Genomic DNA, 57,671 nt, shown 5'->3' with positions numbered 1-57,671 from the left:
GCTGCCGTCCACCGCATACATTGCCACGGGAATATCCGTGCCGCCCGGGGTGAGCATGAAGACAATCATGATCCGGAAGCCGAAGTAGAATCCGAAGACCTGCAGCAGGCGGCGCCCGAGCCCGGCCTTCTTGGAACGGTTCTTCACCAGGAAGACCATCCACAGCAGCAGCCCCATCATGGCGATGCCGATCAACCCCATGAGCAACACCCCGGCGATGGCCGCGGAGTTGATCAGGGAGGCTGAGACCTGCTCCCGATCAGAGGCACTCAGGCTCTCCCGCACAGCCGCCTGCAGCGCCGCGGTGTCCATCATCCCCATCACGATGTTGAGGATCTGGTGGATAACCTCCAGTCCGAGCGCCAGGAACCACATCTGAACAAATAATCGGATGGTCTCCGGCAACCCGGAGAACACCCCGTTCTTCTTCGCCGGCTTTCCCGGGTGGGTGGCCGGCCCGGGGGCATGCTGGATCGACGCCCCCTCGGGAGGCTGGGTTTGTGGGTTCTCGGGTAAAGGCGTTGGGGAAGTCACTGCAGGTCTACTGGTCCTCGAATTTGAAAGAGCGTCGGGTGATTGCTGCGGGGTATTTAAGCGCGGAGCTTCTTGGCTGCCTCAATGGCGAAGTAGGTGAGAATCTGATTCGCACCGGCGCGCTTGATACCGACCAGTGATTCCATCATCACCGCATCCAGATCCACCCAGCCGTTGCGGCCGGCGGCCTGGAGCATCGCGTATTCACCGGAGACCTGGTAAGCCGCAACCGGTACCGGGGACACCTTGGCGATCTCGGCAAGCACATCCAGGTAAGGCATCGCCGGCTTGACCATGACGAAGTCTGCGCCCTCCTCGATATCGAGCTGGACCTCCAACAGGGATTCCCGCAGGTTCGCCGGATCCTGCTGGTACGTGCGGCGGTCGCCTTCCAGGGAGGAACCCACCGCTTCGCGGAAGGGTCCGAAGAACGCGGAGGCGTACTTGGCGGAGTAGGCCATGATCGACACATCCTGGAAGCCCTCGGCATCCAAGGCATCACGGATGGCCAGCACTTGGCCGTCCATCATGCCGGAGGGGCTGATCAGGTGGGCGCCAGCACGAGCCTGGGCCACCGCCATCTGCTGGTACAGCGGCAGGGTGGCGTCATTGTCCACGATGGAATTACCGTGGCGGTCAGTGGAGACAACACCGCAGTGGCCGTGGTCAGTGAACTCATCGAGGCAGGTGTCCGCCATGATCAGCAGATCATCACCGAACTCGGTTCGCAGGGCACCGAGGGCCTTGTTGAGCACGCCCTCCGGGTTCCAGGATTCAGAGCCGGTGGCATCCTTGTTTTCGTCGAGCGGGACTCCGAAGACATCGATGCAGCGAATTCCGGCATCGAGTGCCTCATGCGCGATACGCAGCAGGGAATCGGTGGTGTGCTGGTAGACCCCCGGCATGGAGGTGATCTCGCGGGCTTCGGTGATGCCCTCGGCGATAAAGACCGGCAGGATCAGATCGGCCGGACGCAGTGAGGTTTCCGCGACTAATTCGCGCATCGCGGGATTACTACGCAGTCGACGGGGTCGACGTTCCGGGGCGGGGACAGGGATGAGGGGGTTCTCGTTGGACACGGAGCTTTAAGGTCCTTCCGGGGGAGTCTCGGCCACCACCACTGGGCGGCACCGAAACTGAGGTTGTCGAGTTTCCCTCATCTTATGCCAGTCACCGGATCTGCTGACCTGAGGCCGACCTCGGCGGGCTTTCCGGCCCCGTCAATGGGACTGGTCTGCGGGGCTGACCTTGTGGTCAGCCCCGCAGAGCAGTTGCTTCCTAGCTGCTCTTCTTGCGGGCGCGGCGCTTCTTGCGCGGCGGCGGCAGTTGCCCGGAGGCACGGAGCCCGGCGACGTGATTAGCCAGGGCCTCCACCAGATTCGGGACCTCGGCGATCTCCGGTACGACATCAACCCGCAGGCCCAGTTCTTCGGCGGTGGCGGCGGTCATCGGGCCGATGCAGGCGATGATGGTGCGCTGATGCGGCTTACCTGCGATGCCCACCAGGTTCTTCACGGTGGAGGAAGAGGTGAAGCAGACCGCGTCGAAACCACCGGACTTGATCATGTCGCGGATCTCGGCGCTCGGCGGAGCAGCCCGGACGGTGCGGTAGGCGACGACGTCGTCGACCTCCCAGCCCAGCTCCTGCAGACCATCGACCAGCACCTCGGTGGCGATATCGGCGCGCGGCAGCAGCACCCGGCCCACCGGGTCCAGATCTTCCACGTATTCCGGGAAGGCCGCAACCAGGCCAGCAGCATTCTGCTGGGTGCGTTCCGGCAGCAGTTCCGGGGTCAGACCCAGTGCCAGGATCGCGTCGGCGGTCTTTTGCCCCACCGCAGCCAGCCTGACACCGGCGAAGGCGCGGGCATCGAGACCGATCTCGCTGATCTTCTCCCAGACCGCGCTCACTGCGTTGACGCTGGTGAAGGCGACCCACTGGTAGCGCCCCTCAACAATGCCCTTGATGGCGCGTTCCATCTGGGCCGGATTGCGCGGCGGCTCCACCGAAATGGTGGGCACCTCCTGCGGAATGGCGCCATGGCCAGAGAGCCGGGTGCTCATCGGGCCAGCTTGCTCCTTGGCACGCGGTACCAGCACTCGCCAGCCGTAGAGCGAGCGGTTTTCCCACCAGGAGTACTTCGAACGATCATCGACCCCCTTGCCCAGGGTGACCACAAGCTTGCCCTCCAATTCGGCATCCAGCTTGCCGAGGGCGCCCAACGGGGTGTCATAGGTGCGCTGCAGACGAGTGGTCCCATGGACGGTGACCGACGTGGGGGTATCCGCTGGCATGCCCTGGCCCAACAGGCCTTCGGCGATACGCGGCAGATCCGCTGCGGCAGTCTGCAGCACCAGTGGCTGCGGTGCGGTGGCCAGGCGTTCCCAGTCCACCTCAGCATCGGTGACTTCAGTCTCGGTGTAGGTGGAGCCCAGAGCAATACCGGCAAAGGAAGGCACGGTGGCCGGCAGGGACATCCCTGGAACGACCTGGAACTCCAGGCCGGCAGCCGCCACCGCGGCGATCTCCGCGAGCGAGGAATCCTTGCTCAGCGGGTTACCGGTGACCAGTCGGACGATATCCTCACCCGACGCGACCATCGGCCGCAGGGTCTCGACGATCACCTGCGGATCTGGATCGCCGACATCCACAATCTGGGCAGCGGTCGGAGCCTGCGGGCGCACCGGCTTGCGCCGGGCACCATTGGCCTTCGCTTCCGCGCAGAGTGCCTCATAGGTTTCCTCCGCGGCCTTGAGAATCTCTTCCGGAACCGGAAGGGATGAGGCCACTATCTCGCGGACGCCACTGAGAACATCAGGATCTGTCAGCACTCTGGCGGTGTTCGAAAGCACCTCACGGGCGCGCACTGTCAACAGTTCGGGGTTGCCCGGGCCGGCGCCGACGAACACAATCTTCCCCGCCTGGGAGGTCGGGGCCGTGGAAGCCTGTTGGGCCATGCTCATGTGATTCTTTTCTAGGGTCAGGCGGCTGCCACCCAAAGTCGAAGGAAGCGCGTGCCGAAGTCGATGGATTTCAAGTTCAGCGCACGAAGTAACGCCCCAAACATCCATGCGGAGTATCTACTGCGGGAATCTGCCGAAGCCAGACCCATCGCGGAAGGGGCGTTAACTATGTGGTATTTACAGAGTAATTGAGGAAGCCCGGATAAGAAAAACGCCTTATATAAGAAAGGCCTCTCCTGACCCCAGTTCCGGAGTCTGATTCCGGACCACGGAGGCTCCGCTTCAGCTCAAGCCACAACGGGGCCGAGCTGGTCGGCGTACTCGCGGGCGGAGTCGGTCGAGATGACGATTCGGTCCAGCGTGGCGGATTTAAGCTCCAGGACGATGCCGGGGCCACGACCGTGGCACGCAACGAAGCTGGAGGCACGGGAACCGTCCTCCGCAGCGATGGTGCCGGTGAAAGTCAGCCCGCGGAGCCTGGTTGCGGAAACCCGGCGGCCTTCGCCGGCGGCGATGCACGCGTCGTCGACAAGCGTGACGGTGCGGATCGCCCGACGCGGCACGGTCAGATGCGAACGACGCGCGACGATCTTCTCCCACCAGTCGAGTTCGACGGTGACGCGTTGTTCCGTGATCTTGAGTACCGCCATGCGTCAGATCCTACTCTGCGCCGATGATTTCGGAGGCTCCTGCAGCAATGAGCTCCGCCGCGATCTCCTCCGCCAGGGACACCGCCTGATCGCGGGGGCCAGTGCGGGTGGCCGTCAACCTGGTGGATCCGTCGAGGGCGAAAACGCCGGCATGGAGGGTGATCTCCACCCCGTCGATGACCGAGTGCGCGGCGACCGGGGCGGTACAGCCGGCCTCAAGTCGGTTGAGCACCACCCGCTCAGCAACTGCGGCGATCTGGGTATCGGCATCGCGCAGAATGTTGATGGCGGCGAGGGCCGCGGTGTCCTCGACGCGACACTCGATCGCCAGGGCGCCCTGCGCCGGGGCCGGCATGATCACCGAAGGCTCGAAGAGTTCGGTGGCACGCTCCCCCATCCCGACGCGGCTGAGACCGGCGTAGGCCAGGACCACTGCGTCGAGCTCGCCGGCAGCGACCTTGCCCATGCGGGTATCGATATTGCCGCGCAGCGGACGGATGTCCAGGTCCGGGCGGTGAGACTTGAGCTGGGAGATGCGGCGCGGGGCGGAGGTACCCACGCGTGCGCCCGCCGGCAGGCTGCCCAGTGTCAGGCCATCTCGGGCGATCAGCGCCTCACGGGAGTCCGCGCGCACCGGCACCACCAGATGGAAGCGCGCATCGGCGGCAGTGGGCAGATCTTTGAAGGAATGCACCGCGATATCGCAGATGCCCTGCTCCATCGCATCGCGCAGGGCCTGGGTAAACACGCCCACGCCGATGCGCTCGACCGGGGCCATATTCACATCACCTGCGGTGGTGATGATCTCCAGCTCCGCGTCGAAACCAGCGGCGATCAGGGCATCACGCATATGGCCGGCCTGGGTGGTGGCGAGCTTACTCCCACGGGTACCGATTTTGAAGGTCATAGCTTCTCCTGAAAATTATGAGGGTTAGTGAGGTTCCGGCTCGTGCACACCGACGGCGACAATATCGCCCTCGGGTAGTTCATTGAGGTCAACGGCGGCGGAGCGGTTCGGCTCGGCTTGCTTGAGCCCGAAGAGTTCCTGGAGCGCAGACTCATAGGAGACCACGCCAGACTCAGCGGCGAGTTCCTTGACCCGCACGGTCGGCTGATGCAAAAGCTTATCGACGACCCTTCGGACGGTGCGGCTGACCTCCTCAAAGTCGGACTTCTCCATGGAGCGGGTCCGGGCCTGCAGCCGTTCCAGCTCTGCGGAGACCACCTCGGCGGCGTGCTTACGCAGCGCGGAGACCGCCGGTGCGACATCGCGCACCCGCTGGGCGGAGGTGTACGCGTCGAGTTCCTCGTGGACGATGCTCAGGGCATCGCTCTGGCCGTCCTCGCTGCCGCTCTCGCGGATTCTTTCCTCGCGCGACTGGTGCAGCCGCTCGATGTTGACCAGATGTACGCCTGCCACGCCAGCGGTATCGTCATTGATATCACGTGGCATGGACAGATCGATCAGCGTCAGGTCAGGGCGGCGCTGTGCCGGGAGGTCCGCGGCGGAGATGGTGAAGTTTCCGGCACCGGTGGCCGACACCGCGATGTCCACGCGGTCGAGGACCTCATGGCGCCCCTCAAAGTCAACCACCTCAGCCGCCACCCCGGCCTCCCGGGCATGCCCGGCCAACCGTTCAGCACGCGAGCGCGTGCGGTTGGCAATGATGAGCTTCTCGACGCCCAATCGACCCAGATGGGTCGCCGCGAGCGAGGCCATGGCCCCGGCACCGAGCACCAGGGCGCTGCGCCCGGCCAGGGCATTCTCACTCTCGGTGATGTGCAGGTTGTGCAGCGCTTCATCGAGGGCGAAGGAAACCATGGAAGCACCGGCATCATCGATGTCGGTCTCGGAGTGGACCCGTTTTCCGGTGTGCAGCGCGGACTGCGCCAGCTGATGCAGCGCAGGTCCCACCGTGCCCTGGCCGCTGGCCTCCTGGTAGGAGGTGCGTACCTGGCCGATGATCTGTTGCTCTCCGATCACCATGGAATCCAGGCCGGAGGCCACCACCATCATGTGTTCGGCGGCGGCATCGGCGTAGCGCACGTAGAGGTAACCACGCAGCGTCTCGATGTCCACCCCGCTGATGTCGTGGAGCACATCGACGACGTCCTTCACTCCGGTATGGAAGCTGTTGGTCACCGTATAGACCTCGAGCCGGTTGCAGGTGGAGATGATCATGGCCTCAGAAAGCGAATTCCGGGACAGGAGATCGGCGGTGGTGCCGGAACGCACCTGCTCATCCATGCTCAGCTGCTCCAGAAGAGCCACCGGTGCCGATCGGTGTGACATTCCGACCACAAGCACACTCACGCTAAAGTTCACCGCTTTCAACCGCGATTGACAGGAATCCGCCCAGCGTTGATCATCCCGGGACAGCATCAACCGAAAGAATACCCCCAACAGGTGGGGATGTAACTAGTCCAAGGTAACCGTCCGGAGGTTGTTAGGACAACAAAGCCTGCGCTAACTCATCATTGTCGACCTCCCAGCAGGCAAATTCCTCCTCGTCAATCACCACCACCGGAACCCGGTCCCCAAACTCCAGATTCAGCTCGGAATCCTGATCAACATTCCGGATCACCAGCACAGCTCCCGCGGCAGTAACCACCGGTTCAATCTGCGCCGCCACGCGTTCACAGGAACCGCACTCGGTCCGCACCATCAGTTCCACCGTATGAACAGCCACCACAAACAACCACCTTCCAGATCTCACCCCCACTGCGCGGACACCCTCGGGCATCAGACCCGCAGGGGGCATACCATAGACACGATACCCAGTCGGCGAGACGACTCCGTCCGACCGGTGCCCCACATTGTCCGATAGGAAGGGCCTGAGCGCGTCGTGAGCTCCGCCAAGGAACCGAACTCCCTGCCCGACTCCCCGGCTGAGTTTCTCGCGAGTTGGAGTGCCACCCGCGGCAACCTGCGCCGGTTTCTGGAGGACACCGCGCTCCCGCCAGTCGATGCACAATCCCAACGCGAGGCCGGTGCCGCCGCCGCTGCTGCCGCGGTCTCCGAAACCTTCGGCATCGAGCTTGATGCCTTCTCCTCCGGGGTGGACTCCGTCTCCGGCTCCATTGAGGCCGCCGGTGGTTTCCGCATCAATCCCCCTGACCCGGATATTCCCCAGGATGTCGGGGTGGCTGCCTTCTTCGATGTCGACAACACCCTCATTCAGGGTTCCTCACTGATCGTCTTCGCCATGGGGCTGGCCCGGAGACGCTACTTCCGGCTCTCTGAGGTGCTTCCCATCGCGTGGAAGCAGTTGAAATTCCGGATCACCGGCTCTGAGAATGCCGTGGATGTCGCCGAGGGCCGCCAGCAGGCACTGGCCTTCATCGAAGGCCGCCGGGTGGATGAACTCGTGGCACTCTGTGAGGAGATCGTTGACTCCCACATGCAGGACAAAGCCTGGCCAGGCACCCGCGACCTGGCAGATATGCACCTCAACGCCGGACATCAGGTCTGGCTGGTCTCCGCCACCCCAGTCCAGCTGGCCCAGATCCTGGCCAGGCGTTTCGGCTTCACCGGCGCCCTGGGCACCGTCGCCGAGGTCAAGGACGGAAAATTCACCGGCCGACTGGTCGGCGATATTCTGCACGGCCCCGGCAAGATGCACGCTGTCGCTGCCTTGGCCGCCATTGAGCGTCTCGACCTGGGGCAGTGCACCGCCTACTCAGATTCGGTCAATGACGTCCCCATGCTCTCCATGGTGGGCACTGCGGTAGCCATCAACCCGGACAAGAAGCTCCGGAAGGTCGCCGAGGAGAGGGGCTGGGAACTCCGCGACTACCGAAGCATCCGCAAGGCAGTCCGGAAATGGGGCGTACCGACGTTAGCCACCGCCGCCTTCAGCTACAGCAGTTGGCGGATTTTCCGGAAGCGCTGAGTGCGGATGTGCCGGTTCTTCGGCCCGATACCCCGGGATGAAGGGCAGGTCTCGAGAATCACGCCAATCCCTCCCCCACCCACAGGCACCATCTGGCTGGGCCTCGAGACCTCAACGTCAAACCCCCGATAGAGCCACGGAAAAACCCCGCCAAGCAGCCCCAGAAACACCGAACGCCGCGGCTGCACCGCCCCGAATAAATCAGGATGGTGCAACCGCGGCATCAGCTTGAGAAGCTTTGAAGCTTCGGCGGCTTACTTGCCGAGCTTACGACGCTGGACGCGGGTACGTCGCAGCATCTTGCGGTGCTTCTTCTTGGACATGCGCTTGCGACGCTTCTTGATCACTGAACCCATGGGGTTTCCTCGTTTCATCGTAGATCTGTACGTACAAACCTGTCGATCGCCAAGCAGCTGGCGCTAGGGCCAGTGGCCGGAGTGCACTTCCGTCACCCGCCGCGCCGCTGCTCCCTTGGAAAGGAGCCTCGGACTGTGGCGCACTGGGCGTGCATCGACACGAATGGCTACCATCTTAGCTTTCTGCTATTCCACATCCAAACAACCCCCCGCGCAACTACCGTCACGGGAAGCCGCAACTGGCCACAGGAACCCACCAAATGTCACAGTGTGCCCCGCCACCGCTGGGCCCTGGAAGCCCCGGAGTTGACAGAACCTGCAGTGCCAACCATCCACCTCAGAGATTGAGGACGATGTTGAAACTGCAGGTTCTGACAGGGGAAACCAGAGACCGGGGTTTAGCCAGCCTCAAAGAAGGAAGCGTCGAGATAATCATTGACGGACTTCTCGTGGACCCGAAAGGATCTACCGACGCGGACTGCCGGCAGTTCGCCGGAGTGGACGAGTCGGTAAACCGTCATCTTGGAAACCCGCATGATGTCCGCCACCTCAGCGACGGTCAGGAAGGTTCCCTTGTCTTCATGTGCCATAAAATATCTCACCCTTCAGCAAAGTGGCGCGCTGCAGGCTTCCCCTCCTGCAGATCGGACACGCACGTGCTTGGACTAGCTTAGCGTGAACTATGTGACTGATGCGACCGATGTGTCCGAATTTATGTGTTCGAAACCTCGGACACCGGCTACTTTCGCCCGTTTAGGCGCATTCGGACTCCCCCATGAAGGGGAGCCTGAACAGGTCGGGAAGGTCCAGCCAAATGGTCAGTGTGCTCAGTTGTGCTCAGTTGTGCTCAGTTATCGGTTGCGGGGGCACCCAGCTCAGCGGAACGCACCGCACAGGCCTCCGCTGCCCGGAAGAAGGCACCGCGGATGCCGGACTCCTCCAACTCACGCAGTGCCGCCACAGTGGTTCCTGCCGGGGATGAGACCTTTGCCCGCAGCGTGGTCGGGTCGTCGCCGGATTCTTTGAGCATGGTGGAAGCCCCGTGAATCGCGGAGACCGCCAATTCCTGGGCGGCATCGCGGGTGAGACCGAGGCTGACCCCGGCGTCGATCAGCGACTCAGCGACGAGGTAGATATAAGCCGGTGAGGAACCGGACATCGCGGTGACGGCATCCATATCGGATTCCGCAACCACCCGGACATCACCGACCGCCCGGAGCAGATCTGCGACGACCGAGACTTGCTCCTCAATGGTGAAACGTCCCGGAGCGATAGCGCACATCCCTTGACGGACGAGCATCGGGGTGTTCGGCATGACGCGGACGACGGGGGTACCGGCGGACACCGCATCCTCCATTGCCGGCAGCGAGACACCGGCGGCCATGGACACCACGATGGTGTCACCGTCATTGTCATCGAGTGCCGGGGAAATTTCGGTGAGCATGTCGAGGATCCCCTTGGGCTTGACGCAGAGGAAGACCACATCTGCGTCACCAACAGCCTGAGCATTGTCCTGCAGGGACTGAATGCCGTAGCGCTCTTCGAGCTGCCTGCCGCGTTCCTCACTCCGGTTGGTCACCTTGATGTTCGTCGGTGCCATGCCACTGGCAATGAAGCCGGAGATGAGGGCTTCCCCGATGTTGCCGCCTCCGATTACTGCAATTGAAGTCATGCTTCCACCCTGCCACGAAAAGCCGGGCGGTGTCGCCCCGGGGTTTAAGTCAGGTACATGATCAGCGCGGGCCCAAAGGTCATGAGCAGCCCGACAGCACCCGCCAAAGTCATGCTGAATCCATCGTTGGAGGTACGCAGTAGCCGGGTGCCCAGGATCATCACTGCAGTGACCACCAGGGCAGCGATGCCGACGAAGAGTCGGTTGAAATTGCCCCACAGGTAGTCAAAACCGAGGAAGACCAGCACGCCGAAGATGATGCCGACCACCGCAAGGCCGATGACGGTCCCCACGGAGACGCCCTCACTCTCCTCTTCCCGTTCCACCACCTGCTTCTCGACGTCCGCCTCGGCCGGGTCCGCAACCACGGGGATCTCACCGGTGGCCTCGGCCGTCCGGGTGAGACCGGTGGCCAACCCAGTGGGAACAACCGCAGCGGCGGCTTGAGCCGCAGCAGTGGTTCCGGTATTAACCGGGCCAACCGCGACCTCACGACGCTCCGGCTCCGCACTCGGGATGGCACCGATCACCTGGGTGTCATCGTGGCTGGGCGGAACCCTGGTGCTGCCCGCTGCGCTATCCGGTGCCGCCGTAGAAGTTTCGGTCGCGGCGCTGGGAGCAGCGGTTGCGGCAGCCTTGGCCGCAGCGAATTTATCTGCGGAACTGAGTTCCGGAGCTTCCGCCGCGCTCTTCTTTTCACCGGTCTTCTGTGTCCCGGTCTTGGGCGCCGCAGGCTTAGTTGCAGTGGTCTTCGCAGCCGCCGTTTTATCGGCCGGGCGCTGCTCGACCACTGGGGCGGCGACCTCCGGGACCGCGACCTCCGGGGTGGGGGTTTCAATCTTGGCGGCGATGTCCTCCTGGGCAACCGCTGAGTTATCCAGCGGAACATTGGAGTGACGCGCTTCGACCGGCTTAGCGTTGACCTTCGGGATGGAGCCGGTGAGTTCAGCGACAGAGACTCCACCGTCCTCCAGGCTGCGGCGACGGCGACGCGGGCGCGACTGTTCGCTGGAGGAGCTGTTCTTCCCTGACCGGGCCAGCAGCTCTGCCACTGTCAGTTGCTTTTCGTCAGCCATCTCGGCATCCTTCCTATTCCAGACCCTTGTCGATCCGACGCAGGATCACGCCTTCACGCAATGCCCACGGGCAGATCTCAAGCTTCTCCAACCCCAGGGCACGCATGCTGGCTTCCGCCACCAGTGCGCCCGCGACAATCTGGTGGGATCGATCAGAGCTGATCCCCTCCAGTTCGGCGCGGTCCGCCGCGGTCATTCTCGAGATAAACGCTATCAGCTGACGCAGACCGGGGGCGGTCAACGTCCGTTTCACATGGGGACCAGCCGATGAGGGGGCTGAGCCGGTCAGTCGGGCCAGGGTTCTAAAAGTCTTGGAGGTACCCACCGCGAGACGGGCCTCACCGAGGTTTCGGATCTGCCGGGAGGCGTCCACCAGCTCTGCGTCAATGTAGTCGCGGAGGAGATTGGTCTTCTTCCTGGTCGGCGGATCAGTGTCGAACCAGGTGTGGGTCAGCCGCCCAGCGCCGAGGTCCAGGGAGAAGGCCATGTCCGGTTCTTCATCGGAACCGGTGGATATCTCCAGGGAGCCGCCACCGATATCGAGGTTGGTGATCCGGCCGGCGGACCATCCATACCAGCGGCGGACCGCCAGGAAGGTCAGACGTGCCTCATCTTCACCGGAGAGCACCTCCAGCCGGACCCCGGTTTCCTTCTCGACATGATCGAGCACCTCATGGGAGTTCGTGGCTGATCGAACCGCTGAGGTCGCAAAAGGCATGACTTCGCGGCAGCCGAGTGTTTTCGCCAATTCGGCGGCCTCACTCACTGCGCTCGTCAGCTTCTTCACGCCACGATCATCGATGTTTCCATCGTCATCAAGCAGTTCCACCAGTCGGAGGGTGGTTTTCCAGTCGCTCATGGGAGTCGGATGCCCGCCAGTCTTGGCATCGACCGCCACGAGGTGAACAGTGTTGCTGCCCACGTCCAATACACCTAGTCGCACACACATCAGGGTAGACGGTCTACGGTGGCAAAGTGTGAATCACCCACGATCGACTCAGGTTGTCCTCGGTTTTCCGGCCTTCTCTCCGGCCGGGAAATCCATCTCAGCAGGGGTTGAAATTGCCCCTGATTTCCCTCGCGAATGGTTCGAGTTCACGAACCCCGAGGATCCCAAACACCTCTTCAGCATCGATCTGACCTGGTTGGAATCCCATTGGAACTGTACTTTCGGTACCTCCGCCTGCCACGGAATTGATAGCGCCCAATCTGATGTTGGATGCTGTGTCCACGGCGCTTTCCTTGCCGATGAACAGGATCGCGATCAACTTTATGATGCCGTCGCGGAAATGCCCCCGAAATACTGGCAGAACCGTCCCGCGGACACCGACCGCTTCATTGCCGAGGCTGATCCCGTTGAGATTGAGCCCTGGCTGATGTGGGATGAACTCGACGATGATGAAGGTAACCCGGAGCCCGCCCTCAAAACCATCCTCCAGGACGGCGCCTGTATCTTCGCCAACCGGACAGGTTGGGCTACCGGTGCCGGATGCGCCATCCACCAGTGGGGCGCAGCTGAAGGCAAGGACCTGACGGTGGTGAAACCGGAGGTGTGCTGGCAGCTGCCGCTGCGCCGCATGGAAGATTATGAGGAACGCTCCGACGGCGAGGAAATTCTGCGCACCATGATCGGCGAATATGACCGCCGGGGCTGGGGTAATGGCGGCGAGGACTTCGACTGGTACTGCAGCGGTGATTCGAACTGCCATACCGCCACCGAACCGATGTGGCTGACCCAGGAATCCGAGCTCCGTGCCCTGATGGGTGATGTCTCCTATGGCGTGCTCGCCGAGCATTGCCGTGGGCGTCTTCAAGCACGCGAGGCGCTGCGGGCGGCCGGACTGGACCCGCGGAGTCTGCATTCACCGCACCCGGCGACGATGAAAGCGCTCTACGGGATGAAATAAGGGCATACTGAATCTTGAGGTTTCTGATGGTGCCTGACGTGGCTGATCACGCTAGGCTGTAGAACTCGTCAAAAACTACGGATGAGGAGAGCCAGGTGACCACTCGCCCAGCCGATCCACTGCACGGCAAGCACCGTGCGCGATCCCGCTCTAACCCGATGTTGACCTTCCTGAATTCCCCGATGCGTCGGGTGACGATGCGCAGTGTCGCCTCCAATAAGGGTCGGCTGGCGCTGACGGTGCTATCCGTGTTGTTGGCAACCGCTTTCATCTCGGGTTCGCTGATGCTGACCAATTCACTTGAAAAATCCTTCAACTCACTGATCGACAGTGGCGTGGCAGGGGTCGATGTCGGTGTGGTGGGCAGCCAGTCCTCACCGCAGGGTGTTCCCTTCGCGGTGATCGAGCAGATCCGGGCCCGTCCGGAAGTCCGGGCGGTCAATGTTGTCGGCTCCGGGCCGGGGCTTCCCAGCGGCACCCGCATGGCCGGGGAGTCCGGGATCGTGGTCACCGGGACCAGTGGGCGACCGCTGCAGACCGGCTCCTCCGGCGCCCACCCCGTGGCGGGCTATCCGGTGGAGCAGTTGGTGGGACCATCCCCCGAGGTACACACCGGCACCCGACCGGAGGCTCCTGATCAGGTCATGATCAATTCCTCGGCCGCTGAGCGTGGGGAAATCAATGTCGGTGACGCCATCAATGTGCTCACCCCCACCGAACGCCTCCGGGTGCAGGTCAGCGGCATCTATGACACTCCCACCGAGACCCCCGGCTGGGTGGGGGTGGTGTTCACTCCGGAGCGCTACCTGGACCTGTTCACCACAGAGGAATACGCCTCCCAGATCGTCATCTCGGTCCACGAGGGCCAGGATCCGATGGCGGTGCGTAACTATATCGGCATCAACTTCCCGCAGCTGACCCCCTTGTTGCCGGAGCAGATCGTGGAGCGTAGCGGCGGGCAGTTTGCCCAGCAGCTGGAGTTCCTCCGCTATATCCTGGTGGTCTTCGGCGCGATTGCGCTGCTCGTCGGCGCCTTCAACATCGCCAACACCTTCGCCATGATCGTCGGACAACGCACCCGGGAGTTCGCACTGCTGCGCAGCATCGGCGTCTCCACCGGGCAGATCATGTTCTCGGTGATCATGGAGGCCGCGGCCGTCGGTTTCCTCGGCTCGGTGCTGGGTATCATCACCGCCCTGGTGCTGGTGGCCGCTCTCGCCCGTTTCCTGGCGGATGGCAGCGGCGATCTCACCGCCATCGAGTTCAGTCCCACCCTCGGCTCCCTACTCCTCCCACTGGCCTTCGGTGTGTTCACCACCATGATCAGCGCTTTCACCCCGGCGAACCGGGCTGGCAAACTCCCCCCGGTCTCGGCTCTGGAACTTGCCGACGCCCGCGCTTCCCAACCACGCCGCGTGCAACTGCTGGTCGCCGGGTTGCTCAGTGGGCTGGGCATCGTCGCCATCATCGGTGCCGGGTTGGTCTTCGCCATTAACAACTCCGAGATCATCACCTCGCAACGATTGGCCGCTACCGGGGTGGGCGTAGTGCTGATCTTCCTGGCGATCGCCACCGCCGGCCCCAGCCTGATTTCCGCGGTGGGCAATACCTTCGGGGTGTTGTTGACCGCCCCCTATCGCGATATCGGTACCCTGGCCCGTCGTAACACCACCCGAAACCCACGGCGTTCCTCCGCCACTGCACTATCGCTGGCGATGGCGGTCGCCCTGGTTTCTGCCGTGGGCATCATCGGCAACACCACCCAGGCCACCATCTTCGGCATGGTGGAATCCACGGTGAAGGCCCCCTTCGTCCTGGAGGGACTGGGTGGATCCAGCTTGGCCGGTCAACGCTCCACCACCGGAAATGGCCTGACATTGCCGGCCGAAACCACCCAGCGCGCCAATTGGACCACCGGGGTTGCCGATGCCGGCACTCTGATGACCGCCCCGTTAAGGGCTAATAACTGGGACAATCCGCAAACCACAGTCGTCGATGACGACTTCAGCGATTATCTTGACCTGGGACTGCGGGAGGGGCGCCCGAGTGAGGACAATGCACCGGCGGCGATGATCTCGGCGACCTACTCCCAGGAGTCCGGGCTTCGGGTCGGCGACACCATCCCGGTCAATGCCATCGGAGGCCCCCCTGAGAATGAGGTGCAGATCCCGATTGAGGCGATCTACACTGAGGTCGGCATTCTCGGTCACCTGGTGGTCAACTACTCGGTGGCCAAGAATCTGGTCAGCGGGGAAGCAGATTTCAACCGGCTGGCGGTCTTCCTGAACCCCGACCGCACCGTCTCGGACCAGCAACTGCGCCAGAACCTCAACAACTCCATGGCAGAGCTGCTGGTGGTGCAGGTTAAATCCCGGGAAGAGTTCGGTGGATCACTCGGCACCCAGCTCAACCAGATGCTCACCATCATCTACGGGCTGCTCGCCCTGGCGGTGGTCATCGCCGCGATGGGGATCATCAACACCCTGCTGCTCTCGGTGAGCGAGCGGATACAGGAGATCGGCACTCTCCGGGCGGTGGGGGTGCGCCGCAGCCAGATCAGCCGGATGGTTCAGGTGGAGTCGCTGATTCTCACCGTCCACGGTGCCATGCTCGGCATCGCCGTGGGTACTTTCGCCGGTTGGTCGGTGGTGGCGGTCCTTGGTTCCAAGGGCATGGCATCGCCGGAGATCCCCTGGCTCCAGATCGGGTTGACCGTCATCGGTGCCATCGTCATCGGCGTGGCGGCCTCGGTGGTGCCGGCGCTGAAGGCCGCGGCCACTCCCCCGCTCGAGGCCATCAAACGCTGAGTGCGGTCATCGTGCCAGGGGGAAGGTACCCAGAGGCGAACCCAAAGAAGGGCCGGACCCCACCGGGGTTCGGCCCTTCTTCGTGGTCGCCCAGAGCAGAGGCTCGGGGCGTCGATAAGCGCTTCGCTAGCCCTCGAACTTATAACCCAGGCCGCGCACCGTCACCAGATGACGCGGGCGGGAGGGTTCATTCTCGATCTTGGAGCGCAGCCGCTTGACGTGGACATCGAGGGTCTTGGTGTCCCCGACGTAATCCGCCCCCCAGATCCGGTCAATGAGTTGACCCCGGGTGAGCACCCGTCCGGAGTTACGCAGCAGGTACTCGAGCAGATCGAACTCCTTGAGCGGCATCGGCACTGGGGTGCCGTTGACGGTGACGGTGTGGCGTTCGACGTCCATGAGGACCGGCCCACCCTGGAGCACCTGCTCCTCGATCTCATCGATACCCGCGTCCTGTTCCGCACCGCGGCGCAGCACCGCACGAATACGGGCGATGAGCTCACGGGAGGAGTAGGGCTTGGTGACATAATCATCGGCGCCGAGCTCGAGACCGACGACCTTATCGATCTCGGAGTCACGCGCGGTGACCATGATGATCGGCACCGAGGAGGTGGTACGCAGCTGCTTACACACGTCGGTGCCGGACATACCCGGAAGCATCAGGTCCAGCAGCACGATATCGACGTCATTCTTCGCGAATTCAATCAGCGCAGTCGGGCCATCCCCAGCGATGATGGCATCAAACCCCTCCTTCTTCAGGAGGAATGCCAAGGGATCGGCCAACGATTCTTCATCTTCGACGATGAGAATTGTCGTCATGATGTCTTGTCCTTTCGACGTGTTGCTACCCGCGTTACCGCCTTACGGATAGGAGATCTGGAGGAGGGATCCTCCCCTTCGATCTGTGGCAGAGAATTCTGCTCCGGATGATGGATCGGTAGTTCGATGGTGAAGGTAGAACCAGTTCCGGGGCGGGACCACAACTTGATATTACCGCCATGGTTGGCCACCACGTGTTTCACGATGGCCAAACCGAGTCCGGTACCTCCGGTGGAACGTGAACGGGCCTTGTCCACCCGGAAGAAACGCTCGAAAACCCGCCGCTGATCCTCCTCGCCGATACCGATCCCGCGGTCGGTGACCCGGATCAGCACCAGGTCAGAATCGACCACCTTCTGCGACACCGAGACCGGCGCGGTCTGTGGTGAATAATTGATCGCATTACTGATGAGGTTCGACAGGGCGGTGACCAGCAGCGATTTATCGCCGTTGACATAGACCCCCCGGCGGTTGCCCTGGGTGAGCACAATGCCCGCATTATCCGCGGCCAGCTGGTTTCGACTGATCGCCTCATCGACCAACTCATCGACCAACACCGGCTCCATATCCGGCAGCGATTCCGCCCCCTGCAGCTTAGACAGGGAAATCAGTTCATTGATCATGTCGGACATCCGGTGCGCCTCCTTGATGAGGCGGGCACCGAAGTACTCGACTTGATCCATGTCGTCCGTGGATTCCATGAGCGCCTCCGCCAGCAGCGCCATGCCACCGACCGGGGTCTTCAACTCATGGGAGACATTGGCCACAAAGTCGCGGCGGGCGGACTCCATGCGCACATTCTCGGATTCATCGGTGCCATAGGCGATGACGAAACGATCATCGACGAGGGTCAAGGGCTTGACCACCACCCGGATCGCGCTGACCCGGCTGCCCGGGCGACGGCGCGACATGGTCAGGTCCACGGCACGGGTTTCTTGGTCGTCATAAACATTGGTGGCGAAGCGCCAGATCTCCGGGTTGAGGGTGCGTTCATGCACCATGCCCATCTCATGGGAGCGGGCATTGGACAGGATCACCTCCCCGCCACGATCGAGCACGACAATGCCCGTGGGAGAACCCTGAATTGCCAGGTGCAGCACCTGGCTCACGGTGGTGACTTCGTTCTTGGCCAAGGTCCCGGAAGAGCGGTACCGCTGTACCCGCTTATTCAGCCAGAGCACACCGGGGACCGCGAGCGCAGTGGCCACGGCCCCCAGCAAGAAGGCGATTACAAGGGACAAGTTCCTACCTGATCAGACTATTTATTTGCCACCCTGGGCGGCGACGGCAGCAGCACCGGCGGCAGCAGCCTCCGGATCCAGGTAGGTACCGCCGGGGTTGACCACAGAGCCATCCTCGGCGATCTCGTAGACCAGCGGGATGCCGGTGGGGATGTTCAGCTCGGAAATATCATCATCAGAGATATTGTCCAGATACTTGACCAGGGCACGCAGGGAATTACCGTGCGCGGCGATCAGCACATTCTCGCCACGCTGGGCGCGCGGAGCGATCTCCTCGAGGAAGTAGGGGATGAAACGGTCCACGACATCCTTGAGGCACTCCGTGTCGGGGATCTTCGCGAGATCTGCATAGCGCGGATCCTGGCTCTGCGAGTACTCCGAATCATCAGCCAGCTCCGGCGGCGGGGTGCCGTAGGAACGACGCCATGCCATGTACTGCTCGTTGCCGTACTTGTCCTTGGTCTCTGCCTTGTTCAGGCCCTGCAGCGCACCGTAGTGACGCTCGTTGAGACGCCAGTCGCGCACGACCGGGATCCAGTGGCGATCAGCCTTGTCCAAGGCGATATTGGCGGTGCGGATGGCACGACGCAGCAGGGAGGTATAGAGAACATCCGGGAGGATACCTGCCTCAACCAGCATCTCGCCGCCACGCTTGGCCTCAGCCTCGCCCTTCTCGGTCAGGTTGACGTCAACCCAGCCGGTGAACTGGTTAGAGGCGTTCCACTCGCTCTGACCATGCCGAAGAAGAATCAGTTTTCCGTTGCTCATGTTGTCAAGCATGCCACTTCCGCCATCCGGCTGCCGGGTCTGCCACTCTTTTTCCCCCGTTATCCCCACCCGTTGCCGTCTCTCAGCCGGAATTCCACTGATCTAGCGCCCCTGGGCGCGGCGGCCATGACAGTTGGGAAGTTCAATTGACAGCGCTTCGGAGTAGACCGAGGCGAGTTGTTCCGCCGTCTTCGCCCAGGAAAAGTTAGCGGCATGCGCGACGGCATCCTCCCCCATCCGGATCCGGGTGTCATCATCGTCGAGCAGCTGGGAGAGGGTGTCCGCCCAGTCGGCTGGGTCATGGCCGTCGACAAGCAGCCCGGTCTCGCCCTCAGCGACGGCCACGGGCAAGCCACCGACCCGCGCGGCGACGACCGGAGTACCGCTGGCCTGAGCCTCCATGGCCACCAGGCCAAAGGATTCGTTGTAACTGGGAACGGCGATGATATCCGCCGCCCGGTAAATGGCCACCAACTCCGCCGGGGGCCGCGGATCGAGGAATCGGATCCGGCGCTCCACCCCAAGCTCAGCGGCCATCTCCCGGTAGCTCTCCGGGGTGGCGTTCGGGCCTGAGGGGCCACCGCTGATCAGCACCCGGAGATTCCGCTCCGGGTCGCGCTCGATCATTTCCGCGACCGCCCGGATCAGTACCTGCGGGCCCTTGAACTCCTGCAGTCGACCGACAAAGGCGACCACCTTCGCATGCAACGGCACCCCGAGCTGGCGGCGGGATCTTTCGGTGGCGCGGTCATTGCCAGGGGTGAACAACTCGGTATCCGCACCCGGCGCGACCACCACGATGTGCTCCTCCTTGGCATCATAATGCTGGACCAGGTCTGCGGTTTCCTCCCGGGTGTTCACGACGATCAGGTCCGCGTTATCCACCAGCTGCTGTTCGCAGATCCGGCGAGCCTCGGACTCCGGGGAATCGTTCTCACTCCGGTAGGCGTTCTTCACCGCAGCCAGGGTGTGGGAGGTGTGCACCAGCGGCACCTCCCAGAGGTCACGCAGCAGCCAGCCGATCTGTCCGGAGAGCCAATAGTGGGAATGGATCAGGTCGTATTCGATGCCTTCACAACGGGCGTACTGCAGCACTCCCCCGGCGAAGGCCGCCAGTTGGGTGGGCAGTTCCTCCTTTGCCAGCCCCTCATAGGGGCCGGCGACGATGTTGATGACCTTGAGGTTCGGTTCCACCGACACCACCTCGCCCTGAATCGGGCGGGTGGCCCGGGTGTAGATATCGACCTCGATGCCCTGCCGTGCCAGGTGCGTGGCGGTGGACAGAACGTAGACGTTCATGCCTCCGGCATCGCCACTACCGGGCTGTTGCAGTGGCGAGGTATGCATGGAGATCATCGCGATGCGCATGCGCTTCATCCTATCCCCGCCCCACCGCGGGCGCTCCACCTCCTAGGGTGGGAACAAAGTCGCTGTTCCAGGTCTGGCCGCCCCCGTATACTTGAGTCGGAAATGGCCTGGGATTCCCCCGGCGGCCGGGTTCCCACCCGAAAAGCAAGGCCCGTGAACAAGTCCCGCCCACTCTGAATAAAGCGAAGGAAGCGATATGTCGGCATACGAGAACAAGGCCTGGCTCCAATATTACCCGGAATGGACGCCGCACTCGCTGGATTATGAGCAGACGACATTGCTCGATATCTACGACAACAACCTCGCGATCAACGCTGATAAGCCGGCCACCACCTTCTTCGGCCGCACCCAGACCTACGCGGAGCTGGACCGTCAAGTCCGGCGTGCGGCCGCGGGCCTGCGTGCCTTCGGTGTCCGCCCCGGCGATAAGGTCGCCATCGTGCTGCCGAATTGCCCGCAGCACATCGCCGCCTTTTATGCCGTGCTCAAGCTGGGTGCCACCGTGGTCGAGCACAACCCGCTCTACACCGCGCACGAGCTGGAGAAGCCCTTCGCCGATCATGGTGCGCGGGTGGCCATTGCCTGGGATAAGGCCGCTCCGACCCTGGAGAAGCTGCGCAACACCACTTCCCTGGAGACCATCGTCTCGGTGAATATGATCGAGGCGATGCCGAAGGTCCAGCAGCTTGCTCTCCGGCTGCCCATCCCCGCGTTGAGGAAGTCCCGGGAGTCACTGTCCGAGCCGGCCCCCAACTCCGTACCTTGGGAGGCACTCCTTGGTTCCGCCATCGGCGGTGACGGCGCCGATATCGTCAGCGAGCCCTCGGTGACCAAGGATTCGATCGCCCTGATCCTCTACACCTCGGGAACCACGGGCGCTCCCAAGGGTGCCCAACTCAGCCACGGCAACCTCTTCGCCAACGTGTTGCAGGGCAAGGCCTGGGTACCGGGTCTGGGTGAGAAGGACGAGAAGATGCTCGCCGCGCTGCCGCTGTTCCACGCCTACGGTATGACCATGGTGTGCACCCTCGGCATCTACATTGGTGCCGAGATGATCCTGCTGCCCACCCCGCGGATCGACCTGATCATGAAGGCGATGAAGAAGAACACCCCGACCTGGTTGCCGGGTGTGCCCACCATCTACGAGAAGATCGTCGAGGCCGCCGAGAAGGACAATATCGACATCTCCGGCGTGGCCAATGCCTTCTCCGGCGCTTCCACCCTGCCGGTATCCACCGTGGAACGTTGGGAGCGCTACACCGGTGGCCTGCTGGTGGAGGGTTATGGCCTGACCGAGACCTCCCCGATCATCGTCGGAAACCCGATGAACACCAACCGCCGACCGGGTTATGTGGGCATCCCCTTCCCCGACACCGAGGTGCGCATCGCTAATCCGGAGAATCTCTCCGAGACCCTGCCCGATGGTCAAGAGGGTGAAGTCGTGGTCCGCGGCCCCCAGGTCTTCCAGGGCTACCTCAACCAACCGGAGGCCACCGCCGACAGCTTCCACGAAGACTGGTACCGCACCGGTGACATCGGGGTCATGGAGGAGGACGGGTTCATCCGCCTGGTGGCCCGGATCAAGGAGGTCATCATCACCGGCGGCTTCAACGTCTACCCGGCCGAGGTCGAGGAAGTCATGAGCGGTCACCCAGATGTGGTCGGCTGTGCCGTGGTCGGTCTACCGCGGGAGGATGGCTCCGAGGAGGTCGTCGCCGCGATCACCCTGCGCGAGGGTGCCGCCATGGATCCGGAGGCGCTCAAGGAACACGCCCGCTCCCAGCTGACCCGTTACAAGGTGCCGCGCCGCTTCTACCACTTTGATGAGCTCCCGCAGAACCTCATGGGCAAGGTGCTGCGCCGCGAAGTGCAGGAGACCCTGCTCAAGCAGCGCAAGGAGAAGTAGCACAGCTGTGCTTATCGACGCCGCGGGCGGTGCTGTTTCCCGGGAAACAGCACCGCCCGCGGTCTTTTCACCGCGCTCCCGCGGCGTCGATAAGCTACCCCGCTAATCGATGCTGACGCCCACCCACACCGGTTCCGGCACCAGTTGCACCCCGAAGTGCCCGTGCACCCCATCGCGCACGTCACGGGCCAGCTCAACCAGATCATCGGCGGTGGCCGAGCCACGGTTGGTCAGTGCCAGGGTGTGCTTGGTGGACAGGCGCGCCGGGGCCGCCGCACCTGGGTAGCCACGGTCGAATCCGGCCCGGTCGATCAACCAGGCCGCCGAGAGCTTGGAGGTGCCCTCCCCCGCCGGGAAGCAGGGCATCTTCGCCGCATCCTCCTCGCCGCGTTCGGTACGGACCTTGTCCTGCACGGCATCAGCAAGCACATCCGGGACCACCGGGTTAGTGAAGAAGGAACCGGCGGACCAGGTATCATGATCTGCCGGATCGAGAACCATCCCCTTGCCACGCCGCAGCCGCAGCACCTCCTCGCGGACCTCGGCGGCGGGGAGCCGACCGCCGGGCTCAGACAGCCCCAGCCCCTTGGCGAGCTGGCCGAAGCGCAGCGGTGCAGAAAGGCCATCCACGCGCAGCTGAAGCTCGATCTCGAGCACCACCGCCCGTTGGGTGAATTTCAGGTTGGAGTAGCGGTAGGACAGCTCCAGGTCAGCCACCGGCACCCAGTGGTCCTGGCCTGATTCCCGGTCGTAGAGCCGCACCCGGGTGAGCACATCCGCGATCTCGGCACCGTAGGCACCAACATTCTGCACCGGCGTGGCACCGGCGGAACCGGGGATCCCGGAGAGGCACTCCAGGCCCCCCAGGCCGGATGCCACGCTGCGGGACACCACCTCATCCCAGACTGCCCCGGCTTCGGCGCGCACTAACCCGGTGGCGATGTCGATGCTGATGTCCTCGCATTCGAGGATCACCGCGACCAGGTCCAGCTCCCCGTCCGCGATGACCAGGTTGGAGCCACCACCAACGACCAGGCAGGGCACCCCCTCCCCATCGAGCAGACGCAGTGCGGCCACCACCGCCGCCGGAGTGGCACAACGCGCCGCCCACCTGGGCTTCCCGCCGAGGTGCAGCGTGGTCAGCTCGGCAAAGCTGATCGCGGCATCAATGGTGATGTCGGCGATCCCGGCGAGCCGGTGAGAAAGATCTGGGGTCTGGGATGAGGAAGACACACCGATAACGGTAGTCTGTCTTTCATGGCAACCCGTAGCGAGAACACCGTAATCATCAATCAGCCCGCTGAAAAGGTCCACCAGGCGCTGACTAACGAGCAGTACTGGGCTTATGACGTGGCGAACCTCAGCCCTGAGTCGGGCGAGGTCAAGGAATTCCAGGCCGTCAATGGCGGTGCCGAAATCACCCTCTTCGAGGTGCTTCCCCTGGATATCCTTCCCGAGGCCGTGCGTGCCATGATCAGCCAGGCGCTGAAGGTCAAGCGCAACGTCACCGTCAGCCCGCTGGTCGATGGCAAGGCCGACATCACCTACGTCGCCGATGTCAAGGGCACCCCGGTGGATTTCAAGGGTGAGATCACCTTGGCCGGTGATGACACCGTCACCACCCTGGCCTACTCCAATGAAGTCTCCGTCAACATTCCCTTCATGGGTCCCGCCATCGAGCCGAAGGTCGGTGCCGCTTTGGGCGACCTCTTCAACAATGAGGGCAAGCTGACCGAAACCTGGATCTCCGAGAACCTCTAAGCCCTCCCCGACTCCCGGATCGCCCCGCCATGGCAGACCACGCCCATAACCTACGCGCACAATTCGCCGTCGGTGGTGAAGCTGGACGACCCGTCGGAGTCATTACCCGCGGCACCACCAACTACAACCGGTTGCGGCGCTGTGATCGCTGGACGGTTCATCACCCTGAACTACGGCAGCTGCTCAACTCCGTCACCCGGCCACATGCGGTCGATGTCGGCTACGGCGCCAGTTTCACCACCACCGTTGAGTGGTCCCACTGGTTACGCCGCCTCCGCCCGGATATCCGGGTCACCGGCTTAGAGATCGACCCCGAGCGTGTCCTCCCACCCCGTGAGGGGGTGGAGTTCGAGCTCGGTGGTTTCGAACTCGCCGGTTACCGTCCCCACCTCGTCCGCGCCTTCAATGTGCTGCGACAATATGACGTGGACCAGGTCACCGCGGCCTGGCAGCTGGTGCTCGCTAACCTCGCCCCCGGTGGTCATTTCATCGAAGGCACCTGCGATGAGCTGGGCCGTCGATCGACCTGGGTACTGCTGGACAAATCCGGACCGAAATCACTGACGTTGGCCTGGGACCCGATGGCGGTGGAGCGGCCCTCAGACCTCGCGGAACGTCTACCCAAGGCACTGATCCACCGCAATGTCCCCGGGGAGAAGATCCATACCCTCCTGGCGAGGCTGGACAGCGCCTGGGAGCGCTCCGTCTGGTGGCAGCCCTACGGCCCCCGCATCCGCTGGCGGCAGACCCGGGAGCTGCTCGCCCAGGAAGGTCTGGTGATGGAGCCGCTCCGCCGAAGGGTGCGTGACAGTCTGCTCACCGTGCCCTGGGATCTGGTCTCCCCTGAGAAAACTGCCTCAGGTTGAGCACCCCGGCGATGCTTCCCGCCTGCCTTGCCTACCCCGTCAGCCACCTCCCCGGTATGTGAATCTCCTGTCATTTAGCGGCCCTGGTAGCGGGAGTGGTGGCCGATAAGACAGACTTGATGCCGTGGCTAAATCAACTGGTTCGAAAATCTGGCGGGTACTGGTCGGTATCCTCGTCGTCATTCTGATTCTGCTGGTCGTCGCGGAGCTGGGACTGCGTTGGTTCATCGGGGACCAACTACGCTCAACCTTCGAGGCTGATGCACAGGAACAGGGCATCACCCTGGAGGAGGACCCGAGCATCTCCTTCGGGACGACTCCCCTGGTGTTCTCCGTTCTGGGGCGCAACATCCCCCAGCTGGAGATGACCACCCCCTCCACCCTGCAGATCGATTACCCGGATGGCCCGAACTCCATCCCGGAGGTCAACGGTTCCCCCTCCGCCACGGTAGCCATCACGGACCTCGATATCGCCGATCCGAATAATCCGGTGGCCGGTACGATGAACACCACCACCGAGATCCCCGATGACATGATCCTGGCGATGATCCAGCAGTCCACCGCCGCCTCCCAGGAAGGCAGTGACGCCACCGACTTCGGCGCGGCGATCATGCAGGAACTGATCAAGATCACCGACGTCTCCGCCCAGCCGGACACCAACACCATTGACGTGGAATTCACCGGTGGTGCCGCCGTGCTCTCCGTGGAACCCCGGGTCGAGAACGGCGAGCTGCGCTTCCAGGCAACGGGCGCCAGCCTCTTCGGCTTCGATCTCCCGGAGCAGGTCACCGGGATGATCACCGCCGCACTGGAGGAGGGTATGCAGGATGCCACCGGAGACATGGAGATCACTGAGTTCACCGTCATCGACGGCGGCATCCGGGTCAGTATCCGAGGCGAGAATCTGCCGCTGAGCGAGCTCGGTGCCGTCACGACCGGGGCCACCGGTCAAGCTGAGGTCACGCCATAGTATCCACCCGATAATCCGGCAGCCTGATGAACCGGAAACTCCGGGCCCGCTCGCAGTTGAGCAGACCCGGAGTTCTTCTTATTCGGCCGGGAATTCCGCCAGGGTGGCCACCAGGACGCGGTCCGCCCCCGCCGCCACCAGGGCGGCCACCATATCCGGGGTGGGCTCATCAGTCAGCGCGCTCAGTCCCAGGATCCGCTGTCCCGGATGCCCGGTGGCATACTCCACCAGCTCCTGTGCCAGCACCTCGACATCCGCCGGGTCGGCACCGCCGAGGAAGTGATACCCGGTGCCCAGGATGATGCGGTCCGCACCGGCGAGCCGGATGGTGCCGGCCAGCGCGTGGAGTGCGGTGTCATCCAGCATCGACGGCTCCAGGATCACCGCCAGCTGCACCGGGTGGGGCACTGCCTCACGGACCGCAATCAGCTCCGCAAGTACGGCATTCTGGTCCGTATGGGCGATGGCGGGGTCAAGGGTGACCCCAACCTCCACGGCCCCGTACTGGACCGCCAGGCGGGCCTCTGCGGCCTTGATGAGGGTGTGGTGCTTGCCGCCCGGGAAACCCGCCACGGTACCGAGCACCAGCCCCTGCGGGGACGCCTCGCGAGCGGAGTTCAGTAGGGAGGGTGCCACCACCACTCCCCCGAGGCCCCGTTCCCCGGCGGTACGCACCCCGGCAGCGACCGCAGCGGCCGAAGTATCCGGAGACAGCAGGGTCAGATGCACCTGGCCCAGCAGCGAGTTCACCGCAGACCTACCAGCTGTAATTGCCGCTGAGGATACTGCGCAGGTGGGGCCGGACATCGAACCAGTAGACACCGATCGCCACCATCCCGGCCCAGGAGAGGAAGGGGAACTGCAGCACCACCACCAGAGTGGAGCCGGCGAGGATACCCACCCAGATCCACTTGCTCTGGCGGTCACCCGCAGAGAAGGCATCCTCCCTGGTGGTACCCGCCAGGATCGCCCCCACGAGCCCGGCGACGGCGATAATGAGGAAGATGACGGTCTGAACCATGTCTAGCGCAAAACTGACCTGGGGGAAGAGCATGAGGGAACTAGTTGTCCTTTTCCTTGGGATCCGTTGTTTCCGGGGTGATGTCACCATCAGAGTCCTCGGAAATCAGTTCACCTTCGATAATATCGGGATCCACGGGCTTTGCCGCATCCTGCACCGGATCGCCCGTGGCAGGCTCCGAGCCGTCGCTCTTCCGGGCCAGTGAACCTGCCCGGGAAATCAGGTCATCCAGCCGGGTGCGCAGTTCCTCAATGGTGGAGTTACCATCCTTGTCCCCGAGACTGTCCCCGCCCTTGCCACGGCGCTCCTGGACAACCTCCACCGCCTCATCGAAGGACCCCTGTACCGATTTCACCGCAGCGGAGAAGGCGGAACGGGCATTCTCCACCGAATCGCTGTCCTTGGTTTCAGTGGCAGCCTGGCGGAGATTCGCGGCGACATCCCGGAAGATATCCTCCGCATGACTGGCGAAACCACTGGTGGCAGCCTTCAGGTCCTCGGTGTTTCGGACCCCACCCAGCTTCTCGGAGGCTTCCTTGCTGGCGGCCTTGAAGCGGCTGGCGGTGGTTTCCTTCTCCAGAACCGGATCATGCAGCGCGTGGGCACCCGTGCTACCTGGCTGATCCTCGGTCTCCCGGAGGCGGCTGGCGAAATCAGAGACCACATCACCGAGACGGGATCCGGCGGAAAGCCAGGCATGGCCGGTTTCCTTAAGATTGGCGAGGATGGAGTCCTTTTCTGCGCCGGTCTTATCTCCGTCGGTGCGGTTGTCGCTGGAACCGTTGTTGGTGTTCTCGGTGGTCATGATGCGGCCTTCCTCAAAGGGGGTGGGTTGATCAGTGCGGGAGGTGTGATCCACCTCCCATGTTAGGTTCCGAAGAGCAATTGCGACACAGTGAAGATAACCAGACCTGCCAGGGCGCCGACGAGGGTGCCGTTGAGTCGGATGTACTGCAGATCCTTGCCCACCATCAGCTCGATCTTCTCACTGGCTTCCTGTGCATCCCAGCGTTCCACCGTCTCAGAGATGATCGCGGTGACCTCTCCGGAGTAGTTGTTCGCCAGGAAAGCCGCGGCACCGGTGATCCGGCGGTCCAGGGAGGCCCGCAGCTCCGGTTCCTCCTGAATCCGCTGACCCCAGGTCAGCGATATCTCGGTGATCTTCTGGCGCAGCATCGACTCCGGGTCGCGAGCTGCCTCGATCACGGCGGCGGAGGTGCTCGTCCAGATTGTCGCCGCCGCAGACTGCATCGAACGCGAAGCCATCAGGTCGGCCTTCCAGCCCTCGACCCGTTCAATCATCACCGGGTCCTCCTGCAGATCCACGGCCAGGTCCTCCAGGAACCCCCGGATGGACTTGCGGGCGTCATGGTCGGGGTTGGCGGAGACATCGGCGGTGAACTTGATCAGTTCCTTGTACACCCGCTCACCGATGAGGTTGTTGACGAATTTCGGTGCCCACACCGGCTTGCGGGAATCCACCAGGTGGACGATCATCGCCTCCGCCCCGAGTGCCTTCTGATGCGCCCACTTGACCACACCGTCAACAATGGGTTCGGTTTTGCCATCCTCGATCAGCTGCTGCAGCATCCGCCCGGCCGGGGGACCCCACTGCGGCTCCGCCAGTTTGTCGAGCACCGCAGTGTTGATCACCGCCTCCGCGTCCTTCGGATCCAGCGCCGCCACCGCATTCGCGATCAGTTTGCCGGTCTCCCGGGATACCTTCTCGGCATTGGTGGGCTCCGAGAGCCACTCACCCAGGCGTTCCGGGATCTTCGCGGAGGAGACCTTATCGGTGATCAGTTCCGCATTGAGGAAGTTCTCCCCCACAAATCCCGAGAGCGCCTCCCCCAGCTGGTCCTTCTTCCGCGGGATGATCGCGGTGTGCGGGATTTTCAGGCCCATCGGATGCCGGAATAGTGCGGTGACCGCAAACCAGTCCGCCAGCCCGCCGATCATGCCGGCCTCAGCCGCTGCCCGGACATAACCCACCCACCCAGGGGTTTCCCCCGGTTGCGCAGCATACCAGCTGCACCACAGGAAGATGATGGCCGCGACCACCAACAGTCCGGTGACGAAGGCCTTGTGGTTGCGCAGGGTCTTGCGCCGCTGGGCCTCCACCTCGAGGCTGGCACCCGGGAGACCGGTCTTCCGCTCCGCCGCTGGCGTCTCAGCGGGCTGCTTATCGACGACCGAGAGGGCCCCGGGTGCGGCGATATCCACCGGCTCCGCAGTGGGTTGCCCGGCTGGTGCCGGTAGCTCCGGGGAGTGCCCTGGTTCGGATCGCTGCCCTGTGGGGCCCTCCGTACCTTCGAGATTATGTTTGCCCATGATCTCCATTATGACGCGGGTCGTCGATGGAAGTCGGCAGGGCGGCAATAACTCAGGTTTAAATCAGGGCCATCCCGTAGGAGAAGAGCTGCCAGGCGGTCACGGCGGTGATCAATACCACCAGAAGGATCCGAATTCTGCGCCACATGCTGCCCATCTTAGATGCCGGTGGCGCCACAGCAACAGTCTTACGGTGCCGCTGAAAGCCTCCTGAAAACACTGCACTCCCCCACCGCGGTGCGGTGAGGGAGTGCAGTGGGAAGATCGCGGTTTTACTGCGTGCGACCCGTGGTCTTGACGTACTTCTTGTAACCGGCACGACCCCGGGAGATCAACACGAAGCCGGTACCGACTCCGACGACACCGAGAATTGCCCCAGAGATCATGAAGAACTGCGGGTAATCGTCACCACCCCAGAGCTGGGTGGCACCACCGTAGATCAGCATGCCGAAACCGAACAGGCACACCAGCACCAGTCCCATGCCGATCCAAGTGGAGGAGCGCTCCAAGGAAGAGTGGGGCGCGTTGAGGCTCGCCGGAAGGTAGCCGTCAATGTAGTGCAGGCGACCCTGGTAATCCGGGAAGTCCTGAACCTCCTGGTTGGCCGCGTGGGAATGAGCAGACATGTCCTGGACTCGCTTTCGTCTTCTAAAAAACAACCTAGCTCCAGCTTAGCTGAGCTTAGTTATCCTTCGCAGAGAAGGCTGCACGAGCCCGCTCCGTGTTGATGGCGGCAACTGCGGTCAGCGGGATTCCCGCCGGGCAGACGTCGGCGCACTCGCCGAAAAGGGAGCAGGGACCGAAGTTGGTCTCGAGCTCGTCAATCATCTGGCGGGCACGCTTGCCGCGCTCCTCCTGGCCGAGCGGGCTCAGCTTCAGGTGGACCAACTTGGCACCGGTGAACAGGTGCGCGGAACCATTCGGGCAGGCTGCGACACAGGCACCGCAACCGATGCAGGCCGCATGATCGAGCGCGAGCTCGGCGGTCTGGTGGTTGACGTGCAGGGTGTCAGCATCCGGGGCGGTACCGGCGTTGATGGAGACGTAACCGCCCTGCTCCATGACGCGGTCCAGTGCGGAACGGTCAATGACCATGTCGCGGATGACCGGGAATGCGGCGGAGCGCATGGGCTCGATCTTCAGCACGTCGCCGTCGTTGTAGTTGACCAGGCGCTGCTGGCAGGAGGGGGTGTTCTGCTCGGCACCGTGCGGGCGGCCGTTGACGACCAGACCGCAGGTACCGCAGATGCCCTCACGGCAGTCAGAGGCGAACGCGAAAGGTTCCTTGTTCTCCTCGATGTAGCGGTTGTTGACGTGATCCAGGAGTTCAAGGATCGACATCTGCGGGACAGCATCCGGGACCTCAACGGTCTCGAAGTTGCCAGCGTGGTTCGGTCCCTCCTGACGCCAGATCTCAAGTGTCAGCTTCATTACTTGTAGTTCCTTGTCTGCAGCGGGATGGATTCGAAGATCAGGGGCTCAGCGTGGCGAACAAACTTGTTCTCACCGGCCGGCGCCCAGGCAGAGACGAAGCACCAATTCTCGTCATCGCGCTCTGCTTCACCTTCATCAGAGAGGTGATCATCGCGGAAGTGTGCGCCAGCGGACTCATCGCGGTCCAGGGCGTCAACACACATGAGCTCACCCAGGTCGATGTAGTCTGCCACGCGTGCGGCGTACTCCAGCGCCTGGTTCATCTCATACTGGCCGCCGGGGACCTGCACGTTGGTGCGGAAATCCTCGCGCAGGGCACGGATGTCGATGATGGCCTGGGTCAGGTCCTTGACGTTACGGGACACACCACAGGCGAAGTAGAGGATCTCGCCGAGCTGACGGTGGAAGTAGTCAGCACCGTGCGGGTTCGGGCCCTTGGTCTCGAGCAGGGACTCGATACGCACGCGGGAACGCTCGATGGCGGCGATGGCCTCCGGAGCGTCCGCGGCCAGAGCCGGCTCGTTGAGGTGGTTGGCCAGGAAGTTCGGCACGGTGAAGGGCAGGGTGAACCAGCCATCGACAGAAGCCGAGAGCAGCGAGTTGGCGCCCAGCCGGTTGGCACCGTGGTAGCTCCAGGAGGCCTCACCGGCACAGAACAGACCGTCGACAGAGGTCATCTCATTGAAGTCGGTCCACAGGCCACCCATGGTGAAGTGGCAGGTCGGGGCGATCCGCATCGGAGAGGCGTAGGGATCTTCGCCGATGGCCTCCTCATACATCTGGAAGAGGTTGGAGTAGCGCTCCCGGATGGTCTCCACACCCAGACGCTCGATGGCGTCCTTGAAGTCCAGGAATGCGGAGTTGTTCAGCGGACCGATACCGAAGCCGGCGTTGATCTGCTGGGAGATCGCACGGGAAGCAACGTCGCGGGGGACCAGGTTGCCGAAGGCCGGGTAGCGGCGCTCCAGGAAGTAGTCGCGCTCGTCCTCGGGGATGGTGTTCGGATCGCGGTCGTCGCCCTTCTCCTTCGGCGCCCAGATTCGGCCGTCGTTACGGAGAGACTCGGACATCAGAATCGTCTTCGACTGCCAAGTCGCGTTGACCGGCAGGCCCGTCGGGTGGAACTGAATGTAGGACGGGGAAGCGAAGTGCGCACCCTGCTCGTAGGAGCGCATGAGGGCGCCTGCGTTGGAGTTCTTGGCCAGGGTGGACATGTGGTAAACGTTGCCGTAACCACCGGTGGCCAGCACGACAGCGTGGCCGGTATGGGCCGTGAGCTCGCCGTTGATCAGGTTACGCATCACCAGACCCTCAGCACGCTTCTTACCGTCACGCTCGGTGACGATCAGGTCAACCATGTCGTTGTGGGTGAAGATCTCCACGGAGCCGAGGTGAATCTGACGCTGCAGTGCCGAGGCGGTGGAGAGCTGCAGCTGCTGGCCCGTCTGGCCGCGGGTGTAGTAAGTGCGGGAGACCTGCACGCCACCGAAGGAACGGGTAGCCAGAGTTCCGCCGTATTCACGGGCGAAGGGAGCGCCGATGGCGTTCATGTGGTCGATGACGCGGGCCGACTCGATGGCCAGTCGCCAGCAGTCAGACTCGCGGCCACGGTAGTCGCCGCCCTTGACGGTGTCCTTGACGTGGCGGTACGCGCCGTCGTTGTCGACCTTTTTGCCGCGGGCGGAGTTGACGCCGCCCTGAGCGGCGATGGAGTGTGCCCGACGCGGGGCATCGTGGTAAGTGAAGACCTTGACGCTATAACCGAGCTCGCCCAGCGCGGCTGCGGCGGCGCCACCGGAGAGGCCGGTACCGACGATCAGGATCTTGAACTTACGACGGTTAAGGGGAGAGACCAGGTTCATGTGGTCCTTCTGGTACTCCCACATGTCCTTGGTCGGAACCCCGACCGGCTCATTCGGGTTCAGAACTGTACCAGGGACCACGCCTGCGACGGCAGAAGCCGGATGGCTGAACTGCTCGAATTCCGGACGGGTAGCGGCTTCAGTGTTAGAGCTCATTTTTTCCTTTTCCCCTTAACCGATCCAGCCGAACAGGACGGACAGCGGGATAGAGATGTTGCCGATCATGACGACCGCGGGAACCGCGTAGGCCACGACCAGGAGGATTGCACGCCAGCGCTTGCCGACGATGCCCAGGTCACTGACCGCCAGCCAGATACCGTGGGAAAGGTGCAGGAACAGCACAACCATGGCGATGATGTAGAACACCGCAGCGGGCCAGCGGGAGAAGCTGGCGATCAGGTTGGCATAGACCTCACCGTGCTGGAACACCTCGGCGGCGGCCGGCGCCAGACCGACGGTCAGGTCCAGAACGTGGAAGATGATGAAGGCCAGCAGGATGATGCCGGTGATCAGCATCGTCCGGGTGGAGAAGGAGTTCAGGCCGCCGACCAGGTTGGTGCGCCGAAACTTACCGCGGGACTTGCTCGCACGGCTCTGCAGGGCGAAAGCGCCGTACACGTGCAGTACGACAGCGACCAGCAGGACGATGCGGATGATCCACAGGATACCTTCACGCGGAAGAACCGGGTCACCGACGGTCCGCAGGAACTCACCGTAAGTGTCCAGCGGGTGGCCGCCGTCCGGATACGGGCTCATGAAGACCTTCATGTTTCCGATCATGTGAACCAGAACATAAAGGCCAAAGAGCAGGCCAGTGATGGCCATGGTGAGCTTCAGCGCCCAGGTCGGGTATTTCGGCCGCTCACGCAGCGGCTTTTCGGTAATCTTGCCGTGAGCGATTGCGTCACGGTCTGCATTCGTAACAGTCATGGCACCTCCAGTGTCGCAATCACCTTACGACGTAGCTGGGCTTTTGAACTACTTATGACCATCTCAGTTGGGCCAAAGCACCGGGCGCAATCCCCCCTTTCGGGTCAGATTTAGGCCAGCCTTGCCTTTAAAATTGAAGCCACTATATGAAACAAGTACATGTCACGCCCCTTCGGCAAGGACCTCGCACCAAGTTCCGCACCTCACTGTGAAGTTGCTCACGACCTGCCGCCCAACCGCCGCGGACCACCCTAAAGGAATCAATCAATGGTTGGAGATCCTCCCCTCCCGGCCATCGCGAGACTATTAAGCGGCCAACCCCTGCTAACTCTGTGGAAGTTTTTTGCTAAAGATGTGCAACGGTGATGATCATCACGCTATCGTTGCTTCATGGCTAAGACTTATGTTGGTTCACGTCTGCGTCAGCTGCGCCGGGAGCGGGATTTAAGCCAGGCGTCACTGGCTACCACCCTCGGGCTCTCTGCAAGTTATGTGAACCAGATCGAGCACGACGTCCGTCCACTGACGGTTCCAGTTCTTCTGCGCATCACCGAGGCATTCGGTGTTGACGCCACCTTCTTCTCCCGCGACGATGACTCCCGCCTCCTCGCCGAGATCCAGGACGTGATCATCGACCAGGAAATCAACCAGTCTCCGGTGGAGCTCCAGGAACTCTCCGAGCTGGTCTACAACCACCCCGTGATCGCCCGCACCCTGGTGGACATGCACCGGCGCTACAGCAATGTCCGGGACAAGCTCTCCATCGCCACGGACACCCGCCGCTCCGACTCTCCCACCGACGGCACCACCGTCTCCCAGGCGCTGTCGATGCCCCATGAGGAAGTCCGGGACTTCTTCTACGCCCGGAAAAACTACTTCGATGAGTTGGATCTCCGCGCCGAGGACATCTCCCGCCAGCTCGGCGTCACGCTTTTCGACGTCCGTACCACCGAGGATGCGATCTCCCGACGGTTGCAGATCGAGCACGGGGTGACGGTGGCCACCCGCACCAGCCACGAGGGCACGCTGCACCGCTATGACACCGAAACCCGGGAACTCTGGATCGATTCCCAGCTGACCCTGGGACAACGCGCTTTCCGCATGGCCCAGGAACTGGCCTATCTGGAATGTTCCGCCATGCTCGAGACCCTGGTTGCCGGGGGCAGCTTTACCTCTGAGGCTTCCGAGCAGCTCGCGCTGCGCGGTATCGCCAGCTACTTCGCAGCCGCCGTGATGCTGCCCTACCGCACCTTCCACGCCGAGGCCGAAAAATCCGGTTATGACGTGGAGTTCCTCTGCCAGATGTTCGGCGTCGGCTACGAGACGGTGGCCAGCCGACTCTCCACCCTGCAGCGTCCGAACCTCCGGGGTATCCCCTTCACCTTTGTCCGGGTGGACCGCGCCGGCAATATGTCCAAGCGACAGTCCGCCACCGGACTGCATTTCAGCAGCTCCGGCGGCACCTGCCCGCTCTGGTCGATCTACGAGACCTTCACCAACCCCGGCACCATTGTCCGGCAGATTGCGCAGATGCCCGACGGCCGCAACTACCTCTGGATAGCACGCACCGTCCAGCATCATCAGGGAAGGTTCGGGGAAACCGGCAAGCTCTTCTCCATCGGGCTGGGCTGCGAGGCCCGCCATGCCGACCGCACCGTCTACGCCAAGGGGGTCGATCTCACGGATATGACCCAGGCAACCCGGATCGGTGCGGGCTGTCGCGTCTGCTCCCGCAAGAACTGCGCCCAGCGGGCCTTCCCGCAGGTGCATGAACCGATAGTCATCGATGCGCACTCATCCACGGTGGCGCCCTACTGAGCATAAGTAAGACCCCGCTGGACCAGGATTATTGGCATGACGGGTAGGTCTCGAGAATCCGGCCAATGACCTTCCACAGAGGGCAATTGGGCGGATCCTCGAGACCTAAACGTCAAACCCCAGGTCAGCCCAATAAACTCCGGAATGCTCCAGGTCAGCCCAGTCCGCCCCAGTCCAGCCAAGAAAGCCCCAGGTCAACCCTGGAGTGCAGGAAACCGGGGCCACCACCAGAAACTGGCGGCGACCCCGGTCGCTAAGGGGGAAGACCTGAATTACAGGTTGATCATGTGGCCGGAAATGCCGTGAGCGGCTTCCTTGACTGCCTCAGACATGGTCGGGTGGATATGGACGTTGCGGCCGATCTCCTCGGCGGTCAGGTCGAAGCGCTGCGCGATGGTCAGCTCGGTGAGCATCTCGGAGACATTGGCACCGACCAGGTGGGCACCCAGGATCTCACCGAACTCAGCGTCGGCGACGATCTTGGCGAAACCGGTGGTCTCAGCCAGGCCGGCGGCCTTGCCGTTGGCGGAGAAGGGGAAGCTGGCGACCTTGATCTCGCGGTCTGCCCACTTCTCGCGTGCCTGAGCCTCGGTGTAGCCGAAGGAGGCGACCTGCGGGTTACAGAAGGTGGCGCGCGGCATCATCATGTAATCGCCCAGCGGAGCGGTCTCGGCGCCGGAGATGGTCTCAGCGGCGACCACACCCTGAGCCTCGGCGACGTGGGCCAGCTGCATCTTGGCGGTGACATCGCCGATGGCGTAGATGCCGTCGACGTTGGTGCGCATGAAGTCATCGATGTCGATGGCGCCGCGCTCGGTGAGCTTGACGCCGGTGTTCTCCAGGCCGAAACCTTCGACTCGGGGAGCGAAGCCGACGGAGACCAGCACGCGGTCCACGGTCAGGGTGTCGGTCTTCTTGCCGTCCTTGGATTCAACATCAACCTCGACGCTGTCACCGTTGTCGCGTACACCGGTGGTCTTGAAACCGGTCAGCAGCTTGACGCCGAGCTTCTTGTACTCACGCGCGATGGTCTTGGAGATCTCCGCCTCTTCATTCGGCAGGACGCGGTCCATGAACTCAACGATGGTGATGTCCACACCGTAGTTGGCCAGGACGTAGGCGAACTCCATGCCGATGGCGCCGCCACCGACGATGACCATCTTCTCCGGCAGCTCACTGTCGAGGATCTGCTCCTCAAAGGAGACGACATTCTCGGAGAGCTCCACACCGGGAAGGGTGCGGACGACAGAACCGGTGGCGATGATGACATCGTCGAAGGTGAGGGTCTTACCCTGATCTGCACCATCGGTGATCTCGATGGTCTTGGCGTCCTTGAAGGAGCCGAGGCCGTCGATCTCGGTGACGCCGTTCTTCTTCATCAGGTAATGGACACCCTTGACGATGCCATCAGAGACCTTGCGGGACCGCGCGTGTGCGGAACCGAAATCAAAGGTGACCTCACCGGAGATACCGAAGGTCTTTGCCTCATGGTTGAAGGTATGGGCAACTTCGGCGTTCTTCAGGAGTGCCTTGGAGGGGATACAGCCGACGTTGAGGCAGATACCGCCCCAGTACTGCTTCTCCACGACCGCAACTTTTTTGCCGAGCTGGGACGCACGAATGGCGGCGACATAACCGCCGGGGCCGGCGCCGAGGACTACTACATCATAATGTTCACTCACGGATACCAGGATACGTAATCCCACCCGAGATGTCGTAGGAACCTCCTATTAAGGGTTCCAGAGCCGGTGTCCACCGAGATCTCAGACCCCCACGGCGTCGATAAGCAGCAGTCCCCGGGAAAGCAGAATCCCCACCCTGAGCGGGGAAGCTCAGGGTGGGGATTCTCCCGTGGGACGTTCAGATCAGAACATACCCAGGGTGTAGCTGAGGTTGGAGGATCCGGAGGAACCGAGGTGGATCAGGTTGCCCAGGTGGGTGTTGATGAACAGGATGACCTGCTCGACGATGGGATGCATGTGAGTATTCCTTCGATTCTGTCGCTAGTTCGCTTGGCCGCCACACCCGCGGACATTGCGTCCATCGGGAAGAGGCTCACGAATGATTAAACGTCACCCGTTTTCCGAGTGTTACGTTCAGCTGGATACCGGTCATTATGACACAGCCTCCACATGCTCACCACGGGAACCATTCATCACTCCAGCTTCAACCACCTGAAGATTCTCCGACGGGTCCAGGCTCCTGCTCCGAGGGGGAAACACCGGTGAAACCCTAAGTTTCCCCTCGTGGACCACCACTCCCCGGAGATATTTCCCATCTGCTCGCCAAAGATTCACTGCTAACATCAGGCGCATCATTCACGATGAATCACCAGGGCCACCTCCCGGTGGCACTCGCACACGGCCCACCCATCGCCGTTGCTCCCGGAGAGTTCCGCCGCATCTCATCCCCGATCTGGAAGACCCACCCATGAAGTTCCGCCAACGTCTGGCCGGCTCAGCCGCCGCCTTCACCATCGCCACCACCATTTTGGGCGGACTGGTGTCCACCCCCACCGTCTTCGCCGCGGAACTGACTCCGGCGGATATCGCCGCCGGGACTCCAGTGGCGGAGATCTACGCGGAGACCGCTCCGGTGGTTGAGGACTCCCCCTACTGGCGTCGCGCAATCAGCGCAGACACCTCCGGCCGGGTCGAGGAATTGGTGGCCACCTCCCCAGCCATGGACGGCCGGGAGGTTTCTCTGGCCGTGATCAAGGCCCCCAATCCGGGTGCCCCGACCATGTACATGCTCAACGGTGCCGATGGTGGTGAGGGGGGTGCGAACTGGATACAGCAGACCGATATCCTCGACTTCTTCCTGGACAAAAACGTCAACGTGGTCATCCCCATGGAAGGTGCTTTCTCCTATTACACCGACTGGCACAACGAGCAGCCTCAGCTGGGTGGAAAGCAGATGTGGGAGACCTTTTTGACCCGCGAACTGCCCGGTTCCATCGAGGGCTATCTGCAGGCGAATAACAACCGGGCGATCGCGGGGATGTCCATGTCGGCGACCTCATCACTTCTCTTCGCCCAGCACAACCCGGGTTTTTATGATGGGGTGGGCTCCTTCTCCGGTTGTGCCGCGACCTCCAATCCGGTTGGCTATGCCTCGGTGTGGACCACCATGAACCAGAGCGGCACCACCCCGGAAACCATGTGGGGCCCGCGAGGCACCGGCACCTGGCACTACAACGACGCCCTGATCAACGCCGCCAAGCTACGCGGCACCGAGCTCTACGTGTCCAATGGTTCCGGCCTCGCCGGGGAATGGGACCTGCCTTCCAGCCCCCGGCTCCAGAACTTCAACGAGCTGCAAACCTCCCTCGCCATGACCGAGACCATCGTGATCGGTGGCGCGATCGAGGCCGTCACCAACACCTGCACCCATGACCTCAAGGCCAAGCTCGATGGCGAGGGTATTCCCGCCACCTTCAGCTTCCGGCCCACCGGCACCCACTCCTGGGGATATTGGCAGCAGGATCTCTGGGATTCCTGGCCGACCTTCGCCCGCGCCCTGGGCCTCGCCGAGTAACCTCCACCAGATGCTTATCGACGCCGCCCCGCCCCCGCACCGGCGGGAAGGGGCGGCGTTGGGCGTCCCCGCCCTCCGCTGGGCCGGTCACGGCGTCGAGAAGCGTGTCCGGGGTGGCACGTAGACTCCGGAGTATTATGACTGAAACGACTCCCACCGACTTCCACCCCGGCGATACCACCCCGGATCAGCTGCTCCCGATTGATTCCGAGGAGGCCCTGAACTGGGCGAAAGCCTGGTCGCAGCGCACCGAGGACAGTGTCGCCGCTGATCCGCTGCGGGCGCAGCTGCAGGAGCGGATCCTCACCGCTCTGGACAGCGATGACCGGATTGCCTATGTCTCCCGGCGCGGCGATACCCTCTTCAACTTCTGGCGTGATGCCGCACACCCCCGCGGGCTCTGGCGTACCACCGATCTGGCCTCCTATCTCTCCGGAGATCCGGAGTGGCGGGTGCTCATCGATGTGGATGCGCTGGCGGCCGAGGAAGATGAGAACTGGGTGTGGAAGGGTGCCGTGGTGCGTCGACCCGCCACCGACCGTGCGCTGATCCGGCTCTCCCGTGGTGGGGCCGATGCCGTGGTGGTGCGTGAGTTTGACCTGCTCAGCGGCGCCTTCATCACGGAGAACGCCTTTGCGCTTCCCGAGGCCAAGTCTGATCTGAGCTGGGTGGACATAGACACCCTGCTGGTGGGCACCGATACCGGCGAGAATGCGCTGACCACCTCCGGTTACCCGGCGCAGGTGCGTCGTTGGCACCGTGGCACCCCAGTTGCGCAGGCCCCGCTGGTGGCTGCCGGTGAGCGGGAAGATGTGGCGATCGGGGCACATGTTGACCCGACCCCCGGTTTCGAGCGCATCACCGTCACCCGCGCCCTGGACTTCTACCGGGCGCGCACCTGGGTTGGCGGACTTTCCGGGGAGCTGCGTGAGATCGAGGTACCGGAGGACTGTGAGGTGCTCACCCACCTTCAGTGGCTCTTTCTGCTCCCGCGTGAGGAGTATGCCGGTATCCCCGCCGGCGGCCTTGGTGTCATCGAGTTGGAGGCTTTCCTGGCCGGCTCCCGCGAGGTGGCGGCGGTGTTCACCCCAGATGCCGGGACCGCACTGCAGTCCCTCGCCTTCACCGAACACCACCTGGTGCTGACCCTCCTGAACAATGTCTCCACCGAGATTCTCGTGCTCCCACTCGAGGAACCCACGGGTGAGCAGCGCCGCATCGACCTGCCTGAGCTGGTCACCGCCTCGGTGGTGGCCACCGCTTCCCTGGACGGCGATGAGATCTGGCTCAACGCCTCCTCCTTCACCGAACCCGCCACCCTCTATCGGCTGGACCTGGCGACCTCCCTGTCCCCTGAAGCGGCCCGCCGCGCCCCCGTGCTTTTCGACGCCGCGGGCATGGACACCCGGCAGCACTGGGCCACCTCCGCGGATGGCACGAAGATCCCCTACTTCATCACCGGGGTCTTCGACGGCTCCGCCCGCCCCACCTTGGTCGGCGGTTATGGCGGATTCGAGGTCTCCCTGACCCCGGGTTATGCCGGTGTCAAGGGACTCGCGCTGCTGGAGCGCGGCTGGTTCACCGTCATCCCCAACTTGCGTGGCGGCGGCGAGTTCGGCCCGCAGTGGCACTCCCAGGCGGTCAAAACCAATCGGGTCAAGGTCTTCGAAGACCACCGTGCGGTGATCGAGGATCTGCACGCCCGTGGCTACACCACCCCGGAACTGACCACGATCCGTGGCGGATCCAACGGCGGTCTCCTGACCTCCGCAGCCCTGACCCGCATGCCGGAACTGCTGGGGGCGGCGGTGATCCAGGTGCCCCTGACCGATATGCTGCGCTATCACACCTGGTCAGCGGGGGCGAGCTGGATGGCGGAGTATGGCGATCCGGACATCGCTGAAGAGCGTGCCGTGATTGAGACCTACTCCCCACTGCACAATGTCAGTCCCCGGGAACAACGGGAGTACCCGCCGGCACTGGTGACCACCTCCACCAGGGATGACCGGGTCCACCCGGCCCATGCCCGACTCTTTGCCCGGGAACTCGCTGTTCAGGGCCATCCGGTGGAGTACCACGAGAACACCGAGGGTGGCCATGCGGGGGCCGCCGACAACACCCAGGTAGCTGCGGTGGAATCCCTGATCTACGCGTGGTTGATCTCTCACGTTCCCTCCCAGGTAGGATCTGCAGACGATGAGTAGCAAGCGACTGCGTTCAACCCCGGTGCCCGGCACCCGAGACCAATACACCGGCATCGACTTCAACCTTGGTTTCCACACCCGGGCCTATGAACTCGACCTGGCTTACCGGGTGCGGCCCAACCATCTGAGTGGCACCGCCACCCTGCGGCTGGTCAACTACCTGCCGCTGGCTTCAATGACCCTGGACCTGGCAGAGAACATGCGGGTGCAGAAGATCACCGCCACCGGCACCGCCGGAACCTTCATCAGGGTCTCCCGCTTCCGGCAGTCTCTGGGCAAGCTGCGGATCAGCTTCGCCAAGGAAATCCCGGTGGACCAGGAATTCTCCCTGCACATCCGCTACGCCGGTACCCCCCGCCCGCTGCAGACCGCCTGGGGTGAGATCGGCTGGGAGGAACTCGACAACGGCGCCCTCGTGGCCTCACAGCCCTGCGGTGCCCCCAGTTGGTTCCCCTGTGATGACACCCCGGATGAGAAGGCCTGGTACGACATCCAGATCAGCGCCGACAACCCCTACACCGTGATCGCCAATGGTGAACTCGTGGGCCGACGCACCTCCGGATCCCGCACCAGCTGGCACTACCGCACCGAGCACCCGCTGGCCAGCTACCTCGCCACCATCCAGGTCGGCGAATATGACTCCATGATGCTCAGCGCACCGGATGCCCCGGTGCCGGTGCACGCCTACGTCCCGCCTGCCCTGCGCCAGGGATTCCTCGCTGATTTCAGCGAGCAGGCCCAGATGCTGGAGGTCTACACCGAGCTCTTCGGCCCCTTCCCCTTCACCCGCTATTCCGTGGTGGTCACCGAGGATGAGCTGGAGATCCCCCTGGAAGCCCAAGGGCTGTCCATCTTCGGCGCCAACCATGCTGCCGGCCAGGGTGAGTGGAACCGGCTGATCGCCCATGAGCTGGCACATCAGTGGTTCGGCAACTCCCTCGGTCTGGCCCAGTGGAATGACATCTGGCTCAATGAGGGCTTCGCCTGTTACGCCGAGTGGCTCTGGGATGAGAAAGCCCACGGCATCCCCGCCGCGGAAACCGCCCTCAAGCACTACCGTCTCCTCTTCATCAAGCCACGCACCGTGCTGCTGGCAGACCCCGGCACCGAGCTGATGTTCGATGACCGGGTGTACAAGCGCGGCGCGATCACCATCCACGCCATCCGCTGCCTGCTCGGAGATGAGGCTTTCTTCCGCATGCTGCGCCGCTATGTCGCGGCCGGCCGGCACGCCATAGTCGAGCCGGTGGATCTGCGCACCGAGGCACTCCACGCCTGCCGGGAGGAATCCATCCCGCCGGAAGAATTCGAGGCCCTCTGGCACGGCTGGCTGCGGGACAAGGCCCTCCCGGCGTTCCCGGAACCGCGGGGATAGCGGCACCCGCATGAGAGCACTATCGCTGGCGACCATTTTTGCTGCGCTCTCCGGTTTTGTCGTCATCTACTTGGCGTCCTGGACGCTGGATAACCAGGGCTACGCCGAATTCCAGGCCTACTGGGGTCTGTTCTTCGCCTGCACCGGTTTCCTCGATGGCCTGATGCAGGAGACCACCCGGGCGGTCTCTGCGGCCAAGGAGACCGGCCGCCGCGGTAATGCTAACCCCTGGCGGCTGGGCATCATCCTGGGTTTTAGCGCACTGTTGATCGTCGCAGCCAGCGGATTCTGGTGGATGCCGATGCTGGTCACCGGTTCCACCGGCTCTGCAACCACATTGATCGCCATCGGCCTGCTCTTCTACACCTTCCAGGCGGTACTCTCGGGCATTCTCTCCGGACTCGGTTTGTGGACCCGTTATGCCTGGTTAGTGGCCCTGGACTCCGGTGTCCGCCTGGTGTTGGCCCTGGGCGCCTGGCTGTTGGGGTGGAACCTGCTGTCCTTCCTCCTCATCACCGTCATCGGCGCCGCCAGCTGGCTGGTTATTCTCGCCTCTTCCGCTGAAGCCCGACAGGCGATCCGCACCGGGGTTGATGTCGATCGTGCTTCCCTGGCACGAAGGGTCGGCTCCGCGATGCTGGCCACCGGCGCTTCCGCAGTACTGATCACCGGTTTTCCGGTACTGGTTCAGGCTACTTCGGAGCCGGATGCCGGCACCATGGTTACCGTGGCCGGCATCATAAATGCGGTCACCCTGACCCGTGCCCCTATCCTGGTGCCACTGCAGCGCTTCCAATCAGCGCTGATCGTGCGCTTTGTGAGTAACCGGGGGAACCTCTACTCCGCATTGCTGACCCCGGTGGCAGTGGTGCTGGGAATCGGTGTCCTCGGCGGTGGTCTGGCCTGGCTGATCGGCCCCTGGATCCTGGATACCTTCTTTAAGCCTGAGCTCGGCGTCCCCGGGCCGATCCTGGGCGCCCTGACCTTTGCTTCCGCGTGCACCGGCACCCTGATGATCACTGGTTCCGCCACCCTGGCACTGGAACAACACCGTGCTTATGTCACGGGGTGGATCGCCGCCACCGCCATCGCCTTGGTGGTCCTGATGCTCCCGCTGGCACTCGAGACCGCGGTCTGCGCTGCGCTGCTCATCGGCCCGCTCATCGGCATCCTGGTGCACCTGGTGGCGGTGCGCTCCGGCGCAGCAACTCCCACGAACCCGGTGTCCACCGCAGACCACACCGGTGACCCCGCCGATAGCGGCGCAACTGGCGGTCAGCCGGGTCTCGACTAGAATTCTCGCTCATGCCGAGTCTGACCGCCCTGATCACCGTTTACCACAAGATTGATCCCGGCGAACTCGCCGAGAGTCTCGGGAGCCTACGCACCCAGACCCGGCCGGCCGAGGAGATCCTCATCGTCGAAGATGGCCCACTGGGCAATGAGTTACGCCAGGTCATTGATGGTTTTCTGGCCACCACCCCGGGAGCCCGGGCAGTCCGGTTGGCTCGGAACCAGGGTTCCGGTCCAGCCTCCGCGGCCGGGTTGGAAACCATCAGCACCGAGCTGCTGGCCCGCCAGGATGCCGATGACATCTCCCTGCCGGAGCGGTTTGAAAAGCAGCTGGCCTATTTCGAGGCCCACCCGGAGGTGACTGTCGTGGGCTCCGCCGCCACGGAGTTCCGCGGCACCACCGACAATGTCATCGGGGTGCGCACCCTGCCCGCCTCACACGAGAAAATCGCGCAGTACCTCAAGATCAACAATCCCATCAGCCACCCGACGATGATGGCGCGCACCCAGGCGGTCAAGGAAGCCGGCGGATACCGGGCGGTGCACCACATGGAGGATTATGACCTCATGGCTCGGCTGCTGCGCGATGGCCGGAAGTTTCATAATCTGCCGGAGCCGCTGCTCTACTTCCGGACCTCAGCAGCCCAGTTCGAACGGCGTACCGAGAAGGGGATGTTTGCCGCCGAGAAGCAGCTGCAACACAATCTGGTCTCCTATGGAATCATCTCCCGACCCCGTTCCTGGGTGAATCTGGCGGTCCGCACCACCTACCGTGCCCTCCCTAAGGCCTTCCTGCAGCAGGTCTACGGCAAGTTGTTCCACCGATGAAAATGAATGGGCTAGCATGAAGGACATCATGAATGACGTTGCACCTTCCCAGGACTATCGGGACACCTGGCTGATCATCCCATGTTATAACGAGGGAACGGTCATCCAGGACGTCATCGAATCCGCGCGGGAGACTTTTCCCAATATTGTCGCTGTCAATGATGGCTCCGCCGATGATTCCGCCGAACGGATTCATGCCGCTGGCGCCCATCTGGTGAACCATCCGGTCAATCTCGGCCAGGGCGCCTCCATCCAGACCGGCGTCGAGTACGCCCGTAAACAGCCCGGAGCAGAATACTTCGTCACCTTTGATGCCGATGGCCAGCATCAGGTCAAGAATGTGCTGACTATGGTCGCCCGGCTGCGCTCCGAGCCGCTCGACATTGTGGTGGGCACCCGTTTCGGTCGGCCCCGTTCCGAGGATGACCAGGTGCCGCTGATCAAGCGCATCGTCTTAAAGACGGTGGTCATGCTCTCCCCCACCACCCGCAAGCTGGGGCTCTCCGATGCCCACAATGGCCTACGCGTGTTCAACCGCACCGTCGCGGAGCAGCTGAACATCCGGATGAACGGCATGTCACATGCTTCGGAGATCGTCTCGATGATCGCGGACAAGGAATGGCGGGTGTCCGAGGAACCGGTGGACATCCTCTACACCGAATATTCCATGAGTAAGGGACAGTCGTTGATCAACGGCGTCAATATTCTCGCTGACGGTCTGCTCGCAAGGAGACTCCCGTGACCATTATCATCCAGATCCTCCTGCTGTTGGGTGTCCTCGCCCTGGCCTATTACTTCATCAGCAACCGCCGGAAGGCCCGCGCCAAGGCCGGCGTGAAGCTCGGGTTCGCCCTGTTCATCGTCGTCTGCATCTGGGCGGTGCTACGCCCTGATGACCTGACCGTGGTGGCCAACCTGCTGGGGGTCTCCCGCGGCACTGATCTGCTGCTCTATGGCCTGGTGGTGGCCTTCATGTTCGTCACCATCTCCTCCTACATGCGTTTCCGCGAGCAGGAGTTGCGCTACGCCCGGCTCGCCCGCGCAGTGGCCCTGCAGAATGCGATCAAGCCCGGGGAAGAGATCAAACTGCGCTGACCCAGCCCCCAGAACGACTGACGACGCCCCGCAGACCTGGTCTGCGGGGCGTCGTTAAGCATCCGCGGTGGGCTACTGCTCGGCGCGGAAGTACGCCACGGTCCGGCGCACCCCCTCAACGATGTCGACCTCAGGCTGCCAGCCCAGGATCTTCCCGGCCTTGGCCGCCGAGATCGCCGAGCGCGGGACATCGCCCAGCCGGGCCGGCGCGAACTCCGGGTTGTCCTCGGCCTGCGCGGCCTGAGCCACCAGGCTGTGCAGCTGGCGATCCGAGGTCTCCACGGCAGTACCGATATTGAAACGCTCCCCGCCACCGAGCTCACCGGAAGCCAGGTAGAAGGCACGGATCACATCACCGACGAAAACATAGTCACGGGTGTTGCCACCATCGCCGAAGACCTTGGTCGGCTGGCCCGCCAGCAGACGCTGGGAGAAAATGGCCACCACCCCGGCCTCGCCATGCGGATCCTGACGCGGGCCATAGACATTCGCCGGAGCGATGTGCGAGCACTCCAGACCATAAAGATGGCGGTAGGTGTTCAAGTAGGTCTCACCCGCAACTTTGGAGGCCGCGTAGGGCGAGTAGGGGTCCACCGGCTGGTCCTCGGTGACCGGCAGCTGATCGGTCTCGCCGTAGATCGAGCCACCCGAGGAGGTGAACACGATCTTGCGCACCCCGTTCTTCCGGGCGGCCTCCGCGATCCGGATGGTGGCCAGGATATTGGTCTCAGCATCATGGATCGGATCGGTGACCGAAAGCCGGACATCGATCTGGGCCGCCAGGTGGAAGATCACCTCGGGCCGGTGCTCAGCGAGCAGCTGATCAAAGTCGACCTCGAGTAGATCAGCTTCGATAAAGGTCAGCTTGCCGGTCTCCTGCGCCGGGGCCAGGTTGGACAGCTTTCCGCGAGAGAGGTTATCCACCACCACAACCTCGTGCCCTTCCGCAAGCAGCAGGTCGGTGAGATTTGAACCGATGAATCCGGCGCCGCCGGTAACGAGAGTACGCATGCACACAACTTTAACAGCGACGTGCGGTCTGGCTCAGGACACCAAGGCTGAGAACGGCAATCACCGCGCCGAAACCGAGCATCTGCGGGTAGCTGAAGGTGCCACTGAGACTGGTCAGGATCGCCGGGGCCACCATGCCCGAGTAGGCCAGACAATAGAAGTATCCGGACAGTCCCGCCATCTCATTCGGGCTCGCCAGTTTCTGGCTCTCGGAGAGTCCGAGAAACATGCATAACCCATAGGACAGGCCCAGGAAGACACAGGCCAGCAGGGTCCAGCCGAGGTGATGCTGTTCGACGACCACCGCCGCCAGGATCATGCCCACCACGGTCACTCCCATGGCGATCAGGGGGCCGCGAACCTTGCCCGGCCCGGCGATCTGCGGGCCGAACTGCTGGACGATGAATCCGGTCCCGAGGGTGACCAGTGCGATCAATGCCGCGGTGGCCACCGGGAAGTCCACATAAGGTTGCAGGCGACCGGCCAACACCGCATAGGCGGTGAAGGCGGAACCGAAGACCCAGGGGCCCAGCAGGACCACCACCAGCAGGAAGCGGGGCTGCCGGGCCGAAGGTATCCGCAGATCGTTCCAGAAGGACCCCTTGACTTGACGGTGGGCGGACTGCCGGGTTTCCGGGGCGGTCAGCAGGAAGGGCAGCAGCGCCAAAGAGAGCAGCACATGGACCAGGTAGGGCAGCTGGCCCGGGATCGGCCCCCACTGGGCAAGCACTCCTGCGGCTGCCGGGCCTAGGGCGAAGCCAGCGGTCAAGGACATACTCGCCCGCTTGGCACCGGAACTAGGTGTTGCCTTCGGGTCGAAGCGCGGGGCGGAGAGTTCCTTGATCCAACTGCCGCCAGCGGTCATCGCCACCCCCACCGCAATTCCGGAGAGTACCCGGCCAGAAGCCATCAGCAGGCCGGCGTTCTCTCCGAAGGCGATCAGCACCGAGGACAGCGCGGCCAGCAACGGAGCGGGAAACATCAGGGTTCGTCGACCGTAGCGGTCCGAGAGCGGGCCCGCGGCCAGCAGGCCCACCGCCACGCCGATGGCATAGGCGACCAGCATCAGGTCGATGAAGAGATCACTGAAATTTCCCTGGCCGCGGTAGAACACGAGCATGGGGGTGAAACCATTACCTCCCCAGGCGACCGTGAAGATCGAGAGCGCCACCGCCACCCAGAGGCTGCTGCGCCCGCTGCGCCGAGTTTCCATAACGGCCATACTATGTGCTGGCACATCCTCCCGGAGTTGGTTTCACCAGCCGATCTTCACAAACCTGACAATCAAGGGTTACACCAGCGGAAACCGGCACTGAACGAACATGTCTCAGCAGTGAATTCTTAACCACAAAGATAGTACCTGTGAATTTAATTCACTAAGATCAGCGTTGTCTCATTAAATTCTTGGAAGGACAAAGGGTGCCCCCTCACCAGTTTCGCTCCCCGATCCGGGTACTTACCGCTGCCACTGCTGCTGCCCTGGCCGCTTCACTGATCTCGGTTCCCGCCACCGCAGCACCGCAGACCACCGGCGAAGCCAGCCTGCTCTCTGATCCTTTCCTGCAGCTGCCGGGCAAGGAACAGGTCAACGTCGTCTGGTTCACCGCTGAACCCGGCACCAAGCACGTGGTGCTCACCGGTGAGATCGAGAACCTGAGCTCCGAGCAGGCGCGCGCCGCGCTGGACGAGGGCCTGGCAGGCGTCACCGCCCACACCGCTGAGTCCACCCAGCTCTCCCGGATGTACGAGGATGCCGCCTCCGTCATCCCCGATGCCCCGGCTGAGGGCATCGTCTCCCGCGAGGTCCACCGCCACGAGGCCACCGTCACCGGCATCGCCGCCGAAGGCCGCACCCCCTACCGCGTCGCCTCGCTTATCGACGGCGCGGTCGCCCTCTCCGAGGTCTACTCCGCGCAGGATGAATTCAGCGCCGAGGATGACCTGACCTTCCTGCTGACCTCCGACCACCAGCAGAAGAACAACGCCCCGGCCAACCTGCAGTGGGCCGCAGAGACCCTCGGCGACATCGATGTCTCCCTGGTCGCCGGCGATCTGATCAACGTCCCGGACCGCGCCTCCGAATGGTTCGACCACGAGGGTGGCCTGGCGTTTTTCGCCGGCATGCAGGGCAACGCCGGCTTCGTCTCCCCGATGGACGGCAAGACCTACAACGGTGGCCAGATCATGCAGAACGCCGTGACCTACCCGGTGATCGGCAACCATGAGGTCATGGGACGTATCGACGGCCGCGATTCCCTGGACACCGCCTTCAACAATCCGGTCCCCCGCGAGGTGGCGGAGGCCGAGTATGAGAAGGTCGCCACCGAGGTCAATCCCACCGGTGATGCCGGCATCAAGGCACAGTGGATCGAGGATAACTCCTTCTCCACCACCAGCTATGAGGAGATCTTCTCCCTGCCGGAGTCCGCGTCCGGTGGCGAGCGCTACTACTCCACCACCATCGGCAACACCCGGCTGATCTCGCTCTACTCCACCCGTATCTGGCGCGGCACCGAAGCTGACCCGGCACCGGAGGATCGTGAAAAAACCTCTCGCTACCAGGAGGCCACTGATGTCCTGGATTCCCCGCTCGAAAAAGGCCACGGCGACTTCATCTTCGAGGACCTGACCGTCGACTCCGAGCAGTACAACTGGCTCCAGGGTCAGCTGGCTGACCCCGCCACCACCGGCGCCGAGCACGTGATCGTGATGCTGCACGAAGGACCTCAGGGCCTGGGCAACAACATCATGCCGCACTTCGCCGACCCGGTGGAGATCGAAGAGACCGATGATCAGGGCAATCTCACCGGCATCCGCTATGAGTACCCAGCTTCCGGCAACCAGCTGCTGACCTCGCTGTCCCCGCTGATCGACAACGAATCCACCCCGGTGGACCTGGTCTTCAACGGCCACTCCCACCTGTGGAACCGCTTCAAGTCCGACAACGGTGTCAACTACATCGAAACCTCCAACGTGGGCAACTCCTATGGTGCCCGCCATGAGCTCTCCGCTGACGGTCCGCGCCCGACCCCGCCCTCCCCGTGGGTCTCGGACAACTACCTGGCCATCGGCAACCCCGGTGGTCTGGCGCCGATCGTCCCCAGCGAGGCGCCGTTCGAGGCAGCCCAAGACCCCTCCCAGCCGGCACCTTATGTCGCCTCCAATGACCTCTCGGTGTTCACCGGCTTCGATTCCGGAACCGGTGTCGTGAGCAGCTGGGTCTTCGACGCCACTGACCCGGCTGCCGAACCGGTTCTGCTCGATGAGTTCAGCCTCCATGACTCCACCCCAGCCGACCAAGATCCGGTCATCCCGGGTTCCTCCACCGGTGGTCTGCTTGCTCTGCTCGCCGGCCTCGGTGCGGTCGGTGGCGCCATCGCCGCCGTTCTGGGGTTCATTCCCGGCTTTGATATCCGCCAGCTGATGCCCTGATTCCTCCTGAAATAACAAGAAGTGGGGGGGGGGGGGGGGGGGGGGGGGNNCCCCCCCCCCCCCCCCCCCCCCCCCCCACTTCTTATTGCCCGCTATTGCCCAGAAATTGTCATTCCGACGTCCTCAGCCCGGTGGCTGATCTGCCGGAGTCAACTCAGTGGCCGCGCTTGATCCATTCTTCGAGATGCGGCGACTCTGCACCGACGGTGGTGTGGTCACCGTGGCCGGTGCGCACGATCGTTTCCGCCGGCAGCTCCAGGATGGAGGTCTTCAGCGAATCGATGATCGTGTCAAAGGAGCTGTAGGAACGCCCCGTCGCACCGGGGCCACCCTGGAAGAGCGTGTCACCGGAGAAGAGTTCCCCGGGTTCCGGCAGGTAGAGGCAGCAGGAGCCCGGCGAATGCCCCGGGGTATTCAGCACCTTCAGGTCCGTGCCTGCGATCTGAAAGACCTGCTGGTCAGCCAGATTCTCATGGGCGACACCGGGGTGGGTCTCATCCCAGAGCATCTGATCGCCGGGGTGCACGAAGATCGGGGCATCCAGCTTCTCCGAGAGCTCCGGAGCCACGGTGATGTGGTCATTGTGGGCGTGGGTGCAGATGATGCCGCGGACTTTACGGCCCGCCACTGCCTCAATGATCGGTGCCGCGTTGTGCGCGGCGTCGATGATGAACACCTCGGAGTCATCGCCGACAACCCAGATGTTGTTGTCCACCTCCCATTCGCCGCCGTCGAGGGCGAAGATGCCGGAGGTTTCGACGTGCTCGATACGCAATCCATTACCCATTTAGAGGATCACCACCGAACGCAGTACCTCGCCGGCCTTCATGGTGTCGAAGGCCTCCTCAACCTGATCCAGCTTGATACGCTCTGAGACGAACTTATCCAGCGGGAAGCGGTCCTGCAGGTGCAGGTCCACATAGGTCGGGAAATCACGCTCGGGCAGGCAGTCGCCGTACCAGGCCGGACGCAGGGAGCCGCCACGGCCGTAGAAATCGATGGCCGGAACCTCGATGTGCGAGGTCTGGTTCGGAACCCCGACCATGACCATGCGGCCGGCGAAGTCACGGGAGTAGAACGCCTGCTGCCAAGTGGCCATGATGCCCACGGCGTCGATGGTCACGTCAGTGCCGAAGCCACCGGTGAACTCGCGGATCCGCTGAGCGACCTCACTGTTCTCGCCCTCGCCGGACAGCTTCGAGGAATCGATGGTGTGGGTGGCACCGAATTCCTTGGCCAGCTCCAGCTTCCGGGCGTCGATGTCCACGGCGATGATAACGGAGGCGCCGGCCAGCTTCGCACCGGCAATGGCGGCCATGCCGACGCCGCCACAACCGAAGATCGCAGCTGACTCGCCGCGCTTGATCTCAGCGGTGTTGACTGCCGCGCCCAGGCCAGCCATGATGCCGCAGCCCAGCAGGCCGGCGGCGGCCGGATCCGCATCCGGGTTGACCTTGGTGCACTGGCCCTCGTGGACCAGGGTCTTCTCGATGAAGGCACCGATGCCCAGCGCCGGGGAGAGCTCGGTGCCGTCGGTCAGGGTCATCTTCTTGGAAGCGTTGTGGGTGTTGAAGCAGTACTTCGGCTCACCCTTCTTGCAGGCACGGCACTCGCCGCAGACCGCACGCCAGTTCAGGACCACGAAATCGCCGACCTCGACGTGGGTGACGTTCTCGCCGATGGTCTCAACGATGCCGGCGGCCTCGTGGCCGAGCAGGAAGGGGAAATCATCGGCGATATCGCCGTCGCGATAAGCCAGGTCGGTGTGGCAGACCCCGCAGGCCTGGATCTTCACGATCACGTCATTGGCTCCCGGATCAGGGACCACAATGTCGACCTGCTCGACGGGAGCGCCCTTGCCGCGGGCGATGATACCGGAAACGGTGCTACTCAAGATGGAGACTCCTTCATAAGACGGGTGTGATCCCGAGCTTACCCAGATATCCACTAAGCGGACTTAATGAAAAATATTCTTACTCACTGGAGGAAAGCGCTTTTCTACGCCGTCGTTTTCAGAAGACCTCTGGCGGTGTGGATATTTGATTGGACAGCGCAGTTGCAACCAGAGATTAATGCCCGCTAACTATTTAATGGCATACAGCGCACCATAAGTGGCAGTTCCCTACCCTGTGCTCAAAAACGCGAGTGCGCAACAGTGCCCGATCCCGGAACCTCAGCTCTCCGGTGGCCCAGGAGGTTTCCCCGAGTAGCGGCGAGCACGGCTGGAGTCAGGACCTCATCACCAGCCGATCTGCTCCTTGACATCCAGGCATTTCGCCACCTCCCGACGACCCGGTAGCCAGCACACAGCACAGCTGTGGCTCCATACTCAGATGCGAAATCTGCTATAGTGCTCAATGCCCATTGGGCCATCACGGCGCATCGATGACACGACACGCGAGGTTTCTACAGACACCTTCTGACACGGCACGGTCGATCCGCTTTTCCGTTGCCGAACGTCAGGAGAATCTATGCCCCCAGCTCAAACCACCCCTGTGCACACCCAGAGACGTGCTGTCTGGATGATCGCAGTCGCGGCAGCCGCCGCGTTCCTCGCCACCTTCAACGAGACCTTCCTCAACGTGGCCTTCACGCCGATCATGGAAGACTTCAATGTCGACGTGAACACCGTCCAGTGGCTGACCACCGGCTACCTGCTGGTTGCCGCAGTGTTCGTACCAGTCTCAAACGTCCTCTACCATCGATTCCCCACGCGGCCATTGTTCGTCGCCGTGCTCGCAATCATGGTGATCGGTTCGATTGTGGGCGCCCTCGCCCCGAGTTTCGGTGTGCTCCTCATCGCACGCCTATTCCAAGCCATCGGAACGGGCCTCCTCACCCCCATTGGCATGAACATCACCCTGGCTGTCTCGCCGCGCGAGAAGTTGGGGATGAACATGGGCATCATGGCTGCGATGACCACGCTAGGGCCGTCACTGGCGATCGTTCTGTCTGGTGCACTGCTGACCATCGCGCCGTGGACCACCCTGATGTGGGTCTTCGGTGGCCTCACCATCCTCGTGATGCTTGCCGGCGCCATCATTCTGCGCAACGTCGCTGCCCTGGGCCGCCCGGTCCTCGACATCCTGTCCTTCCTGCTCGTGGCGGTGGGTCTGATCGGCATCCTCTACGGTGTGTCCGCCGCATTCGGCGGCGCCGCCCTCTATGCGGGTATCTCCGCCGTCGTTGGACTGCTCGCACTGTGGCTCTTCGTCATCCGCCAGCGTCGTATCGAGCATCCTCTGATCGACCTGCGGCCGTTCTCTAGCGCCCCGTTCGTGATCGGTGTGCTGATGACTATGCTCGGCCTGGTGTTCGTCTTCGCGATGAACGTCATCATCCCACTGTTCCTGCAGGCTGGACGCGACATGTCGCCGCTGGGTGCTTCGCTCACCCTGGCCCCAGGAATCCTCCTCACCGTTGTGGCGGGACCTCTGGCCGGCCGTCTGTTCGACCGGCAGGGTGGCCGCTGGACGATCCCCCTCGGGTTCCTCATCATGGCTGCCTTTGTCACTCTGGTCGGAGTTGCTGCCGGATACTCTTCGATCCTGCTCTTCGGTTTGCTCTACATTCCGGCGGTGCTGGCTACTGCGCTCGTTATCGGACCGTCACAGACTTTCGCGCTGTCCCAGCTTGACCGCGAGACCAGTCCGCACGGCGTCACCGTGGTCTCCACCAGCTTCCAGATTGCCGGCTGTGTGGGCACCTCGCTGGCCGCCGGTATCTACGGCGCTTTGACCGCTTCAAATGTCAGCGCCGGAAACAGCGAGTTCGATTCACTGCTCACCGGTTTCCGCGGCGCCGTTGCCCTGGTGGTTGTCACCTCGTTGATCGGCATTATCCTGGCATTCCTCGCGTATCGTTCGGCACAGTCCCAGCGTTCGACCGAGACTGCTCAGAGCCCGGAAAGCACCGTCGAGTCGATCATGAAGTCCGATGTATACGCTCTGTCCTCGGACCAGACGGTACTTGGCGCTTTGCAGACCTTCACCGAACGCGGTATCTCCGGAGCACCGGTCCTCAACGCGGATGGTTCGCTGGCAGGCTTCCTCTCCGACGGTGACGTCATGCGTTACCTGTCTGCAGCTCACCCGTCCTCCACCTCGATCTATTCTTATGCGATCGGTGCCGATGAGGACCTCGAACAGGCCATGTCTGATCTGGCGGACCTGAATGTCATGAAGCTGGCCACGGACGAGGTCATCACCATCGACGCCAACTCATCTATCGCAGACGCTGTTGCTACGCTGTCGGACGCGCATCTCAAAAAGGTGCCAGTCATACGCGGTGAGAATGGCACTGTTGTGGGCATCGTGAACCGGTCGGCAATCAACCGCCTGGCGATCGCCAGCTACCTGAACACCCGCGGTGAGACACTACAAACAGCGAGCGCAACCGCGCTCTAGATCCATGGAGACAACACGCTGTTGCTAAAGAAGTAGGCCGGGCCCCCAGGACCCGGCCTACTTCTTTATGCCCTCATACTGCCAAAAATCATCTCTGGTACTCCAGGTGAAAAGCAAGAGTTCTGCTCTCACCACACGATTCATGGGGCCTCTAGTATTTCTGCGTCAGAGTTCCGTATAGCTACGGGGAGAGCGAGTCGAGCACCTCTTCCATGGTCTTTTGCCGTCGAATGACTCAGAGTTCTCCTGCCAGATCTTGATCCAGTTGTTAACGTCCTTTTCTCGGGTCTAGACGCTTTTGTGGCTCCCACGCCGCAGCAGCTGATCGGCGAGCAACCCAAACCAGCGCTTGACCTGGTTGATCCAGGACGAACCAGTCAGGGTGAAGTACCTGGGGAAGCGCAGGCAAAAGGGCCCGCCAGTATGTCGACCTCCGCGAATTCGGGGGATACTCCCCCTTCAGCGCAGTCCATACTGCCAGGCCCTCATCGTGTGTCTCCGGACAATCCGGAGTGTGATGACTCGACATTGCCGCTCACAGCCCGGAGAGCTGTACCCCAAGAAAAGCGGTGCCCTGCACTACTCCAGACAGGACTACTCCAGACAGTCCTAGTCCAGATCAAAGGCCTCGATGGAGACCTCTCCAAACCGTTCCGGCCCAAAGCTCAGACCGTGTCCGTAGGTGTAGTTCTGCTTTCCACGATCCAGGTAGGAGTAGTTACCGTTCTCCTCATGCAGAATCTTGCCGGGGACATCCCGCGGCGAGGTTTCAATCACCCGATGGGAGAAGGGCACCGAGAGCGGCAGCTTACCCTGCGGGCCGCCGTCCACCCCGGCCAGGGACTTCAGCAGGTTGTCCGGGGTGATCTCATAGGTGGCAACCACGGCACCGGCGGCCGGCTCGATCTCGCCGAGCAGCCAAGGGTTGTTCATGTTGACCATCAGAATGGTGGGCACCAGCTTCTCGATCTCGAGCACCTGGTCCACATCCACACCATTGTCACGCGGATCCACTGAGAGGGAAACGCCCTCCAGGTCATCTTCGAAAAGCGCGATCTCGGGGCGGACCCACACCAGTGCGACATCGGCATCCTCGGGCTTTTCCACGAGCTGCACCGAGGAAGCGAAACCCTTGATCGCCGCTTCAAGCTGCTTCTGCACTTCATTGTCTTTGGTGCGGCCGGTGACGTAGACGTAGACCATGCGGGTGCCCTCATAGCGCTCAAGGGGCAGCAGGTCCTTGTTGTCCCGCAGCAGGGTCACGGACTGACGCTGTGCCTTGGCACCCAGCTCAGCCACCGCTGCCCCGCCGATGATCTCCTCGGCCTTGGCCTCGTCGACATAGGGATTCTCGAACAGACCCAGCGCGAAGATCTCCGCGAGCACCCGGGCCACCGGCTGATCGAGCTCTGCAGCGGAAAGGTGTCCCTGCTCGACTGCGGCGATCAGGTCCTCCGGGTTGGCCATGTCGGAGAAGATGTCGGTGCCGGCCTTGATCGCCCGGGCGAATCGTTCCGGCTCGCGGAGTTCTTCCACTCCCCAGACCATGGCGTCGATGACTCCGGAGTCAGAGTTGATGTAGCCCTTGAAGCCCATTTCCTCACGCAGCAGGTCCTTGAGGAAGGTCTCGTTATAAGCGAAGGCCACCTCATCGAACTGAGTGGTCGGGTTCTGCCACATCGCTTCCTTGAGCTGCGGTGCAGAGCCGTTCACCGGCTTGGCGTAGTAGGGCATGATCGAGGCGACACCAGCATCAATGGCGGCCTGGAAGGGCGGCAGGTGGTAGCTGTAGAGCGCATCCTGGGTCGGGTACTCGTTCGTCTGACCCCACTCAAAGTGCGGATCATGGCCCTCGTAGCGCACGCCGCCACCCGGGAAGTGCTTGATGGTGGTGGCCACCGAGGTGTTGCTGAGCTGTTCACCCTGCATGCCGCGGACCACGGCAGCAATGTAGTCAGAGACCAGCTGCGGGTCCTCCCCGAAGGTGCCGTTGAAACGTGACCACCTCGGCTCAGTAGCCAGGTCAGCCATATAACCGTAGAGCTTGTGGATGCCGCCGGCACGCCACTCCTTGGCGATCTCGCGGCCGAAGGTCTCCATCAGCTCTGGGTCACGGAGGGCCGCCAGCCCGAGCTCGCCCGGCCATTCAGAGAAGACGCCCGCAGACTCGTTGACACCGAACTGCGAGACCAGAGCCACGTGGTTGCGCGGGTTCGAGGCGAAGACGACCGGGATACCCAGGCGGGACTTTTCGGCGACTTCCTGGACGGCATTGGTCCAGGTAGCCAGGTCCCGCGGCGCGAGATTGTCCCGGACAATGAGGTGGCGCTGGTGGCGCAGGTTGATGGCGTTATCGGTGGATGAGGTCACCAGCACCGGCTTGGGGTACTCCTGCCCGGTGATCGGGTTCTCCTCCCGCCACACGTCATTGGCATTGAGCAGCTGCCCCTTGACCGGCTCTGGGAGGAACTTCGAGTAACCCGGATGATGGGAGCCGATGAGCATCATGCCGGCTTTTTCCTCGGTGCTCATGCGGGAGACGAGGTCCCGGGCGCGCTCTTCAGCGCTCAGGCGCCAGTCTTCATAGGGGGACAGTGAACCGTCCCCATCTAGGTCGCGAAACTCAAGCCCATCCACGTTGAGGATCTTGCCGGTGCGACTGCCCAGGGTCGGTTGCGTGGTCATAGATTCTGCTCCCATGTTCCTTCAGCTGTTATGTACTTCAAAGATTCAGCCGATGCGCCAACCCACGGCACTGCGTTGAAACGTGAAACAAGCCGGAGTCAACTCAACCGCGGGCAGCGTCGGCACAGTCTTAGTCCGAGTCTACGTGGATTTCAGGTTAATTCTCGGCGAATGGAACTACCTTGGGGGTAATCTCACACTCTTTGCTGAATATGCAGCGATCCCGCAATGCCCGTTCTGGCCAAGCGCCACCCCCCGCACGCCCCGTTTACTGCAGCTCCCCGGCATAGGTGCCGAAATAGAGTTCATGGCCGTCTGGGGTGCTCAGGCTGAAATCCCGGGAGCCGTAGTCGGTGTCCTGCAAGTCGCTGGAAATCTTCGCGCCCATTGCCACCGCCCGCGAATGCACCTCATCGGGATAGTCGGTGACGATATAGCTTCCTCCAATTCCCGGGGCGACCAGTTCGGGCCGCGCGCTACTGATCATGAGTCGGCCACCCTCCGGCCAGAGCATCTCACTGTGCTGCACCAACTCCCCCTCGGCGATCAGTACACCTTTCTCAAAGCCGAGGTCCTGCAGCCAGGTCAGCAATGCCAGCGCATCATTCGAAGTCAACAGCGGCCAAATATTGTGGTCGGCTCTGTTCGTCATGGCTTCCAGTGTCCCAGCATTATGCTCCCCCGGAGCTAACGATTGGGCAAAGATTACTTATCGACGCCGCGGTGTCCGGCCGCCCAAAACGGCGAACACCGCCCCTGCCCGGACGGGCGGGGGCGGCGTCGTTATGCAGCGCTAAAAAAGCTCAGTTGAGCTCGGGTTCCCTTACTTGGTGGCGGAGGCGAAGCGGGCA

At 62.8% G+C, this 57,671-nt stretch carries 49 protein-coding genes (1 of these 49 running past the window's edge); 17 read left to right on the top strand and 32 right to left on the bottom strand.

Annotation, left to right across the window (positions count from 1 at the left end):
• From ACTU46_RS11680 to ACTU46_RS11650, 7 genes are all read right to left on the bottom strand, one after another.
• Nucleotides 1-534, bottom strand: partial view of a hypothetical protein gene (locus ACTU46_RS11680; protein WP_443381864.1) — the 5' portion only. Its footprint begins 210 nt before the window's first position; the window shows 534 of its 744 coding nt (coding positions 1-534); it begins with the start codon at nucleotides 532-534; its stop codon lies off the left edge, out of view.
• 56 nt (nucleotides 535-590) lie between these two features.
• Nucleotides 591-1,592, bottom strand: a complete 1,002-nt coding sequence (gene hemB, locus ACTU46_RS11675) for a porphobilinogen synthase (RefSeq protein WP_443381983.1) — start codon at nucleotides 1,590-1,592, stop codon at nucleotides 591-593.
• 220 nt (nucleotides 1,593-1,812) lie between these two features.
• Nucleotides 1,813-3,498, bottom strand: a complete 1,686-nt coding sequence (locus tag ACTU46_RS11670; RefSeq protein WP_443381862.1) for a uroporphyrinogen-III synthase — start codon at nucleotides 3,496-3,498, stop codon at nucleotides 1,813-1,815.
• Between the two features lie 287 nt (nucleotides 3,499-3,785).
• On the bottom strand, nucleotides 3,786-4,148 hold the full coding sequence (locus ACTU46_RS11665) for a hypothetical protein (protein ID WP_443381860.1): 363 nt from the start codon (nucleotides 4,146-4,148) through the stop codon (nucleotides 3,786-3,788).
• A 10-nt stretch (nucleotides 4,149-4,158) separates the two neighbouring features.
• Entirely contained in the window at nucleotides 4,159-5,055 is an 897-nt protein-coding gene (gene hemC, locus ACTU46_RS11660) for a hydroxymethylbilane synthase (RefSeq protein ID WP_443381858.1), read from the bottom strand.
• 24 nt (nucleotides 5,056-5,079) lie between these two features.
• The gene (locus ACTU46_RS11655; RefSeq protein ID WP_443381856.1) at nucleotides 5,080-6,462 is read right to left on the bottom strand and encodes a glutamyl-tRNA reductase; all 1,383 of its coding nucleotides are present in this window, start codon (nucleotides 6,460-6,462) and stop codon (nucleotides 5,080-5,082) included.
• Between the two features lie 133 nt (nucleotides 6,463-6,595).
• Nucleotides 6,596-6,814: a glutaredoxin family protein gene (locus ACTU46_RS11650; protein ID WP_443381981.1), complete on the bottom strand. Its 219-nt coding sequence runs from the start codon at nucleotides 6,812-6,814 to the stop codon at nucleotides 6,596-6,598.
• A gap of 180 nt (nucleotides 6,815-6,994) precedes the next feature.
• On the opposite strand from ACTU46_RS11650, the gene ACTU46_RS11645 reads away from it, so the two are divergent.
• A complete protein-coding gene (locus ACTU46_RS11645; RefSeq protein ID WP_443381854.1) occupies nucleotides 6,995-8,041 on the top strand; it encodes an HAD-IB family hydrolase in 1,047 nt (348 codons plus the stop codon).
• Between the two features lie 254 nt (nucleotides 8,042-8,295).
• Here ACTU46_RS11645 and ACTU46_RS11640 read toward each other — a convergent pair whose 3' ends face one another.
• The 5 genes from ACTU46_RS11640 to ACTU46_RS11620 all read right to left on the bottom strand — a co-directional run bounded on the left by ACTU46_RS11640 (nucleotide 8,296) and on the right by ACTU46_RS11620 (nucleotide 12,088).
• Complete coding sequence (locus ACTU46_RS11640) at nucleotides 8,296-8,397, bottom strand: 30S ribosomal protein bS22 (protein ID WP_003855542.1); 102 nt, start codon at nucleotides 8,395-8,397, stop codon at nucleotides 8,296-8,298.
• A 398-nt stretch (nucleotides 8,398-8,795) separates the two neighbouring features.
• On the bottom strand, nucleotides 8,796-8,987 hold the full coding sequence (locus ACTU46_RS11635; protein WP_443381852.1) for a helix-turn-helix domain-containing protein: 192 nt from the start codon (nucleotides 8,985-8,987) through the stop codon (nucleotides 8,796-8,798).
• Nucleotides 8,988-9,244: 257 nt separating this feature from the next.
• On the bottom strand, nucleotides 9,245-10,069 hold the full coding sequence (gene proC, locus ACTU46_RS11630; RefSeq protein ID WP_443381850.1) for a pyrroline-5-carboxylate reductase: 825 nt from the start codon (nucleotides 10,067-10,069) through the stop codon (nucleotides 9,245-9,247).
• A 44-nt stretch (nucleotides 10,070-10,113) separates the two neighbouring features.
• Entirely contained in the window at nucleotides 10,114-11,145 is a 1,032-nt protein-coding gene (locus tag ACTU46_RS11625) for a DUF4199 domain-containing protein (protein ID WP_443381848.1), read from the bottom strand.
• A 13-nt stretch (nucleotides 11,146-11,158) separates the two neighbouring features.
• Nucleotides 11,159-12,088 (bottom strand): Ppx/GppA phosphatase family protein, encoded by a 930-nt coding sequence (locus ACTU46_RS11620; RefSeq protein ID WP_443381846.1) that lies wholly within the window; start codon nucleotides 12,086-12,088, stop codon nucleotides 11,159-11,161.
• A 34-nt stretch (nucleotides 12,089-12,122) separates the two neighbouring features.
• Here ACTU46_RS11620 and ACTU46_RS11615 point away from each other — a divergent pair, with 34 nt between their 5' ends.
• Nucleotides 12,123-13,052 (top strand): hypothetical protein, encoded by a 930-nt coding sequence (locus ACTU46_RS11615; protein ID WP_443381845.1) that lies wholly within the window; start codon nucleotides 12,123-12,125, stop codon nucleotides 13,050-13,052.
• Nucleotides 13,053-13,147: 95 nt separating this feature from the next.
• Nucleotides 13,148-15,859, top strand: a complete 2,712-nt coding sequence (locus tag ACTU46_RS11610; RefSeq protein WP_443381843.1) for an ABC transporter permease — start codon at nucleotides 13,148-13,150, stop codon at nucleotides 15,857-15,859.
• Between the two features lie 126 nt (nucleotides 15,860-15,985).
• Here ACTU46_RS11610 and ACTU46_RS11605 read toward each other — a convergent pair whose 3' ends face one another.
• The 4 genes from ACTU46_RS11605 to mshA all read right to left on the bottom strand — a co-directional run bounded on the left by ACTU46_RS11605 (nucleotide 15,986) and on the right by mshA (nucleotide 20,055).
• On the bottom strand, nucleotides 15,986-16,678 hold the full coding sequence (locus ACTU46_RS11605; protein WP_443381841.1) for a winged helix-turn-helix domain-containing protein: 693 nt from the start codon (nucleotides 16,676-16,678) through the stop codon (nucleotides 15,986-15,988).
• A complete protein-coding gene (locus ACTU46_RS11600) occupies nucleotides 16,675-17,919 on the bottom strand; it encodes a sensor histidine kinase (RefSeq protein WP_443381839.1) in 1,245 nt (414 codons plus the stop codon). Before ACTU46_RS11600 ends, ACTU46_RS11605 begins: the two co-directional genes overlap by 4 nt.
• 21 nt (nucleotides 17,920-17,940) lie before the next feature.
• On the bottom strand, nucleotides 17,941-18,687 hold the full coding sequence (locus ACTU46_RS11595; protein ID WP_443381837.1) for a phosphoglyceromutase: 747 nt from the start codon (nucleotides 18,685-18,687) through the stop codon (nucleotides 17,941-17,943).
• Between the two features lie 102 nt (nucleotides 18,688-18,789).
• Nucleotides 18,790-20,055 (bottom strand): D-inositol-3-phosphate glycosyltransferase, encoded by a 1,266-nt coding sequence (gene mshA / locus ACTU46_RS11590; RefSeq protein WP_443381836.1) that lies wholly within the window; start codon nucleotides 20,053-20,055, stop codon nucleotides 18,790-18,792.
• 196 nt (nucleotides 20,056-20,251) lie between these two features.
• Here mshA and ACTU46_RS11585 point away from each other — a divergent pair, with 196 nt between their 5' ends.
• A complete protein-coding gene (locus tag ACTU46_RS11585; RefSeq protein WP_443381835.1) occupies nucleotides 20,252-21,961 on the top strand; it encodes a long-chain-fatty-acid--CoA ligase in 1,710 nt (569 codons plus the stop codon).
• A 102-nt stretch (nucleotides 21,962-22,063) separates the two neighbouring features.
• On the opposite strand, the gene ACTU46_RS11580 is transcribed toward ACTU46_RS11585, so the two are convergent.
• Entirely contained in the window at nucleotides 22,064-23,194 is a 1,131-nt protein-coding gene (locus ACTU46_RS11580; RefSeq protein WP_443381834.1) for a UDP-N-acetylmuramate dehydrogenase, read from the bottom strand.
• 24 nt (nucleotides 23,195-23,218) lie between these two features.
• Here ACTU46_RS11580 and ACTU46_RS11575 point away from each other — a divergent pair, with 24 nt between their 5' ends.
• From ACTU46_RS11575 to ACTU46_RS11565, 3 genes are all read left to right on the top strand, one after another.
• A complete protein-coding gene (locus ACTU46_RS11575; protein ID WP_443381833.1) occupies nucleotides 23,219-23,722 on the top strand; it encodes a DUF2505 domain-containing protein in 504 nt (167 codons plus the stop codon).
• A gap of 29 nt (nucleotides 23,723-23,751) precedes the next feature.
• Nucleotides 23,752-24,588 carry a class I SAM-dependent methyltransferase gene (locus ACTU46_RS11570; RefSeq protein ID WP_443381832.1) on the top strand — a complete coding sequence of 279 codons (837 nt, stop codon included), beginning with the start codon at nucleotides 23,752-23,754 and terminating at the stop codon, nucleotides 24,586-24,588.
• 124 nt (nucleotides 24,589-24,712) lie between these two features.
• Nucleotides 24,713-25,558: an LmeA family phospholipid-binding protein gene (locus tag ACTU46_RS11565; RefSeq protein ID WP_443381831.1), complete on the top strand. Its 846-nt coding sequence runs from the start codon at nucleotides 24,713-24,715 to the stop codon at nucleotides 25,556-25,558.
• 78 nt (nucleotides 25,559-25,636) lie between these two features.
• On the opposite strand, the gene ACTU46_RS11560 is transcribed toward ACTU46_RS11565, so the two are convergent.
• The 8 genes from ACTU46_RS11560 to ACTU46_RS11525 all read right to left on the bottom strand — a co-directional run bounded on the left by ACTU46_RS11560 (nucleotide 25,637) and on the right by ACTU46_RS11525 (nucleotide 33,136).
• Entirely contained in the window at nucleotides 25,637-26,308 is a 672-nt protein-coding gene (locus tag ACTU46_RS11560; protein ID WP_443381830.1) for a 2-deoxyribose-5-phosphate aldolase, read from the bottom strand.
• Nucleotides 26,309-26,315: 7 nt separating this feature from the next.
• The gene (locus ACTU46_RS11555; protein WP_443381829.1) at nucleotides 26,316-26,612 is read right to left on the bottom strand and encodes a DUF2516 family protein; all 297 of its coding nucleotides are present in this window, start codon (nucleotides 26,610-26,612) and stop codon (nucleotides 26,316-26,318) included.
• Nucleotides 26,613-26,619: 7 nt separating this feature from the next.
• Nucleotides 26,620-27,438 carry a CGLAU_01105 family protein gene (locus tag ACTU46_RS11550; protein WP_443381828.1) on the bottom strand — a complete coding sequence of 273 codons (819 nt, stop codon included), beginning with the start codon at nucleotides 27,436-27,438 and terminating at the stop codon, nucleotides 26,620-26,622.
• 8 nt (nucleotides 27,439-27,446) lie between these two features.
• The gene (locus ACTU46_RS11545; RefSeq protein ID WP_443381827.1) at nucleotides 27,447-28,910 is read right to left on the bottom strand and encodes a DUF445 domain-containing protein; all 1,464 of its coding nucleotides are present in this window, start codon (nucleotides 28,908-28,910) and stop codon (nucleotides 27,447-27,449) included.
• 272 nt (nucleotides 28,911-29,182) lie between these two features.
• Nucleotides 29,183-29,536 carry a hypothetical protein gene (locus ACTU46_RS11540; RefSeq protein WP_443381826.1) on the bottom strand — a complete coding sequence of 118 codons (354 nt, stop codon included), beginning with the start codon at nucleotides 29,534-29,536 and terminating at the stop codon, nucleotides 29,183-29,185.
• 55 nt (nucleotides 29,537-29,591) lie between these two features.
• The gene (locus ACTU46_RS11535) at nucleotides 29,592-30,341 is read right to left on the bottom strand and encodes a succinate dehydrogenase/fumarate reductase iron-sulfur subunit (RefSeq protein WP_443381825.1); all 750 of its coding nucleotides are present in this window, start codon (nucleotides 30,339-30,341) and stop codon (nucleotides 29,592-29,594) included.
• The gene (locus ACTU46_RS11530; RefSeq protein ID WP_443381824.1) at nucleotides 30,341-32,362 is read right to left on the bottom strand and encodes a fumarate reductase/succinate dehydrogenase flavoprotein subunit; all 2,022 of its coding nucleotides are present in this window, start codon (nucleotides 32,360-32,362) and stop codon (nucleotides 30,341-30,343) included. The genes ACTU46_RS11535 and ACTU46_RS11530 overlap by 1 nt, the downstream gene beginning before the upstream one ends.
• A gap of 15 nt (nucleotides 32,363-32,377) precedes the next feature.
• Nucleotides 32,378-33,136 (bottom strand): succinate dehydrogenase cytochrome b subunit, encoded by a 759-nt coding sequence (locus ACTU46_RS11525; protein ID WP_443381823.1) that lies wholly within the window; start codon nucleotides 33,134-33,136, stop codon nucleotides 32,378-32,380.
• 390 nt (nucleotides 33,137-33,526) lie between these two features.
• On the opposite strand from ACTU46_RS11525, the gene ramB reads away from it, so the two are divergent.
• Entirely contained in the window at nucleotides 33,527-34,954 is a 1,428-nt protein-coding gene (gene ramB / locus ACTU46_RS11520) for an acetate metabolism transcriptional regulator RamB (protein WP_443381822.1), read from the top strand.
• 272 nt (nucleotides 34,955-35,226) lie between these two features.
• Here the strand turns inward: ramB and lpdA are convergent, their stop codons facing one another.
• Nucleotides 35,227-36,636 (bottom strand): dihydrolipoyl dehydrogenase, encoded by a 1,410-nt coding sequence (lpdA, locus tag ACTU46_RS11515; protein ID WP_443381821.1) that lies wholly within the window; start codon nucleotides 36,634-36,636, stop codon nucleotides 35,227-35,229.
• 748 nt (nucleotides 36,637-37,384) lie between these two features.
• Here lpdA and ACTU46_RS11510 point away from each other — a divergent pair.
• The 7 genes from ACTU46_RS11510 to ACTU46_RS11480 all read left to right on the top strand — a co-directional run bounded on the left by ACTU46_RS11510 (nucleotide 37,385) and on the right by ACTU46_RS11480 (nucleotide 45,286).
• Entirely contained in the window at nucleotides 37,385-38,491 is a 1,107-nt protein-coding gene (locus ACTU46_RS11510; RefSeq protein WP_443381820.1) for an alpha/beta hydrolase, read from the top strand.
• Nucleotides 38,492-38,628: 137 nt separating this feature from the next.
• Nucleotides 38,629-40,695, top strand: a complete 2,067-nt coding sequence (locus ACTU46_RS11505; RefSeq protein WP_443381819.1) for a prolyl oligopeptidase family serine peptidase — start codon at nucleotides 38,629-38,631, stop codon at nucleotides 40,693-40,695.
• Complete coding sequence (locus ACTU46_RS11500; protein WP_443381818.1) at nucleotides 40,688-42,070, top strand: M1 family metallopeptidase; 1,383 nt, start codon at nucleotides 40,688-40,690, stop codon at nucleotides 42,068-42,070. The genes ACTU46_RS11505 and ACTU46_RS11500 overlap by 8 nt, the downstream gene beginning before the upstream one ends.
• A gap of 10 nt (nucleotides 42,071-42,080) precedes the next feature.
• On the top strand, nucleotides 42,081-43,364 hold the full coding sequence (locus tag ACTU46_RS11495; protein WP_443381817.1) for a lipopolysaccharide biosynthesis protein: 1,284 nt from the start codon (nucleotides 42,081-42,083) through the stop codon (nucleotides 43,362-43,364).
• Between the two features lie 11 nt (nucleotides 43,365-43,375).
• Nucleotides 43,376-44,191, top strand: a complete 816-nt coding sequence (locus ACTU46_RS11490) for a glycosyltransferase (protein ID WP_443381816.1) — start codon at nucleotides 43,376-43,378, stop codon at nucleotides 44,189-44,191.
• Nucleotides 44,192-44,219: 28 nt separating this feature from the next.
• Complete coding sequence (locus tag ACTU46_RS11485; protein ID WP_443381815.1) at nucleotides 44,220-44,933, top strand: glycosyltransferase family 2 protein; 714 nt, start codon at nucleotides 44,220-44,222, stop codon at nucleotides 44,931-44,933.
• A gap of 5 nt (nucleotides 44,934-44,938) precedes the next feature.
• Nucleotides 44,939-45,286 (top strand): DUF2304 domain-containing protein, encoded by a 348-nt coding sequence (locus ACTU46_RS11480; RefSeq protein ID WP_443381979.1) that lies wholly within the window; start codon nucleotides 44,939-44,941, stop codon nucleotides 45,284-45,286.
• Nucleotides 45,287-45,358: 72 nt separating this feature from the next.
• On the opposite strand, the gene ACTU46_RS11475 is transcribed toward ACTU46_RS11480, so the two are convergent.
• Together ACTU46_RS11475 and ACTU46_RS11470 are read right to left on the bottom strand one after the other, a co-directional pair.
• Entirely contained in the window at nucleotides 45,359-46,297 is a 939-nt protein-coding gene (locus ACTU46_RS11475; protein ID WP_443381814.1) for a GDP-mannose 4,6-dehydratase, read from the bottom strand.
• Nucleotides 46,298-46,307: 10 nt separating this feature from the next.
• Entirely contained in the window at nucleotides 46,308-47,519 is a 1,212-nt protein-coding gene (locus tag ACTU46_RS11470) for an MFS transporter (protein WP_443381813.1), read from the bottom strand.
• A 197-nt stretch (nucleotides 47,520-47,716) separates the two neighbouring features.
• On the opposite strand from ACTU46_RS11470, the gene ACTU46_RS11465 reads away from it, so the two are divergent.
• Nucleotides 47,717-49,729: a hypothetical protein gene (locus ACTU46_RS11465; protein ID WP_443381812.1), complete on the top strand. Its 2,013-nt coding sequence runs from the start codon at nucleotides 47,717-47,719 to the stop codon at nucleotides 49,727-49,729.
• A 154-nt stretch (nucleotides 49,730-49,883) separates the two neighbouring features.
• Here the strand turns inward: ACTU46_RS11465 and ACTU46_RS11460 are convergent, their stop codons facing one another.
• Together ACTU46_RS11460 and ACTU46_RS11455 are read right to left on the bottom strand one after the other, a co-directional pair.
• Complete coding sequence (locus ACTU46_RS11460) at nucleotides 49,884-50,516, bottom strand: MBL fold metallo-hydrolase (RefSeq protein WP_443381811.1); 633 nt, start codon at nucleotides 50,514-50,516, stop codon at nucleotides 49,884-49,886.
• On the bottom strand, nucleotides 50,517-51,623 hold the full coding sequence (locus tag ACTU46_RS11455) for an S-(hydroxymethyl)mycothiol dehydrogenase (RefSeq protein ID WP_443381810.1): 1,107 nt from the start codon (nucleotides 51,621-51,623) through the stop codon (nucleotides 50,517-50,519).
• A 601-nt stretch (nucleotides 51,624-52,224) separates the two neighbouring features.
• On the opposite strand from ACTU46_RS11455, the gene ACTU46_RS11450 reads away from it, so the two are divergent.
• Nucleotides 52,225-54,135, top strand: a complete 1,911-nt coding sequence (locus tag ACTU46_RS11450; RefSeq protein ID WP_443381809.1) for an MFS transporter — start codon at nucleotides 52,225-52,227, stop codon at nucleotides 54,133-54,135.
• Between the two features lie 609 nt (nucleotides 54,136-54,744).
• On the opposite strand, the gene ACTU46_RS11445 is transcribed toward ACTU46_RS11450, so the two are convergent.
• Entirely contained in the window at nucleotides 54,745-56,820 is a 2,076-nt protein-coding gene (locus tag ACTU46_RS11445) for a glycoside hydrolase family 3 protein (protein WP_443381808.1), read from the bottom strand.
• Nucleotides 56,821-57,088: 268 nt separating this feature from the next.
• A complete protein-coding gene (locus ACTU46_RS11440; RefSeq protein WP_443381807.1) occupies nucleotides 57,089-57,472 on the bottom strand; it encodes a VOC family protein in 384 nt (127 codons plus the stop codon).
• Between the last annotated feature and the right edge of the window lie 199 nt (nucleotides 57,473-57,671).

This window comes from Corynebacterium sp. A21 (genome assembly GCF_052266655.1).
GTDB lineage: Bacteria > Actinomycetota > Actinomycetes > Mycobacteriales > Mycobacteriaceae > Corynebacterium.
The sequence above is the reverse complement of the archived record's forward strand: the minus strand, read 5'-3'. Positions and strand labels throughout refer to the sequence as shown.

Excerpts from the sequence above, each read along its gene's own strand:
- ACTU46_RS11485 (WP_443381815.1), top strand. The coding sequence starts at position 44,220 with ATGAATGACGTTGCACCTTCCCAGGACTATCGGGACACCTGGCTGATC.
- ACTU46_RS11440 (WP_443381807.1), bottom strand. The coding sequence starts at position 57,472 with ATGACGAACAGAGCCGACCACAATATTTGGCCGCTGTTGACTTCGAAT.
- hemC (WP_443381858.1), bottom strand. The coding sequence starts at position 5,055 with ATGACCTTCAAAATCGGTACCCGTGGGAGTAAGCTCGCCACCACCCAG.
- proC (WP_443381850.1), bottom strand. The coding sequence starts at position 10,069 with ATGACTTCAATTGCAGTAATCGGAGGCGGCAACATCGGGGAAGCCCTC.
- ACTU46_RS11475 (WP_443381814.1), bottom strand. The coding sequence starts at position 46,297 with ATGCGTACTCTCGTTACCGGCGGCGCCGGATTCATCGGTTCAAATCTC.
- ACTU46_RS11575 (WP_443381833.1), top strand. The coding sequence starts at position 23,219 with ATGGCAACCCGTAGCGAGAACACCGTAATCATCAATCAGCCCGCTGAA.
- ACTU46_RS11490 (WP_443381816.1), top strand. The coding sequence starts at position 43,376 with ATGCCGAGTCTGACCGCCCTGATCACCGTTTACCACAAGATTGATCCC.
- ACTU46_RS11530 (WP_443381824.1), bottom strand. The coding sequence starts at position 32,362 with ATGAGCTCTAACACTGAAGCCGCTACCCGTCCGGAATTCGAGCAGTTC.
- ACTU46_RS11625 (WP_443381848.1), bottom strand. The coding sequence starts at position 11,145 with ATGGCTGACGAAAAGCAACTGACAGTGGCAGAGCTGCTGGCCCGGTCA.
- ACTU46_RS11555 (WP_443381829.1), bottom strand. The coding sequence starts at position 26,612 with ATGCTCTTCCCCCAGGTCAGTTTTGCGCTAGACATGGTTCAGACCGTC.
- ACTU46_RS11570 (WP_443381832.1), top strand. The coding sequence starts at position 23,752 with ATGGCAGACCACGCCCATAACCTACGCGCACAATTCGCCGTCGGTGGT.
- ACTU46_RS11595 (WP_443381837.1), bottom strand. The coding sequence starts at position 18,687 with ATGAGCAACGGAAAACTGATTCTTCTTCGGCATGGTCAGAGCGAGTGG.
- ACTU46_RS11585 (WP_443381835.1), top strand. The coding sequence starts at position 20,252 with ATGTCGGCATACGAGAACAAGGCCTGGCTCCAATATTACCCGGAATGG.
- ACTU46_RS11540 (WP_443381826.1), bottom strand. The coding sequence starts at position 29,536 with ATGTCTGCTCATTCCCACGCGGCCAACCAGGAGGTTCAGGACTTCCCG.
- ACTU46_RS11505 (WP_443381819.1), top strand. The coding sequence starts at position 38,629 with ATGACTGAAACGACTCCCACCGACTTCCACCCCGGCGATACCACCCCG.
- ramB (WP_443381822.1), top strand. The coding sequence starts at position 33,527 with ATGGCTAAGACTTATGTTGGTTCACGTCTGCGTCAGCTGCGCCGGGAG.
- ACTU46_RS11535 (WP_443381825.1), bottom strand. The coding sequence starts at position 30,341 with ATGAAGCTGACACTTGAGATCTGGCGTCAGGAGGGACCGAACCACGCT.
- ACTU46_RS11460 (WP_443381811.1), bottom strand. The coding sequence starts at position 50,516 with ATGGGTAATGGATTGCGTATCGAGCACGTCGAAACCTCCGGCATCTTC.
- ACTU46_RS11640 (WP_003855542.1), bottom strand. The coding sequence starts at position 8,397 with ATGGGTTCAGTGATCAAGAAGCGTCGCAAGCGCATGTCCAAGAAGAAG.
- ACTU46_RS11510 (WP_443381820.1), top strand. The coding sequence starts at position 37,385 with ATGAAGTTCCGCCAACGTCTGGCCGGCTCAGCCGCCGCCTTCACCATC.
- ACTU46_RS11525 (WP_443381823.1), bottom strand. The coding sequence starts at position 33,136 with ATGACTGTTACGAATGCAGACCGTGACGCAATCGCTCACGGCAAGATT.
- ACTU46_RS11635 (WP_443381852.1), bottom strand. The coding sequence starts at position 8,987 with ATGGCACATGAAGACAAGGGAACCTTCCTGACCGTCGCTGAGGTGGCG.
- ACTU46_RS11495 (WP_443381817.1), top strand. The coding sequence starts at position 42,081 with ATGAGAGCACTATCGCTGGCGACCATTTTTGCTGCGCTCTCCGGTTTT.
- ACTU46_RS11670 (WP_443381862.1), bottom strand. The coding sequence starts at position 3,498 with ATGAGCATGGCCCAACAGGCTTCCACGGCCCCGACCTCCCAGGCGGGG.
- ACTU46_RS11665 (WP_443381860.1), bottom strand. The coding sequence starts at position 4,148 with ATGGCGGTACTCAAGATCACGGAACAACGCGTCACCGTCGAACTCGAC.
- ACTU46_RS11605 (WP_443381841.1), bottom strand. The coding sequence starts at position 16,678 with ATGACGACAATTCTCATCGTCGAAGATGAAGAATCGTTGGCCGATCCC.
- ACTU46_RS11470 (WP_443381813.1), bottom strand. The coding sequence starts at position 47,519 with ATGGCCGTTATGGAAACTCGGCGCAGCGGGCGCAGCAGCCTCTGGGTG.
- ACTU46_RS11650 (WP_443381981.1), bottom strand. The coding sequence starts at position 6,814 with ATGGTGCGGACCGAGTGCGGTTCCTGTGAACGCGTGGCGGCGCAGATT.
- ACTU46_RS11445 (WP_443381808.1), bottom strand. The coding sequence starts at position 56,820 with ATGACCACGCAACCGACCCTGGGCAGTCGCACCGGCAAGATCCTCAAC.
- ACTU46_RS11545 (WP_443381827.1), bottom strand. The coding sequence starts at position 28,910 with ATGGGCAAACATAATCTCGAAGGTACGGAGGGCCCCACAGGGCAGCGA.
- mshA (WP_443381836.1), bottom strand. The coding sequence starts at position 20,055 with ATGCGCATCGCGATGATCTCCATGCATACCTCGCCACTGCAACAGCCC.
- ACTU46_RS11500 (WP_443381818.1), top strand. The coding sequence starts at position 40,688 with ATGAGTAGCAAGCGACTGCGTTCAACCCCGGTGCCCGGCACCCGAGAC.